We start from the raw sequence: 56,031 nt of genomic DNA, 5'->3' as shown, positions 1-56,031 counted from the left end.
CTCTTCGGCGTCCTGGTTCGTCTTCCCCGGCAGCAGCGCCTACGCGGTGTCGAAGGCGGCCGTCTGGAGCATGAGTAAAGCGCTGCGCCAGGAACTGGCCGGTCAGGGCACGCTCGTCACCTCAGTGCATCTTGCGATGGCCGACACCGACATGACGAAGGGCTACGACATGCCCAAGTCGGACCCCGCCGATGTCGCCCGTATCACCCTCGACGGTGTCGAGGCCGAGGCGCTCGAGGTGGTCGTCGACGAGTTCACCGAAATGGTCAAGGCATCGCTGAGCAAGGACCCGCGGGAGTTCGACAAGCAGTTCCACCAGTTCCTGAACACCTGACCACAACCCATCCGCTCCCTACAGGGCCCTCCGCTCGCCGGGTAGCCCCGGTGCATTGCTGCACCGGCGCCCCTCAGAGTACGGTTCGCGAGTTCATGCCCGTGGTGCCGTAACGTGACCGCATGGATGTGTGGCGTTACTTCGTTCGTACCCGCCTTCGCCGATTCGCCGGTGGTAATCCCCCAGCCCGGAGGATTAGGGGAGCGGCTGCTGGGGCTGCCCGCTGTGCGGGGGCAGGTTTCTCCAGCAGGCGATCGCGGGTCTTGACGTCGAGTTTCGGCCCCTGTGAGAAGCGACCGCCGAGCAACCAACCATGGTCAACAGCGTCATCCGAGGCCGGCGGAAGTCGAGAAACCCCAGGTCGAACGCGATATTGGTGAGTAGGGCGGGTGGGACTTGAACCCACGACCCACGGATTATGAGTCCGATGCTCTGACCGGCTGAGCTACCGCCCCTGGATGAAGTTGTGTGGCGTGCGGCAGGCGACTGGGGATCATGCCGAGCCCGCGCAAGCTAAGGCTAGAGCATCGGCCCCGGTTGTGGTGCCTGGCCGGACGAGAGACAGGTCTCCGCCGACATCATTCCACGTATGTCCGCGTTGGTGGAGCCTGTCGATCATATTCGGCCTCGGGCTCTCTGGCGGTCCCGGACGGGTGGCTCGGGGCCCGGACGGGTGGGGCAGAGGGGAGCGGGCGTGGGTGGCGAGTGTGGGTGGGGTGCTGGTCGGGTTGCCCACACTCGCCGGCCTGGTGGTCTTCTGCTGGTCAGAGGGAGGGTACGGGGGTCATGGGCGGTTCAGGCCCAGCGTGTACGCGCCCGAGCCGCTGTAGGCGTGCACCCGGTACCGGTAGTACCCGGACGTGCCGTTGTAGGTGATGGTCTCGTCGGAGTTCGGGCTGTCGCCACGGGCCACGGTGGCCCAGGAGGAGCCGTTCCACTTCTGCAGGTAGACGTCGAAGTCCACCCCGTCGGGCCCGTCCAGGCACGCGGCGTGGCCGCCCGAGACCGTCGCCTGGTGGTAGGAGCCGTTCGGCTGGTACTGGTTCTGGTTGGAGGTCAGCGATCCGCTGTACGTCTCCTCGTACTCCTCGCAGCCCGTCGGCGGGTTCGTGTCGCCGGCGGTGACCAGCGTCAGGCCGCCCGCCGAGAGGAGCTCGCCCAGGGGCTGGAAGTACGTGGTGCCGCCGACCGAGCAGTTGCCCGAGCCGCCCGAGGTCATGCCCTGGGCCTGGTCGCCGGAGATGAACGAGCCGCCCGAGTCGCCGCCCTCGGCGCACACGTTGGTACGCGTCAGGCCCGACACCGTGCCCTCCGGGTAGTTGACCGTGGAGTTGAGCGCCTGGACGGTGCCGCAGTGCCATTGGGTGGTGGAGCCGGAGCGGCAGACCGAGCCCTGGGGCTGGGTGACGGCCGAGCCGCGGACGGGCAGGATGCCCGCGCTGTAGCCGTTGACCACGCCCGGCGCGGTCCACTCGCTGTTCGTGGCGACCCAGGCGTAGTCGTTGCCCGGGAAGGACGAGATCTGGAACGTCCCCTGCGCCGCCCGGTTGTAGCCGGTGGTCGTGGTGCCGTTCGAGCCGCAGTGGCCGGCCGTGGTGAAGCCGAGCTGGGTGCCGCGCCTGGCGGCGAAGCCGACCGAGCAGCGGTAGCCGTCCGAGGTGTAGTACGCGTCCCCGCCCCGGATCTCGTAGTACAGCCGCGGCCGCTCGGCCGAGGCCTCGTACTTCACGGCGGCGGCGTCCATGCCGCTGGTGGCGACCCAGGCGCGGGCCGCCTGCTCGTCGCTGGTCAGCACGACGACGGAGTTGTCGCGGGGGGAGACGGCCCAGCTGTGTACGGTGGCCGGCGGCGCGGTCCGGTCGAGACCCTCCTTGACCGCGGCGAGCTGGGCGTACGAGCGCGGCACGATACGGGCCCTGGCGCCGGCACGCGTGATCGTCTGCGTGTCGGAGGCGGCGACGCTGGCCACGACGAGCGCGCTCTCCGCGCCCTCGTACCAGATTCCGGCAAAGCGGTCGCCCAGCCTCTTGCTCAGAGCCGGTGCGGCGGCGTTGCCGCGGGCCTCGTTGGCCAGGCGGTTGATCGCCTGTTCCTGGGAGATGCCGAGGTCCCGCTGCAGGGCGTCGACGACGCCGGAAGGCGGTTTCGCGGTGGCGACGGCCGGGGTCGCCGTCACGAGTAACGCGCCGATCGCGGTCGCGATCAGCGCCGGAGTCCGGAGCATGTTCATCTCCTCGCTGCTGGGGGTGACGTCACGGTAACGGCGTGTCCCGGCGGGGAGGAGTACTACTTTGCCCCTATCACCGTGTTATGGAGCGGTGCCGTAACCCGGGTTTCGTACCAGCCAGTCGTAGTAGACGGGGCTCCTGCGCACGGCGTCCATGTGGGCCTGTTTGGCCTGGGCCACCACCCAGCCGGCTTCGGGGGCGGTCGGATGGCGGCCGAGGAGCTGCCGCCAGCGCAGCGGCGCGCCGGCCAGCGGCACCATGACCAGGCCCTGGGCCGCCTGGTGGGTGGCCTGGCAGAGCACCACGGCCCGGCCGACCTGGGCGAGGTGGGCGCAGGTCGGCACGTCGGTCTCGTAGATCGTGCCGGGCGTGAACCCGGCCCGCGCGCAGGCCATCGCGAAGCAGTCCGCGAAGCAGCCGTCGCCGGGCGTCACCGCCCACTGCTCGCCGGCGAGGTCGGCCAGCTCCACCTCCTTCTCCTTGGCGACGGGATGGTCCTCTCCGACCAGGCAGAAGACGGGATCGAGGCTGATCGTCTCCCATAACAGCGTGCCGGTGGGGGTGCCGGAGTCGCCGCAGGCGCCGGTCAGCACGTAGTCGAGGCGGCCGAGCTCGACCATGCTGTTCAGCTCGTGGGTCGACCACGACGTGTACGTGCTGACCTTCCGCTCCGCGGCGAGCCGGTCGACCAGCCCGCCGAGTATCGGCCCGTTCGTGGCGCCGATGCGGAAGCCGGGGGAGGGGGCGTGAGCGAATCGCACGGCTTCGTCCTGCAGTTCTTTGGCCGCGGGAAGAAGAACGCGTGCCCTGGCGAGCACGAGTTCGCCGAGGCGGGTGGGCCTGGCGCCGTGACGGTCGCGCTCGAACAGGGCGCCGCCGAGCACCCTCTCGATGCGCTTGAGCTGTGCGGTCAGGGCCGGTTGTGCCAGCCCGAGCAGGGACGCGGCCTTGCTCACACTTCCCGCGTCCGCGACCGCGCGGACGATCCTGAGGTGCCTGAGCTCGAGGTCCATAACGGGAAGGTAAGGCGGCGATCTCTTACAAACAATGCCTATATGTCAGGAATTGTGACAGATATTGTTTCGGGCTTCCTGGGGTAGGGGGAGCCCATGACGACGATGGGAATAGATCCAGCCCAGCTCAGCGACGATGACCTGGTGCGCGAGCTGCGCCAGTTGCACACCACCCGGAGCGACACCTTTTTCCATGGATCGGACGACGCCCTGGCGCGGCACACCTCGCGAACGAACGAGCTCGAAGCAGAATACCTCCGCCGCTGCCCGGACCGCGAGATCGATCCGGCGCGGCTGAGAGAGGGGGCGAGGCAGCGGTCATGACCGAAGGCCACGATGTGCAGGCCCTGTCGGATCTGGACATCTACGTGTACGAGGCGGTGGCCTCCCAGACCGTCGAGTCGGGCGGCGCCGGATTCGAGAGCCTGGTGCACGCGTCCGGGCTGACGGAGGAGCAGGTCCGCCGGAGCCTGGCGACGCTGGTCGAGCAGGGGTACGTGGTGCCCCGGGGCGACGGGTACGGGCTCGGGCCGCACACGTTCGAGGTGGAGTACTGAGCCTGCGCGCCCGAGGGTCAACCGGACAGGGCGCGCAGCACGGCCGCCTGGGCCGCGGTGACGCCCGCCGCCCGCTGGCCGGCCGCCTCCTCGGGGGCGAGCCCGGCCGCGCACCAGGCCGCCACCTCCTCCACCGGCACCACGCCCCACCAGGCGGCCACCACCTCCACCGCGGGCCGCCCGAGCCGTGCCGCCTCCGCCGCGGTGAACCCGAGGGCCCGCAGCACCCGCGCGTCCCCCTGGTCCACGCGCCGCCGCGCCCACTCCTCGGCCTCGTCGCCGTCCCATCCGGCGTCGGCGTACGCGTGGGCCACATCCGCGGGCACCCCCGCGCGCAGCAGCCGCCGCAGCGCCTCCGCGACCGCGGGGGCGGGGTGGTCCGGCTCGGGGGCGGCCAGCCGGGCGAGCCATGAGACGCGACGCGGCCGTTCGCCCGCCAGGTGCCGGCGGGCCGCGTCGTGCGGGGCCACGCCCAGCTCGTGCCAGCGCACCGCGTCCGCCGGGGTCATGCCGGCCCGCTGCCACGTGATGACCGTCCCGGGGGCGGCGCCGGCGGTGATCCACAGCCGGGCGTCGGCCGGGACGGTCACGCCCGCCTCCCGCCAGGCCGCCGCCTCCTCGGCCGCGAACCTGGCCGCCCGCCACCGCCGCACCTCTCCCTGGGTGAATCCCAGCTCGTCCCACCGGCTCACACGCCCTCCTCCCGCACGGGGACCTCGCCCCGGACGAAGTCCCGGCCCCTCATGCGCTCTCTTCCGGTACGCGCACCACGCTCGCCCACTCCGGCGCCTCGTGGCGGTCGCCGAACAGGCAGACCACCACGTACGGGCGGGGCCGGCGCGGCGGCCACGGCGTGTCCCCGTCGGTCAGCACCACCAGCACGTCGGCCCCTTCCCCGGCCGCCTCGAACCCGGGACGCAGGTCCGTGCCGCCGCCGCCCACCAGCTCCACCTGGGCCGCCGCCCGTACCCGCTGGGCCGGGTGCGCCTCGGTGTCGCAGCACACCACGTCCACCCGGCGGTTCCCGGCGGCCCGCAGCACGCCGTCCAGCTCGCCGAGCACCCGGCCGAGCGCGGCCCGGCCGACGCTGCCCGAGGTGTCGACCAGGACGGAGACGCGGGGGAGTGGACGTAACAGGGCGGGCAGGACGATCGACGGCGCGGCGGCGGCGCGCCGGGACGGCCTGCTGTAGCTGTAGTCCACCCGGCCCGCCGCCCGCGCCAGCCCCCTGGTGACGAGCCCGGCCAGCCGGGCCCGCCAGTCCACCTCGGGACGCAGCGTGGCCTCGGCCCAGCGCCGCCAGCCGCCGGGCGCCGTGCCCCTGGCCTCGATCGCGGCGGCGACGGCCCTGGCCAGCAGCTCCCGCTCCAGCCCCGTCATCGCCGGCGGGCCGGTGAACGGGGGACGGGCGCAGGGCTCCAGCTGGGGCGGGACGTCGATGAGGTCGAGCAGGTCCGCGTACCGCTCGGCCAGCAGGCCGTCCGGCAGGCCGAGGGTCTCGGGGGAGATCGCGCCCGCCGGGGCGTCGCCGAGGTCGGCGCCGAGGTCGGCGCCGAGGTCGGCGCCGAGGTCGTCGTTCACCTCGGCGTCGGCGGCACACGCCCACCGCCGGGCCGGGTCCAGCCCGTCGTGCGGGGTGTCGCGGGGCTGGTGGTCCCGCCCGTGGTGCGGGGTGGCGGGTGCGGGCCGGTTTCGCGTGTCGTACGGCCTGGCGCGGGCGTGGTGGTCGCGCAGCAGGTGGCCGACGTGGTGGAGCAGCCACCAGCCCAGCTCGGGGACGGGGGCGGCGGCGGTGGCGTCCGGGTTCAGGTGCACGTTCCAGTGCTCGTCGGCGGACGGGCGGGGCGGGGCGGTGCCGTGGACGAGCGGCGTGAGGGCGAACAGGGCCGAGGCCAGGTACGGCGCCCGCATGGCAGCCCACAGCCGCGCCCCCGCGAAGCGCTCACCCGCCATCCGGTCGATCATCCGGTCCCGGGCGCCATCCCCCGGGCCCGTCCCGGCATCGTTCTCGCGGGGCGCTCCGGCGTCATGTCGGGGGCGCAGCTCGGCATCGTTCTCGCGGGGCGTCCCGAGGCCGTCTCCTTGGCGCATCGCGGCGTCATCCCCATGGGGTGCTCCGGAGCCGTCTCCGTGGCGGTCATGGCATCAACCCGGCGGAGCGGAGGATCGGGGCCAGGTCCAGCACCGTCGCCGGCAGGGTCGCGCCGTGCGGGCGGTGGGCGGCGAGGGAGCGGGCCGCGCCGGCCGCCACGTCCGGGGTGCGGCGGGCGACCCGGCCGATCACCGTCCACGCGCGCTGCCAGGCGTCCGCGCTTCCGTCGGCGGTCACGTACGCCACCACCGACCCGAGCACGGCGTGCACCCGGTCCACCCGGTCGGGCAGCGGGGCGGCGGGGTCGGCCAGCAGCGTGGCCGGGTCGGGCAGGTCCAGGTCCCGCAGCCACGACAACAGCTCGAACCCGGCCGCCTCCCCGACCGCACCCACCACCAGCTCGGCCCGCACCCGCTCCAGCTCGCCCGTGCCTGCCGAGGCGGCTCGCCCCCGCTCCAGCTCGCCCGTGCCTGCCGAGACCGCTCGCCCCCGCTCCGGCCCGCTTGCGTCGGACGGGCCGGCCGTGGCCGGCGCCGGGCCGGGGGTGGTGGTGAACGTGCAGGCCAGGGCCGTGGCCGCCAGTTCCCAGGTGCGGGGGCTCGGCCACGCCCGCGCGGGCCCGTCCGGCACCGCCAGCACCAGCTCGGGCCGTACCCGCAGGAAGGCCCCCACCAGCGCCCTGGCCCGCCTGACCGCACCGTCCCGGAGATCGACCGCCGTCACGGACGGCGCGGGGAAGCCCCCGGTGAACCCCTCCGCCACCGACTCCGCGCTCACCTTCCAGTCCAGGTGGATGAACCGGTTGGCGAGCGGCGCCGACAGGTCCCACCCGTCGGCGGCCTGCTCGGGCGGGTTCGCCGCCGCGACGATCCGTACCGACGGGGGCAGCACCAGGTCACCGACCGCCCGCTCCAGCACCACCCGCAACATCGCGGCCTGTACGGCGGGCGGCGCGGTGGTCAGCTCGTCCAGGAACAGGATGCCCGTCCCCGACGAGGCCAGCCGCTCGGCCCAGCGCGGCGGCGCGAACCAGGTCCCCCCGTCACGCAGCACCGGCAGCCCGGCGAAGTCGCTCGGCTCCCTGATCGAGCCGACCACGACCTCGACCGGCAGCCCGAGCCGCGCCCCGAGCGCCAGGACGGCCGAGGTCTTCCCGGTTCCCGGCGCGCCCCACAGGATCACCGGCAGGTTCGCCGCCACGGCGACGGACAACGCGTCCACACAAGCCCCCTCGCGTCAACTTTGATTGACCTCCTGGGGTCAACGTAGGTTGACGCGAGGCCGGATGTCAAATCCCGGGACCCGCGAGAACCCGCCGGGCGAGCGCGTCCCCTCGCCCTCTGCCAGGCGGGGCCGGCCCGCCCGGCGGAGGATCGTGGCCCAAGTGGTGGTGGACCGCCGCGCGTCGCGCTCATAGTGTCGGGGCGTGGATGTCGCCGACCTGAGCCCCGCGCAGGCGCGGGAGCGTTTCCGCACCGGCGAGCGGGCGCCCACCGCCGGTTGGTGCCGGGGCTGGACGCAGGCCAACCTCATCGCCGTGCCCGCCCGGCTGAGGTACGAGCTGCTGCTGTTCGCCCACCGCAACCCCCAGGCGTGCCCGATCCTCGACGTGGGGGAGCCGGGCGCCTGGTCCACCGAGCTGTTCTCCGGCGACCTGCGCACGGACCTGCCCGGCTACCGCCTCTACCGCGACGGGGAGGCGGTCGCCGACGTCGGCGACGTGGTGGCCGAGTGGCGCGATGACCTGGTGCCGTTCCTCATCGGCTGCAGCTTCACCTTCGAGGCGGCCCTGCTGGCCGCCGGCGTGCCCGTGCGGCACCTGGAGGCGGGGACGAACGTGCCGATGTACGCCACCGGCATCCCCTGCGAGTCCACCGGCAGCCTGTCGGGTCCGCTGGTCGTGTCGATGCGGCCGGTCCCCGCCGAGCTGGTGGAGACGGCCGTCGAGGTGAGCGGCCGCTACCCGATGGTGCACGGCTCGCCCGTGCACGTCGGCGACCCGGCGGCGATCGGCATCGCCGACCTGGCCCGGCCCGACTACGGCGATCCGGTGGAGGTGCGGGCGGGGGAGGTGCCGCTGTTCTGGGCGTGCGGGGTGACGCCGCAGGCGGCGGTGCTGGCCAGCGGCATAGACTACGCGATCGGCCACCTGCCCGGCCACATGGCCATCATGGACGTCCGTGACGACCGCTACCGGGTGGCCTGACGCGTCCGGCCGCCACGGGGGGCCTGATGCCTGCCCGGCTGGTTCTGAGGAGCCGCCTGTCCGGCCGCTACCGGGCGGCCTGACGGCGTGCCTGCCGGGCCGCCGGTGGGATGCCCGCCGCCGTGAGCTGCGCCCCGATCGGCGGCGCGCCCCGCCGGTTGTCGATCTCCAGATGCGGTACGGCCGGCGGCTCGTCCACCCGGATGTCGCGCAGGTAGCCCTCGAACCTGGCCAGCTTGCCCGCGTCCCTGCCGAGCCCCCTGGCCGTCAGCCGCTCGCGCAGCGTCGGCCCGTCGGAGCGCACCCACAGCAGCCGCACCGGCGGGCCGCCCAGCTCCGCCACCCACGCCGCCCACCGCGCCGCGTCGTGCACCTGCGTGGTGAACGGGCCGTCCAGCATGACCGGGCACCCGTGGGCGCGGACCTGCCGGGCGATCGCGGTCAGGCCGGCGTACTCGTGCCTTTTGACGTGCTCGTCGTACCAGGGGCCCTCGCGCTCGCCGTCGGGCCTGCCGTGGGCGCGCAGCACCTCGGCCGCGAAGCCGCCGTAGACCGTGTCCTTGTCGAGCAGGGCGGGCACCGGGGACAGGCGGGCGAGCAGCTCGGCCGCCACCGTGGACTTGCCCGCGCCCGGCGGCCCGCTGATCACCCAGAGCGTGCTCACGCGATCACCGTACCGGGTGGGGGCGCGGAGCCCGAACCGCCGGGGCGCGACGCCCTGACCGCGGGGCGCGACGCCCTGACCGCCGGGCGCGACGCCCTGACCGCCGGGCGCGGCGCCCGTGCCGGTGGGGGTGCGTGGCCCGTGCCGTGCGTCTACGTGAATCTGCGTACGCGGACGCCTCGTCTCAGCGGACGACCGGACCCGCCGCGGCGAGCAGACTTCCGGAGCATGTTGACCGTTTTGAGCAGGGTGTTCCGGGCGCCGGAGCTGCGGGGCAAGCTGCTGTTCACCCTTGGCGTCCTCGCCCTGTTCCGGCTGGGGCAGCTCATGCCCGCGCCGGGCGTGGACGTGGTCGCCGTACGCCAGTGCGTGGGCGACGCCGGCGGCGGCCTGTTCGACATGGTGCAGATGCTCAGCGGGGGCGCGATGTTGCAGCTCTCGGTGTTCGCGCTCGGCGTGATGCCGTACATCACCGCCAGCATCGTCATGCAGCTCCTCGCCGTGGTGATCCCCAGGCTCGACGCGCTCAGGAAGGAGGGGCAGAACGGCCAGGCCAAGATCACGCAGTACACCCGCTACGCCACCGTCGGCCTCGCCGTCCTGAACGCCGGCACCATCGTCGCCCTGGCCCGCACCGGTCAGCTCCTGCCCGGCTGTCCCCGGCCGCTGCTACGGGACGACGGGCTGCTCGCCGTGAGCGTGATCGTGCTGACCATGGTGGCGGGCGCCTGCGCCGTGATGTGGCTGGGCGAGCTGATCACCGAGCGCGGGGTCGGGAACGGCATGTCCCTGCTGATCTTCACCCAGGTCGTGGCCGTCTTCCCGGCGTACATGTCGAAGATCTTCGTGCTCAGCCCGGTGAGCTTCGTGGTGATGCTGGTGGCCGGGCTGTTCCTGGTGGCGGCCGTGGTCTTCGTGGAGCAGGCGCAGCGGCGCGTCCCGGTGCGGTACGCCAAGCGCCTGGTGGGGCAGCGTACGTACGGGGGGCAGAACACGTACATCCCCCTGAAGGTGAACCAGGCGGGCATCGTGCCGGTCATCTTCACCTCGTCCCTGCTCTACCTGCCGACGCTGGCCGCCCCGCTGCTGGGGCCCGAGGCGCGCACCTGGGTGGAGCTCAACCTCACCGCGGGCACGCACCCGCTCTACATGTCCGTGTACGTGCTGCTCATCGCCGCATTCGCCTACTTCTACGTGTCGATCACCTTCAACCCGGCCGAGGTGGCCGACGGCATCCGCAAGTACGGCGGATTCGTGCCCGGCATCCGGCCGGGGCCGGCCACGGCGGGATACCTGGGCTACGTGCTCAGCCGGCTGACGGCCGCGGGCGCGGTCTATCTCGCGGTGCTGGCGCTGCTGCCGCTGCTGGCGTTCGCGATCCTGCGTGACCCGGGCACGCAGCAGAACTTCCCGTTCGGCGGCACCAGCATCCTCATCATGGTCGGGGTGGGCCTGGACACGGTGAAACAGATCGAGTCCCAGCTCCAGCAGCGCAACTACGAGGGCTTCCTCAAGAGGTAGCCGGCCTCAGGCGGGCAGGGCGAGGCCGGCGCGCATGGCGAAGACCACGAGCTGGGCGCGGTCTCTGGCGTGCAGCTTGACCATGGCCCGGCTGACGTGGGTGCGCACGGTGTCGGGGCTGATCGTCAGCTCCCTGGCGATCTCCTCGTTCGACCGGCCCGTGGCCACCCAGGCCACCAGCTCCCGCTCGCGCGGCGTCAGCGTCTCGATCCCCTCGACCGGCTCGGCGCCGTGCCGCCCGAACAGGCCGATGACCTTCCTGGTGATGGCGGGCGACAGCAGGGCCTCCCCGGCGGCGACCACGCGTACGGCGTTGACCAGCTCGTCGGGGGCGCTGTCCTTGAGCAGGAAGCCGCTGGCGCCGGCCTGGAGGGCGGCGAAGATGTACTCGTCCATGGCGAAGGTCGTCACCACGACGACGCGGGTGCCGCGCAGCCCGGGGTCGGCGGCGATGGCCCGCAGCGTGGCCAGGCCGTCCATGCCGGGCATGCGGATGTCGAGCAGCAGCACGTCGGGCCTGGTGCGGCGGAGCAGCGCCAGCGCCGTGTGCCCGTCGCCCGCCTCGCCGACGCACTCCATGCCGGGCTCCCGCTCCAGCAGCGCCCGCAGCCCCATCCGCACGACCGCCTGATCGTCGGCGATGGCCACCCTGACCACGCCGCTCCCGCCCTCACCCGCCACGGCTCCGGCCACGCCTTCCCCCGCCTCGGGGCCGGCCATGCCGCGACCTGTCGCGGAGCCGCTCACGCCGCCACTCGTGGGCCCGGCCACGCCGTCGCGTGCCTTGGGCCCGGTCACGCCGGGACCTGCGGGAACCTGGCCACCACGCGGAAGCCGCCGCCCTCCCGGGGCCCGGCCGCGAACCGGCCGCCGGCCTCGGTCACCCTGGCCCGCATCCCGGCCAGCCCCCGCCCTTCACCCGCCCCCATGGCAGTGTCCACGGCAGTGTCCATGACGGTGTCCATGGCGGTCCCCATGGCAGTGCTCGTGCGTGCGCTCGCGCCCGGCCGCCCGGCGCCTCGGTCGGCGATCTCGATGACGAACTCTCGCCCGTCCCCGATCGCGCGCACGAGTGCCCTGGTCGGGCCCGCGTGCCGGAGCACGTTGGTGAGCGACTCGCGCACCACGCCGTAGACGGCGCCGTGGAGGTGGGCGGGCACGGTCAGCTCGGCGGGCTCGACGTCCACGGGCAGGCCCGCCGCGCGTACACCATCGATGAGGCCGCCCAGGTCGCCCGCCGGCGGGTCGATGCGATCCAGCGCCGCCCGCAGGTGCGCGAGGGCCGTCGTGCTGGTCTCCTTGATCGCCCGCAGCGAGGCCCGCGCCTGCTCGGGGTCGTCGTCGAGGGTGACGAGCGCGAGCCCGGCCTGCATCGCGATGGCCGCCAGCCCGTGCCCGGCCGCGTCGTGCACCTCCCCGGCGATCCTGGCCCGCTCCCGCGCCAGCACGTCGGACGCCCCGACGCCGGACGCCCCGACGCCGGACGCCCCCGCCTCGGACGCCAGGCCGGTGGTCTCCTCGCCGGTGCTCGCCACGAGGGCCGCAGACGGAGCGGGGGTGCTGTCGCCGCAGGACAGGACGGTCGTGAGCGGAGCGGTCCGGGCCGCGGGGATGCCCCACGCCACCGTCTCGCACCGCCCATCGCGCGGCTGCTGAGCCAGCCCGGGCAGGGTGGCGGGGGCCGGGGGCGGGCCGGGGGGTTCCTGGGTGAGGGCGGGTGGCTGGACCTGGAGCGCTTCGGCGTCGGCCGCGGCCGCCGCGGCGGCGGCGCGGGCCTGGGCGAGGCCGCTGAACGACCACGGCACGGCCAGCCAGCCGGCCCACGCCAGCATCATCACGACGGGTATGTCACCCAGCCGGCTCAGGCGCGAGAGCGTGGCGAGCGGCCTGCGCAGACGCCCGGTCCTCCGCGTGTCCTCGGTCGCCATCCCCCCACCCGCTCAGGCTCGTGTCGTCCCGATCCTAGCGAGCTTTCACACCGTACGGCCCTGCCGCGGCCCGTCCAGGCCCCACGAGGTGATCTTGCTCGGGATGGCCGGGGAAGGATGCGTCAGGACAGGCCCTCGGTGAGCCAGCGCAGCGGGTTGTCGTGGGTGACCAGGCGGATCACGTCCTCGCCCGTGCCCGCCTCGCGCAGCCGCGGCAGCAGCGCCGCGAACAGGTGCGCGTACCCGGGCCCGTCATACCTGCGCACCTGCGCCACCCGGCTCAGGCCGGTGCTGAGCAGCAGGCGGTCGGCGTGGCCGTCCTCGATGAGGCCGAGCGCGATCCTGGCCGCCTGGTCGGCGCCCAGGCCCAGCAGGCCCAGGCTCACGTACGCGCCCGCCTCGGCGATCTTCCTGGCCGCGCCCAGGTCGGTGCCCGCGTACCCGACGGCCACCCGCGAGCCCGGCAGGTTCTGGCCGAGCAGGATCTCCAGCAGGGCGTGGCCGTTCCGGCCGTGCGTGGCGACGGGGAGGCGCGAGCGCAGGGAGGCGCGGGCGGCGGCGATCAGGCAGCGCTCCTCGCGCGGCGTCGGCTCGGCGCCCCAGCAGCCCACCTCGCCGATCACGCCGGGAAAGACGCCTGTTCCGTCCACGCCGCTGACGATCTCCTCCATGAGGGTGGCGGTGAGCGTGTCCACGTCCTGGTCGCCGACGTTCGTGAACGGCTCGGCGTACAGACCGGTCGAGGCGATCACCGGTACGCGGCTGCCGGCCGCGATCCGGGCCAGGGCGGCGGCGTCGCGGCCCATGCCGATGCAGGTGAGGTCCACCACGAGCCCGAGCTGGTCGGACTGGCGCAGTTCGCGCAGCTCGGCGGTGACCGTCGCCTCCTCGTCCAGCCAGCGGTGCGGGTCGGAGTCGATGCCGACCGCCCAGCGCAGATCCGTGCGCAGGTGCTCGTTGGGGAGCACGGCGCCTTCGATGGCGGCCGCGCGTACAGGGCCGGTGACGGTGCGGAGTAGAACCTCGGGCATAACAGACATTAACCGATATTTGCTGGAAACTGCCTGATCAACGGGAGATTTTACTGGTTATCGCGTTTGGTGCTTTGCTAGTCGACTGCAAGTGGCCATGGGGGGCAGGGCCGTATCCTTGAGGGCATACCGACTGCCGGGGGGAATAGTGCAGGTGAAGAACTCCGACACCGGCGACGCCGACGTGATCAAGGACGAGGCCGCCGGCCGTTCGGGCATGCCCGGACGCCGCAGGGGTCTGAAGGGCTGGCTCGACGGCGTGCGCTCCACGCGCGCGGGAGCGCTCACCCTGAAGATCGTGGTCGGCCTGGTCGGCGCCGTCATGGTGGTGGGCGGGCTGGTCATGGTGCCGTTCCCCGGTCCGGGGTGGCTCGTGGTGTTCGCGGGCCTGGCGGTGCTGGCCACCGAGTTCCACTGGGCGCACAAAGTGCTGGAGTTCGGCAAGCAGACGCTGCACGCCTGGACCGAGTGGTACAAACGGCAGGGCTGGCTGGTCCGCATCGTCGTGCTCGTCGTCACGGTGGCCGCCGCAGGGGTGATCGTCTACTTCGGCCTGCTCACGCTCGGCATCGACGTCATCGAGATCGCGCAGCGCTTCGTCTAACGGCGTTTCCGCTCAACGGGCGGCGGCTCCGGCCGCGCTTCCTCCGGCCGCGCTTCGTCCGGTTCGGCTTCGTCCGGGATCTGCTTCGTCGGGACGGTGGCCGCGAGGGGCGTCGTTTCCAGACCGGGTCGTTATCCCCGGGCCGGATTCGGCGCTGCGCTGTCTATTCTGCGGGCGTGATCGCTCACCTCGCCCTCGTGGCGTCCATGGTGGCGGGGCCGGCGGTGGCGCCCGCCGCCCTCGTGGCGCCACCGCCGGCCGAGCTGGTGCTGCCGGGCACAGGCGGCATGAAATATCACGAAAAACCGGGCGACCCGGTACGCCTCGCCGCCTACGGCCTCGGCACCCGGCGCACCTACCTGCGATCCGCCACCGGCAACTCCTTCACCAGGCTGACGACGCTGTCCGAGGTGTCCGTCGCGCCGGACGGCCGGTGGACGGCCGGCGTGCCCGCCTCGTACCGCTCCGGCCAGGACGTGCTCGTCCTCACCGGCAGAGCCACCGGACAGACCACCCGGGTCCGCACGGTGCGCAAGCCGCTGACGGCCTCCCGGGTCTCCTGGTCGCGGGACGGCCGGCGGATCGCGCTCACGGTCGAGCGGAAGAGCGGCGGCAAGTGGCGGGTGCTGGGCTTCACCGTCGTGGACGTGGCCGCCAAGACCGCCCGCACGGTCCGGATCGCGGGACTGCCCGCCGACGCCGCCTTCTGGTGGAGCCCCGGCGGCGACCTCGTCTCGGCGCACGGCGGCGGCCTGCGCTTCTACCGGCACACCGACGGGGCGGTGCTGCGCACGTTCGCGAGGGTGGGCCTGCCGACCGGCCCCGAGAGCTCCTTCTCGCCCTCGGGGAAACGGCTGGCCACCTGGTGCCCGTCGCGCTTCGACGAGCAGCTCTGCCTGGTCGATCCGGCCACCGGCCGGATCGCGCGGCGGGTGGACGCGCGGCCGGAGGCGCTGCTCGGCTGGTGGGACGAGCGGCACGTGATCGCCGTCATGGCCCACCGGGGCGCCTACCGCCTGTCGGTGCTCGACCTGCGCGGCCGGGTCACGCGCGTGCCGGCCGCCCTGCCCGCGCGGGCGTGGGCGGCCGAGTTGTGGCTCTCCTTCACCAGGACCTAGAAACTCCACCAGGACCCGGAAGATCCACCAGTCGCCAGGAAGACTCGCCGGGATCCAGGCGGTTCACCAGGACGTAGGGAGATCCACCAGGGCCCGGCGGATTCACCAGGGCTCGGGGAGACGCCACCTCGTCACAGATAGAGGCCGGTGCCGTGGTCGGTCTCCTGGGTGGCCACCGCGTGCAGGTCGCGCTCGCGCATCACCAGGTAGACCTTGGCGTGCACCTCGACCTCGAACTGGTCCTCCGGGTTGAACAGCACCTTGTCGCCCACCTTGACCGAGCGCACGTTCGTGCCGACGCCGCAGACCTCGCCCCAGGCGAGCCGGTTGGCCATCTTGACCGTCGCGGGAATGACGATCCCGGAGCCGCTGCGCCGCTCCTCGGCCTCCTGCTCCAACCTGATCATGACCCGGTCGTGCAGCATCTGAATCTCGAACTTGGGCTCTACCACGCGCTCCAGTTTACGAGCAAGCGGACACCCGGTCTTCCCGGGACGCCCGCACTCCGCCACCCAACGTAACCGCCACCCCTCCAAGCCCCCGGCCGGCGTGCGGGCTCAGGGCAGCCGGAGCTCGGCGAACACCGGGCGGTGGTCGGTGCCGTGGAGCGTGAGCACCGCGAAGCCGCGCACCGCCATCCGCTCGTCCGCCAGCACGTGGTCGATGGCCACCCCGGGCGACTGCCACCACGGCCCGAACTGCGGCCAGGTCGGCACGAACCCCTGCCCCGTCACGTCGGCGGCGTCCCGGTAGCCGGAGGCCAGCAGCTCGCGCATCGGCAGGTGGTCGAGCGTGGCGTTGAAGTCGCCCGCCAGCACCCGGGGCGCGTCCCGGCCGGCCCGGGGCAGCGCGTCGAGCCCGGCCCGCCAGCACGGCTGCCGCCCGAGCCGCTTGGGCGCGCACGGGTGCACGGACACGACCTCGATCCGGGCGCCGCCGGGATGCGCCAGCCACGCCCTGGCCTGGCCGAACGCGCCGATCTTGAGGTAGCCGGCCTCCTTGAGCGGATGCCGCGCGTACACGGCCGATCCGCCCACCCCGGTCAGCGGCCTGGTCACGGCGTGCCGCAGCGTGCGGCGCAGCCCCGCCCGCTCCAGCCGGCGCATCGCGTCCGGGGTGAGCTCCTGCAACGTCAGCACGTCCGGCCGCCACCGCTCCACCAGGGCCATCAGCTCCTCCGTGCGGGCCTTGCCGACCATCAGGTTGGCCGCCAGTACCCGCAGCGTGGCCCCCTCGGCGCCGGGATTGCCGTCCGGCAGCGCGCGGGGCAGCAGGGCGGGCGTCAGCGCCAGCACCGACACGAGCGCCACCGTGCCGGCCGCCCACCGCCGCAGCACGCAGGCCAGCGCCAGGGCCAGCACGGCGGCGGCCCCCACGTACGGCGTGAACGACACCAGCGGCACCCACGGCCACTCCGGCTCGAAGCCGCTCAGCCGCAGCGCCGCCCACACTCCGCAGGGAACCACCACGATCCAGCTCATCCAGGTACGCACGTCCTGTATCTCCACGAAGGCGGGTGAAGGTTCATGAGAGGGTGTGCACCATGCACGACGTGGAAGCCCGGGTCCTCAACGCCATCGACGAGGCGGAGACCGTCAACCTGCTGGCCGAGACCGTCAGGGTCCCCAGCGTCACCGGCACCGACGCCGAGTCCGACCTGCAGCACCGCTTCGCCCGCCTGCTCACCGAGGCCGGCATGGAGGTGGACGTCTGGAAGCTCGACCTGGCCGGGCTGACCGCCCGCCCCGGCTTCCCCGGCACCGAGGCCCCCAGGACCGAGGGGTACGGCGTCGCGGCCGTCACCCCCGGCGGCGAGGGCCCGCCCGCGCTGGCGCTGCAGGGCCACGTGGACGTCGTGCCGACCGGCGATCTGGCCAAGTGGGCGGGCAGCGACCCGTTCGCCGCCCGGATCACCGGCGACGTGCTGCACGGGAGGGGAGCGTGCGACATGAAGGCCGGCCTGGTGGCCAACCTGGCCGTGGCCCGCGCCATCGCCAGGGCCGGGGTCAGGCTGGCCAGGCCGCTGGCCGTGCACTGCGTGATCAGCGAGGAGGACGGCGGGCTCGGCGCGTTCGCCACCCTGGCCAGGGGCCACACGGCCGAGGCCGCGGTGATCAGCGAGCCGACCGGCGGCGCGGTCATCACGGCCAACGCGGGCGCGCTGACGTTCCGGCTGGAGATCGCCGGGCGGGCCGCGCACGGCGCCACCCGGTACGAAGGGGTCAACGCGATCGAGGCGTTCTGGCCCGTGTTCGAGGCGATCAGGCGGCTGGAGGCCGAGCGCAACAGGGACGTCCCCGAGCTCTTCGCGGGCAACACGATGCCGTACCCGATCGAGATCGGCACCGTGCGCGCGGGCGACTGGGCCAGCACCGTGCCCGACCTGCTGGTCGCGGAGGGGCGGCTCGGGGTGCGGCTGGACGAGGACCCGGCGGCGGCGCGGGCCGCGTTCGAGGAGGCGGTCGCCGGCGTCGCCGACCCGTGGCTGCGGGCCAACCCGCCGGTGGTGACCTGGCCGGGCGGGCAGTTCGCCAGCGGCCGGCTGCCCGCGGGGCACGAGCTGCTCGGCCAGGTCGGGCGGGCGGTGGAGGAGACGACCGGCCGGCGGCCCGCCGAGACGGCCGCGCCGTACGGGAGCGACCTGCGGCTGTACGCGGCGGGCGGCATCCCGACCCTGCACTACGGCCCCGGTGACGTGCGCTACGCGCACGCGCCGAGGGAGCAGGTCGAGCTGCGCGAGCTGCGCGAGGTCACCCGGGCCCTGGCCCTGCTCGCGGTACGCCGCTGCGCGGCACTCTGACCACCACCGGAAGGCCGGCCGGCGCCGGGCCCGAGCAGGAAACCGGTGCCGGGCCCGTCAGGACGGCCGGCGCCGTCAGAAGGCGGCGGTGGCGGGGACGCGGCGGCGGGCCTCGGGGACGATGAGCGGGGTGCCGGACTGCGGGTCCTGGATGATCTCGCAGCGCAGGTCGAACACCTCACGCACCAGCTCCGGCGTGACGATCTCCGTCGGGTCGCCCTCGGCCAGGATCCGCCCGGCCTTCATCACGATGAGGTGCGTGGCGTACCGGCACGCCTGATTCAGGTCGTGCAGCACGGCCACCATGGTCCGCCCCGCCTCGTGCAGCTCCGCGCACAGGTCGAGCACCTCGATCTGGTGGGAGATGTCCAGGAACGTGGTCGGCTCGTCCAGCAGCAGGATCGGCGTCTCCTGCGCCAGCGCCATGGCCAGCCACACCCGCTGCCGCTGCCCGCCCGACAGCTCGTCCACGATCCGGTCGGCCAGCTCGGTCACGTCGGTGGCGCGCATGGCCTCGTCCACCGCCGCCTCGTCGGCCTTCGACCACTGCCGCATGAGCTTCTGGTGCGGGTAGCGGCCGCGCGCCACCAGGTCGGCCACGGTGATGCCGTCGGGCACGATGGAGCTCTGCGGCAGCAGCCCGAGCCGCCGCGCCACCTCCTTCGACGGCAGCGAGGTGATCACGCTGCCGTCGAGGTGCACGGCGCCCGCCTTCGGCTTGAGCATCCTGGCCAGCGCCCGCAGCAGGGTGGACTTGCCGCAGGCGTTCGGGCCGATGATCACCGTGAAGGACTCGTCCGGGATCGCCACGCTCAGGCCGGTGGCCACCACGCGCTGGTCGTAGGCGAGGGTCAGGCCGGTGCCGGTCAGGCGGGAGCCGGAGGTTTCGAGCGAGGCCATCAGTGGCGGTCCTTTCGGAGGAGCAGCACGAGGTACGTACCGCCGATGGCGGCGGTCAGCACGCCGACGGGGAGCTGGGTGGGGGCCAGCAGCCGCTGCGCGGCCAGGTCGGCGGCGGTCAGCAGGACGGCGCCCATGAGCGCGGAGGAGGCCAGGGTCACCCCGGGGGAGCGGGTGAGCCGCCGGGCGAGCTGCGGCGCGGCCATCGCCACGAAGATGACGGGCCCGGCGGCGGCCGTGGCCACCCCGGTCAGTAGCACGCCGGCCGCGATGGCCGCCGCGCGCACCGCCTCGACCCTGACGCCCATGGCCTTGGCCGCGTCGTCGCCCATCTCGATCATCCGCATCGGCCGGGAGATGTACGCGCACAGTGGCAGCAGCACCAGCAGCGCCAGCGCGACGGGCCGCGCGTGCTCCCAGCCGCGCCCGCTGAGGCTGCCGGTGAGCCAGGCGCCCGCGGTGGCGGCGTCGTTGATGTTGGCCCGGGTCAGGATGTAGGAGTTGACCGCCAGTAGCAGCGCGTTGGCCCCGATGCCGACCAGGACCAGCCGGTAGCCCTGCACGCCGCCCCGGTAGGCCAGCGCGTACACCAGCACGGCCGTCACCACGCAGCCGGCCAGCGCGCCGCCCGCGATCGTCAGGGCGGAGCCGCCCGCGACGACGGCGATGATGCCGCCGGTGGAGGCGCCGGCGGTGAAGCCGATGAAGTCGGGGCTGCCCAGGGGGTTCCTGGTCAGGCTCTGGAAGATGGCCCCGCCCATCCCGAACGCGGCGCCGACCAGCAGCCCGGTCACCACGCGCGGCGCGCGCAGCTTGCCCACGATCAGCTCGGCGACCGGGGTGCCCTGGCCGAAGAGCGCGCCGATGATGTCGGGCACCGGCACGGTGAACTCGCCCGTGGACAGCGCCGCCACGGTCACCAGGAGGCCGGCCAGGAGGAGGAGCAGGCTGACGAGCAGGGCGCGCGGCGCGAGCCGGACGGACCAGGGGCCGAGGCGGACGTTCAGGGACCCGCCGGCGGGGGCGTCTCTCATAGGGCCGCCACCCGCTTCCGCCTGGCCAGCAGGATGAAGATCGGCGCGCCCACGATCGCCCACACGATGCCCACCTGCACCTCGCCGGGCCGGGCGATGAGGCGGCCTGCCACGTCGGCCCCGAGCAGCAGCACCGGCGCGGCCAGCGCCGAGTACGGCAGCACCCACCGCTGGTCCGGCCCCACCAGGGCGCGCACGGCGTGCGGCACGATCAGCCCGACGAACCACAGCGGCCCGGCCGCCGCGGTGGCCGCGCCGCACAGCAGCGTCACGGCCACGCCGGTGAGGATCCTGGTGCGGTTGACGGCCACGCCCAGCGCCTTGCCCGCGTCGTCGCCGAGGGCGAGCGTGTTGAGCGGCCTGGCCAGCATCAGCCCGAGCACCAGCCCCGCCACCATGAACGGCGCCAGCCGCACGAGCGTGTCGGCCGTCTGCCCGGCCAGCGAGCCGGCCAGCCAGAACCGCATCCGGTCGAAGGTCTGGGAGTCCATGCGCAGGATGGCCGAGGCGACGGCCGTGCACACCATGCCGAACGCGACCCCGGCCAGGGCCAGGCGCACCGGGCTGGAGCCGGAGCGGTTGGCGGAGGCCAGGGCGTACACGATGGCGGAGGCCAGCGCGGCGCCGCCGAAGGCGAACCAGATGTACACGGTGGGGTCGGACAGCCCGAACACGCCGAGCGCGAGCGTGACGCCGAGCGCCGCGCCCTCGTTGACGCCGAGCAGGCCGGGGTCGGCCAGCGGGTTGCGGGTCAGGCTCTGCATGAGCGCGCCCGCCAGGCCCAGCGTGGCGCCCACGCCCAGGCCGAGCAGCGTGCGCGGGACGCGCAGCTCGCGGATGACGGTGTGGTCGTTGGAGCCGTTCGGCGCCAGGAACGCGTCGATCACGGTGGAGAACGACACCGAACGGGCGCCCAGCGCCACGCTCGCCATGGCGACGAGGGCCAATAACGCGATCGTGACGACCAGCCCCGCGACGAGCACCGGGGGGCGTGCCCTGGCCGCCCGCTCGTCGCTCGCCCCGGCCCGGGTGGTGCTCACCGCCTGGCCCGCTCCGGCCGCAGCCGTGTCCGCAGCCGTGTCCTCAGCCGGGCGCACCCGACCCCCTCTCCTAGCAAGGTGAACTTAGGCAAGGCTAATCTAATGGTCCACCGCTCAGGCAAGCCTAACCTTAGGAGACGTACATGTCGGGACCGGTACTGGCGCGCAGAGGCTTCTTCGCGGGCGCGGCAGGGCTCGCCGCCGCCCTGACGCTCGCGGCGTGCGGTGGCGGCGGGACGCAGGCGCCGTCCGCGACGTCCGCCGCCTCCTCCTCCGCCTCTTCCGCCCCCGCCCAGGCGTGGACGTTCACCGACGACCGCGGCAGGAAGCTGACGCGGCCCCAGCCCCCCACGAAGATCGTGGCCCAGGTCGGCGCGGCGGCGGCGCTGTGGGACTTCGGCGTGCGGCCCATCGCGGTGTTCGGCCCGCACAAGCTCAAGGACGGCAGCAAGGACCCGCAGGTCGGCAACGTCGACATCACCAAGGTCACCGGCCTGGGCAACGTGTGGGACGAGTTCAACGTCGAGCAGTACATCGCGCTCCAGCCCGAGCTCCTCGTCAGCGGCATGTACCTCAAGGACACCCTCTGGTACGTGCCCGAGAAGTCCAAGGACACCATCGAGCAGGTCGCCCCCACCGCCGGCATCGCGATCACCGGCAAGACCGCCGCTCAGGTGATCGGCAAGTACGAGGAGCTGGCCACGTCGCTCGGCGCGAGCATGGAGGGCGTGGCCGAGGCCAAGGCCCGGGTGGAGGCGGCCACCAAGGAGCTCGCCCGCTTCAAGGACCTCAAGATCCTCGTCGTGTCCGGCGGCGCCGACTCGCTGTGGGTGTTCAACCCGCCGCAGTGGCCCGACCTCCTGGAGCTCAAGAACGCCGGCCTGGACGTCGTCACCCCCTCCAAGGTGGACGAAGGCGGCTCCTTCCAGACGCTGAGCTGGGAGAACGCCGACGAGTACGACGCCGACGTGATCCTCTACGATCTGCGCACCCAGGCGCTCAAGCCCGACGAGATGATGAAGAAGCCGACCTTCGCCGGGCTGCCCGCGGTCAAGGCCGGGCAGCTCTACCCGTGGAACGCCGAGGCGCCCTTCAGCTACCAGAGCTACGCCACCCTGCTGGAGGGGCTCGCCGCCGACCTGGCCAAGGCCCGCCCGCTGCCGTAGGCCCGCCCGCCGCGCAGCGGGCCCGCCCCTCCGCGGCAGGCCCGTCCGCCGCGGCAGGCCCGCGCTCCGGCGGGCCCGCGCTCCGGCAGGCCCGCGCTCCGGCGGGTCCGGCCGCGTCAGTAGGCGCCCCGCACCTCGACGATCTCGGCGAGCGGGAACTCCAGGTAGTCGCCCGCCTCTTCGCACCAGGCGTCCAGCGCGCCGCCCTTGAGCTCGCCGTGGCTGATCGTGGCGGTCAGCCCGCCGGTGAGCGTGATGCCGGCGCGCACGCCCCGGTCGACGACGAACCCGAGCAGCGACTGCTGCGCCGTCGGCAGCCGGGTCGCCATCCTGCCGATGATCGCCCAGGTGCGCCCGCTCTTGGCGCCTTCGGACCGGCCGGCGGCGACCAGGCGGCGGGCGTGCTCGTACGGGTCGGGCGCCGGCTCCAGCAGCAGGTGGGCGGGCGGCTGCGGCTCGGCCAGGCCGGGGAACTCCGACAGCTCGGCCACCTGCCCGCCGGGCAGCAGGATGAGTTTGCCGGTGCCGGGCTCCTCGGCCCTGGACCGGTGGATGGTGATCTCTCCGGTGTCGGAGACCGGCACGGGGGAGTAGCCGACCTCGCGCAGGGCCGCCAGGGTGCGCTCGGCCGGCGCCTTGCTGACCAGCACCGTGGGCGCCAGCAGCCGCAGGCCCAGCCGCCCCAGCCGCCGGTGCGCGGCGATCTCGGCCAGCAGCCCCGGGTCGGCGGCCTGCACCACGCAGCCGACCGTGGTGACCGTGACCTCGCCGTGCCGGCGGGCGGTGTCGCGGATCAGGTATTCGAGCGGCTGCGGGATGGTGCCCACCGCGGCCAGCTCGTCGAGCAGCTCGTCGGCCTCGTAGCCCTGGTCGAGCGCCCGCCGCACGCTGGGCCCGGTGAAGCGCCACACCGAGGCCGCGCCGCGCGACTCCCGGTCGGCGGCCCGGTCGAGCAGCGCCGCCAGCTCGGCCGACGGCGGCCCCGTGACGACCGCGGTCAGGTCGGGGCCGAACAGCGCGCTCCTGCGCACGCTGGCCAGCGCGCGGGTGGCCGCCTCGGCCAGGACCGGGTCGTGCTCGACCATGGGGACGGCGTCGTCGCTCTCGTCGCCCGGCCGGGCCGTCAGCGCGGCCAGCGCCCGGCCCAGGTCGGTCAGCGCGTCGTTGGCCAGCAGGCCGAGCAGCCGGGCCTCGTCGAGGGCGGCGGGGGCGCACTCGCGCAGGCGGGTCTCGTCGATCAGCGGAGCGTGCCAGTGGACGGCGGCCAGCAGGCTGTCGCGGTCGGCGAAGGCGGTGCCCGCGGGCAGGTGGGCCAGCACCGACAGCACGGCCCTGCGCACCGCCGCCACCGCGCCGCCCCCGGGGTCGTCGCCCAGCACGGTGCCGTATTTGCCGTCGGTCTTGAGCAGCGAGGAGCGCTCCATCCGCCACCACGCCGCCAGCAGCACCCGCAGCCGGGCCGAGCCCTCGTCGAGCCGCCACCGGTCGAACCGCTCGGTGGGCACCATGCCGCCGGACGGCTCGTCCCAGGCCAGCAGCCTGGCCACCGCGCACACTTCGAGCAGCAGCCGCGTCTCGTCCTCGTCGCAGCCGGTCTCCTTGGCCAGCCTGCGCACCTCGCGCACGCCCACGCCGCCGGTCTTGAGCAGCGGCAGCGGCGTCTTGGAGGCGTTGTCCAGCAGGGCCGCGCAGCGCTCGACCACGTGCGGAGCGGCCAGCGTCATCAGGTGGTCGACCTCTTCGGGGTCGACCGGGATCGTCGCCACCTCGGGCGCCACGGGCAGGTAGGGCGGGGTGTAGCCGGGGCCGCGCAGGCAGATCGCCACCTCGCGGGAGATCTCCGCCTTGTGCCAGCTCGGCCGGAAGAGCAGGCCGTGGTCGGCGCACCACCGCTCGGGCGTGCCGTGGACGACGAACCTGCCGCCGTCGACGTCGAGCGCGGGGCCCTCCCAGGCGAAGCGGTCGAGCAGGGACACGGTGCCCTCGGGGGCGGTGCGGATCAGCGCCTTGACCCGGGCCGGGTCGGCGAGCGTCTCGATCACCCGGGCGATCAGGCGGCGCTTGCCGCCCTGCGCGGGCAGGCCGAGGGAGCGGGCGAGCGCGTGCAGCGCGTCGTTGCTGATGGACCAGGAGTTGAGGTAGTGCTCCAGCGGCTCGCCCAGGCTGAGCGGGGCCGGCCAGTGGCGGGCGACGCCCTCGGCGAGGTGGATCACGCCGTCGTCGCCGGGCCAGGCGAGCGCGTGGTCGTAGAGGTGCTCCAGCCAGATGGTCACGTCGTCGGGCTGTACGCCCAGAAAGCGCGCGAGCGTCTCGGCGGTGGGGCGGGTCATGGCCAGGGCCGCCTCGGCGAGCTGCAGGCAGGGCAGCGGCAGGCCGTGCAGCGCCTCCATCACGGCGAAGCCGTTGCCCAGCCGCTGGGCCAGGGTGTCGAGTCTCCTGGGCCAGGGCGGGGCGATGGCGTCGGGCCGGTTGGCCAGGATGCGCCCGAGCCGGTCTTCGTCTAGTGTTCGCAGCCAGCCGAGCAGGTGATCATCCATCTGTCAGCACTCTCATGGGGTCGCGCGCGGAACTCACCGTGAGCCATGACCATCCACGGTAATGCAGATCACCCCCGGTCAGGAGAGGACTGCCCAGACGATCTTTCCGTGAGGTGCGAGTGCGGACCAGCCCCAGCGGAGGCTGAGCGATTCGACGATGTGGAGTCCGAGGCCGCCGGTGTCAAGGGGCCCAGGGTATCGCAGCACCGGGACCGAGGACCCTGGATCGGTGAAAGCGCTGGTGACCAGTGGCCCCCGGCGGACGAGGGACATGTGGACCGAGCGCTCGCGGCCCGGGTCGTCGAGGCACAGGCCGTGGCGCAGCGCGTTGGTGGCGAGCTCGGAGACCACCAGCTCCATGTTGTCGGCCAGCTCGCCGAGCCCCCAGCCCGACAGGGTGCCCACCGTGAAGCTGCGGGCGGAATGGACGGAGGAGGCGATGGGCGGGAGCACGAACGTGGCACTCGTGGACGGGCCGGGAACCAGCAGATCGCTGGCCGCGTCCGGCCACCAGCCGACTGGGGGCCACCAATCGAACGTGGTCCACTGGCCGGGTGCCGTGGTGGATTGCACGTGATCATTGTGCGCCAAACTCTCGTGCAGGTGCAAGAGCGAATGCACGTGCAGACAACTCGTGCACGCGCTACGGTTTCCCTCAAATGGTCAATATGGGGGAAAGGGGATCTTGTCCGCGGCCCATGATCTTTCGGCCGTGAAGTGACAGACTGGAAGTGCATACTCCGCTACCCGCGGTGGACCGCAACAATCTGCGACAAACCGCTGGTGCACTCCGCTACGTGCGGCGAGGCCGCCGAGAACGGCGCGGCCCGTCGCGTTGCAAGGAAACGACCAAGGAGCAGCACGTGTCGATTGATCCGCCCGGTACCGGTTCGACCGTTCGGCGCATCATGCTGGGGGCGAGTCTCAGGCGCCTCCGCGAGGCCAGCGGGCTCGACCGGGCACAGGCCGGATTCCACATCCGGGCGTCCGAGTCCAAGATCAGCCGCATGGAGCTCGGCCGCGTGGGCTTCAAGACACGTGACGTGGAAGACCTGCTCACCTTGTACGGCGTCGTCGACGATGCCGAGCGCCGTGGCCTGCTGGAGATGGTGCGCGAGGCCAACACCCCGGGGTGGTGGCACAAGTACTCGGCCGAGCTGCCGTCGTGGTTCACCACGTACATCGGCCTGGAGGAGGCGGCGAGCGTGATCCGCACCTATGAGGTGCAGTTCGTGCCCGGCCTGCTGCAGACGGCCTCGTATGCGCGTTCGGTCTTTCAGCTTGGCAACCCCGATGCGAGTCCGGAGAGAATCGAACGGCGCGTGCATATGCGCATGCAGCGCCAGGAGCGCTTCACCCAGAAAGACGGACCCCGCCTGTGGGCCGTCATCGACGAGGCGGCGCTCAAACGGACCATCGGCGGGCGGGAGGTCATGTCCGAGCAGCTCCAGCATCTGCTGGAAGTCGCTGCCCTTCCCAACATCACCATCCAGGTGATGCCCTTCAGGTTCGGCAAGCACGCCGCTGAAGGGGGCGCGTTCAGCATCTTGCGGTTTCCCGAGTCCGACTTGTCGGACGTTGTCTATGTCGAGCAGCTCTGGGGTGCCCTGTACCTGGACAAACGTGAGGACATCGACCCGTACCTCACGGCCATGGAGCAGTTGTGCGTGGAGAGCACCACGCCAGGGGGCACCGTCGAGCTCATCGGCGGTCTTCTCAGAAAGATGTAGATGAACCAGACCTACAACGGCATGCCGGCGGCGGACCTCACCCAGGTCGCCTGGCGCAAGAGCCGCTACAGCAACTCGCAGGGCAACTGCGTGGAACTCGCGGAGCTTCCCGACGGGGGCATCGCGGTGCGCAACTCGCGCTTCCCCGACGGCCCCGCCCTCATCTATACCCGTGACGAGATCCGGGCCCTGGTGCTCGGTGTGAAGGACGGAGAGTTCGACGGCCTGCTCGTGTAACGGCGTGTTAACCTCCGGCGCGCCCGCTTAACGGCGGCGCGCCGGAGGCGTAACCGCCCGGCCTCGTCCTGCGGCGAGGATCGGATCATGCTCGACCAGATGACCCTGTATCCGATCGCCGACGACGTGCTGTTCGCGCCGGGCGGCAAGGTCGTGATCCGCACCTACGGCGTGGCGCCCGCGACCACCGGCGCCGCCGTCTCCTACCGCACCTGGGTGACCGGCCTGCGCGACCAGCCCCGCTACTGGCACTGGGGCCACTTCGAGGACGCCGCCTCCGGGCACCGCCAGGTCCTGGAGTGGCTCACGGGACGGGGGCCGCAGCCTTCCCAGGCGCTGGCCTGATCGCTATCCTCAGGCCAAGCAACCGCTTGGTCTAGGAGGCGACGTGCGGCGCGCGATCCACCTGATCGAGGAGGTCGACTTCCGGCCGATGAACTCCAGGCGCCCGCTGGAGTACCTCACCTGGCTGACCCGCTACAAGCGCGAGGACGAGGCCCGCACCGCCCCGGCGCTCACTTCCGGCATGTCCATCAGGTCCCGCGAGATCGACCTCGTGGGCGCCTTCTACGCCGTCGGCATCACCGGCCACCCCCAGTTCAAGGCCGTCACGCTGTGGGACTGCCACGGCGGGTGGGACGGCGGCTGGCGGCAGATGATGGAGATCTACCAGGGGGTGGACGAGCGCCTGTTCCTGTCCGACATCGACGACCTGCGCTTCTCCGCCTTCTCCCGGCCGCTCGGCGCCGCGCCGGGCTGCCCGCCGCTGTCCGGCGCGCCCGCCGCCGAGCTCTACCTCTTCGAGGACGCCCGCGTACGCCCCGGGGCCGCGCTCGACTACCTGCACGCCGTGCGCACCGAACGCGCCCCGCTGCTCGCCGAGCACGGCCACACCCTCGTCGGCCTGTACGAGGTGCTGTTCTGCGACACCGAGGCGGTCACCGTCTGGGCCGTCTCCCTCGACGACCACCTGGCCACCCAGCGCGCCAGGGACGCCGCGCTCGGCCTCGACGACGAGGCGCCGCCCGACTCCCGGCTGCTCGACTGGGGAAAACGGGCGCGCGACTATCTGGAAGGCCGCTGGCGTGAGACGCTGCTGGCACCGTTCCCCGGCTCCCGCCTGGCCCCCGGGAGCCCGCCGGGTTAGCGTCGGCCGCGGAGGTGGCCATGGCGGACTCATACCTCTACGACGGGCAGCGGCCGGAGGACCACCTCGCCTCGTGCCCCGGCTGCGGGGCGGCCGTCGCGCTGCTCGACGGGCCGGAGCCGGCGGCCGAGCCGCCGCCCACGCTGCGTGAGGCCGTCCTGTCGCTGGCGCGCCGCCGGCGCGGCCCCGCCGTGACGGGATGGTCGGCGGTGGCGGTGCCGTACGCCGAGCAGGTGGCGCTCATGGACGAGCTGCTCGCCGGCCTGAGCGCGCCGCAGTGGGAGGCTCCGGTCGCCCGGCACGGCACCGTCAAGGACCTGGTCGAGCACCTGACGGCCAACGACGCGACCGTCGCGGGCTTCATGGGCGTGCCCTCCGCCGGTCGGGACGTTCCCGGCCCGGACGCTCCCGGCACGGACGTTCCCGGCGCCGGCGTTCCCGGCACGGACGTTCCCGGCGCCGGCGTTCCCGGCGCGGGCGTTCCCGGCGCGGGCCCGGCCGGGCCGGAGGCGGGCGGTGGGCGGATCGCGCGGGTGCGCCGGCGCTGGCGGGAGCAGGCGGGGTCCCTGCTGGAGCGGGCCTCGGCGGGCGGCGAGGTGCTGCTGGGCGTGGAGGTGGCCCTGGCGGGCGCCAGGCCGGCCCGCGCGCCGCTGCGGCAGGCGATGATCCAGCGCACGTTCGAGACGTGGACGCACGCCGACGACATCAGGGCCGCCACCGGCCGGTGCAGGGCCGCGCCGCCCCCCGAGCACGTGCACATGATCGCCGAGTTCGGCCTGGCGCTGCTGCCGCGCGCGCTGAAGGGGCCGCGCCGCGCCGTCTCGGCCACCGTGGTGCTGACCGGCCCGGGAGGCGGCGCCTGGACGATCCCGCTCTCGCCCGCCTCCGACCACGTCGCCGTGCTGGTCTCCGCCGACGCGGTCGGCTTCTGCCGGCTGCTGGCCGGCAGGTGGCCGGCCGGCTGTTTCCCCTACGCCGCCGAGGGCGACCCCGCCCTCGCCCGCGACCTGATCGCCGCCGCCGCGACGCTGGGATGCGACTGATGAGCGACATGGACCTGTGCGCCCGGCTCGCGGCCGGTGACCTCGACGCGCTGGCCGACGCCTACGACGAGCACAGCCGGTTCGTGTTCGGCGTCGCGGTCGAGGTCACCGGAAGCCGGGCCTATGCCGAGGAGATCACCCAGAACGTGTTCGTCGCGCTCTGGGAGCGTCCCCTGTCCTACGACCCGGGGCTCGGGTCGCTGCGCGGCCGGCTGGTGAGCCGGGCCCTGCACGAGTCGGCCCTGCGCCCGAAGGTGAGCTGACGGCGTCGCGGTCAGCTCACGGGGGCGTTCCAGGTCAGCAGCACCGGTTCGGCGTGCTCGAAGCCCAGCCGCGAGTAGGTGCCGGTGTCCAGCCTCAGCAGCCTGCCCTCCTCCGGCGCCAGGCCCAGCCAGCGGGCGGCCAGCACGCGCAGGAAGTGGCCGTGCGCCACCAGCGCCACCCGCCCCTCGGCCGCCCTGGCCCGCGCGATCACCCGGTCGGCGCGCACCGCGACCTCCGAGGCGCTCTCGCCGGGATGCTCCGCGTCGCCGGGGATCACGCCGTCACGCCACAAGTACCACCCCGGCCTGCCCTCGCGGATCTGCGGCGTGGTGATCCCCTCGTAGCCGCCGTAGTCCCACTCCCACAGGTCGGCGTCCACCTCGTAACCGGTCAGCCCGGCCAGCTCCGCCGTGCGCCTGGCGCGCTGGGCGGGGGAGACCAGCACCAGCTCGAACGCCTCCTTGACCAGCGGCGCCAGGGCCCTGGCCTGCTCCTCGCCGTGCTCCGTCAAAGGCAGGTCGGTACGGCCCGTGTGCCTGCCCGCCTTGCTCCATTCGGTCTCACCGTGTCGAAGCAGCAGCATCTCATTCATGTGTCCCATCATCCGGCACGGCCGATCGCCGCCCGCCGTCAGGTGGCGAGGTCCTCCGCGACCGTCTCGAAGGCGGGCAGGTCGCGCTCGTGATGCACCACGAAATACGACATGTCATGCTCATCTCGCCAATAGCGGAGTTTGTCGGCCATGTCGTACCAGGTGCCCAGGAGCACCTGCGGCGTCTCGTCCAGCGCCGCGCTGTCGGCCGCGCTCCACGGCTCCTCCGCCTTCCGCTCGCCCACCTGCAGCACGCTGGTGCCGAGTTCGAGCCGCGCGTACCGGTCGCCGGCGGCCTCGCGCAGGAGGGCGAGCTTGTCCAGGAAGGAGCGCAGCCCGCCGTCGGCGAGATCGGGGCCGCTGCCGTCCGGGCGCACCCGCGTGCCGATGTTCACCACGTCCGCCCGCTCGGCCGCCAGCCGCAACATGCGCCGCCCGCCCGCGCCGATCACCAGCGGCGGCCGGGGCCGCTGCACGGGCTTGGGCTGCTGGTCGAGCCCCGAGATCCGGTAGTGCGCGCCGTCGAAGCTGAACGGCCCCTCGCCCCAGAGCCCGTCGAGCACGGCCAGCGCCTCGCGCAGCCGCTCGATCCGCATCCCGGGCGGGCGCAGCGGCAGCCCGGCCCCGGTGTAGTCGCCGGCCATCCAGCCCGTGCCGATGCCGACCTCCAGCCGCCCGCCCGACAGCAGGTCGAGCGTGGCCAGCTCCTTGGCCAGCACGGCCGGGTGCCGGAAGTCGTTGGCCAGGACCAGCGTGCCGACGCGCAGCTTGGAGGTCGCGCAGGCGGCGGCCGTCAGGGCGGGGAGGGGCGCCAGGCGGGAGCCGACCAGGTGGTCGGGCACGAGCAGCACGTCGAACCCCGACCCCTCCAGCCGCCTGGCCTTCTCCGCCCACGCCTTGGCCGACCCGGCCTCGCGCACCACCGCGCCGAACCTGAACCGTCGTCGCATGCTCGCCTCCCACCAAGTGCTTGCTCGGGATGATAACCCGCCGGCGACTTTCGCCTCGGAGGGGAGCCAGGTGACCACGGTACGTGCCCGGCGGCGGCGCTGTCCGCCGCTTCGCCGAGGAGGTCCGGGACGGGCGGGTTCGGGTCTTACCAAGCGCTTGCTTTAGGTGCGAGACTGTGCAGCATGGAGATCCCGGTGCGCCAGGTGACCGACGACGAGGCCGCCTTCTTCATCGAGCACGGATGGGTGCGGCTGGGCCGGCTGGTCCCGCCGGATGTCGCGGCCGAGCTGCGCGAGCGAGCCGCCGGCTACCTGCGCGAGCGCTCGAAGAGCCGGCGGACGCTGGTGGACGAGGCGTTCGGCCAGTCGAGGGACATCGCGGCGGCGGACGAGCTGTTCGGCGCCCTGGCCCTGAGTCCCGCCATGGGCCAGGGCGCCGTGCGGCTGCTGCGCGGCGTCCGGGCCGTGCGCGTGCAGGTGACGAACCTGCTGGTCAAGGAGGCGGGCGAGCACGGCGCCACCGAGTTCCACCAGGACTTCCCGTGGATGCCGATGGACCGCTCGGCCATGCTCACCGTCTGGCTGGCCCTGGCCGACGTGCCCGCCGACATGGGCTCGCTGCGCTTCTACGACGGCTCCCACCGGTACGGCCTGCTCGGCCGCAGCTTCACCCGCCCCGGCGACGACCAGCTCACCCAGCACCCGTGGCTGAAGGAGCTGGAGCTGTCGCCGCCGCTCGACCTCAGGGCCGGCGACGCGACCGTGCACCACGCCCTGACCGTGCACGGGGCGCCCGCCAACCGCCGCGACCGCCCCCGCCTGTCCTTCACCGTGACCTACTTCGACGCCGACGCCCTCTACACCGGCCTGCCCTACCAGCAGACCGACGGGCTCGGGCTCCAGATCAACCGGCCGTTCGAGCACGAGAGGTTCCCGTGCCTGAGACCGTGAGAGGCCCGGTCGCCGACCTCGGGGCGACGCTCATGCACGAGCACGTCTTCGGGCTGAGCCCGGAGATCCTGTGGAACTGGCCGGACCTGCCCGAGGGGTGGGACCTGGAGACGCGGGCCCGCGAGGCGGCGGGCAAGCTGGACGCGCTCAAGGCCGCGGGCGTGGACACCATCGTGGACCTGACCGTGGTGGGGCTGGGCAGGTACGTCCCGGCCGTGCAGCGGGTGGCCGAGCTGACCGCCGTGAACATCGTGGCCGCCACCGGGCTCTACACCTACGACGCGCTGCCCCCGTACTTCGGCAACCGGGGGCCGGGGTCGTTGTTCGGCGGGCCCGACCGGCTGGCCGAGTTCTTCGTCCGGGACCTCACCGAGGGCATCGGGCGCACCGGCGTCAAGGCCGCCATGCTCAAGTGCGCCTCCGACCACCTCGGCCTCACCAAGGGGTGCGAGCGGGTGTTCCGGGCCGTCGCCGAGGCGCACCTGGCCACCGGCGCGCCGATCACCACCCACTCCCACAGCGCCTCCAGGGGCGGGCTGGAGCAGCAGAAGCTGCTTGCCTCGCTGGGCGTGGACCTGGGCCGGGTGGTCATCGGGCACGCCGGCGACTCGACCGACCTGGCCTACCTGGAGGAGCTGGTCGCCAACGGGTCGTACCTGGGCATGGACCGCTTCGGCATCGAGACGATCAGCCCGTTCGAGGCCCGGGTCGCGGTCGTGGCCGAGATGTGCGAGCGCGGGCACGCCGGGCGGATGGTGCTGGGCCACGACTCGTACTGCTTCAACGACCGGTTCGACGCCGAGGTGGTACGGCGCAGGCATCCGAACTACCACCTGCTGCACATCTCCCGCGACGTGCTGCCCGCGCTGCGCGCCCGGGGCGTCACGGACGACCAGATCCACCAGATGCTCGCCGGCAACCCGCGGAGGATCTTCGCATGATCGAGGACTTCGACGTCACCGCGGACTGGCACGTCGCCGCCCCCTACGCGTTCCTGGCACGGCTGCGCCGGGAGGCGCCGGTGTTCAGGAGCGCGCACCTCGGCGCGTACGTGCTGACCCGCCACGCCGACGTGCGCGCCGCGTACGGCGACCCGCGCCGCTTCTCCTCCGAGGGCTCGCTGACGATCTCGCGCAGCCTCACCGGCGAGACCAGGGAGAAGCTGGGCGAGCACGGCTCGTTCCTGTCCAGCTTCGTGGCCAACGTGGACCCGCCCGACCACACCCGGCTGCGCAGGTCGGTGTCGAAGGCGTTCACGCCGCGCGCGGTCGCGGCCATGGAGCAGGAGTTCCGGCGGCTCAACGAGGACCTCCTCGACCGGGTGGCCCCGCGCGGGCGGGCCGACTTCGTCGCCGACCTCGGGCACGAGCCGTCGATCAAGCTCACCGCCCGCTTCATCGGCGTGCCCGAGGCGGACGAGGCGTTCGTCCGGTCCCGCGTCAAGGACTGGTTCCAGCTCTTCCTGTCGCCGCAGCCGCCGCACCGCCAGCTCGAACTGGCCGGCGGCTTCCTGGACTACCTCGACTACGTGGACCGCCTGGTCGCCGCGCGCGCCAAGGATCCCCGCGACGACTTCACCTCCCTGATGACCTCGCTCATCGGCACGGAGCTGACGCACCGCGAGGTGGTGGAGCTGATCTCCACGATCCTGCTCGGCGGCAACGACACCGTGCCCAACCAGCTCGGCAACACCGTCCTGCGGCTGTTGCGCGAGGGCTGCTGGCCGGTGCCGCCCGAGCGGATCGCGAACGCCTCCGAGGAGTGCATGCGCATCGACGGGGCCTCGCTGGGCTCGTTCAGGTACGCCGCCGCCGACGTCACCCTGCACGGCGTGACCATCCCGGCCGGCTCGCTCGTCCTGCTGTCCACCGACTCGGCCGGCCACGACGAGAGCGTCTTCCCCGGCCCCGAGCGGTTCCTGATCGACCGGCCGAACGCCGCCGAGCACCTGGTCTTCGGCCACGGCATCCACTTCTGCGTCGGGGCCGCGCTCGGGCGGCTGCAACTGCGCACCGCGCTGGAGGTGCTCTGCCGGCGGCTGCCCGGCCTGCGGCTCGTGCCCGGGCAGGCGCTCTCCTACCGCAGGTCCATCGTCGGCCGCGGCCTGACCTGCCTGCCGGTGGAATGGTGAGCGGGCGGTACGCCGCGCAACCCGGCCCTTGACGAGGGGCACTTCGACGGCATTGATAACGTACGTCCGACGCGCAGAGCGCAGCGAAGTCCGGTGCGAGTCCGGCGCTGTCCCGCAACTGTCATAGCCAGGTCGCCTGCCTCTGCGCCGACGTCATCAACCCTCGTGGAAAAGGGTGATCCGTCGCGACGACGCGGGTCTCTCGGTTCCGAACAGTGTGAAAGGACTTCTCGTGAGGCCCGTACGCATGGCCTTCGCGGGCGCGCTGCTGGGAACGCTCGTCCTGACCGGTTGCGGTCAGGCCGGCACCACAGCCTCCCCCGCCCCCGCCCCCACCGCGACGACGGCCTCCGCCGGTGACTTCCCCGTCACCGTCGAGGCCGCCAACGGCAAGGTCACCATCGCCAAGAGGCCGCAGCGGATCGTCTCGCTGTCGGCCACCCACACCGAGACGCTGTTCGCCATCGGGGCGGGCCCCCAGGTCGTCGCGGTGGACGAGCAGTCGAACCACCCGCCCGAGGCCCCGAAGACCGACCTGTCCGGCTTCAAGCCCAACGTCGAGGCCATCGTCGCCCAGAAGCCCGACCTGGTCATCGTCTCCGACGACATCGACAAGATCGTGACGGAGCTGGGCAAGGTCAACGTGCCCGTGCTGCACCAGCCCTCGGCCACCAAGCTCGACGACGCCTACGAGGAGATCGCCGAGCTGGGCGCCGCCACCGGCAACAAGGCCAGGGCCGACGAGGTCGTCGCCGGCATGAAGTCGGCCATGGAGGAGCTGGCCGCCAAGGCCCCCAAGGGCGGCGAGCTGACCTACTACCACGAGCTCGACACGACGCCGTACGCCGCCACGTCCCAGACCTTCATCGGCCAGATCTACGCGATGTTCGGCCTGACCAACATCGCCGACAAGGCGCCCGACGCCGCCGGCGGCTATCCCAAGCTGTCGGCCGAGTTCGTCGCCCAGGCCGACCCCGACCTGATCTTCCTGGCCGACGTCAAGTGCTGCCAGCAGAGCAAGGACACCCTGGCCAAGCGGCCGGGCTGGCAGGGCCTGTCGGCGATCAAGAACGACCGGGTGATCCAGCTCGACGACGACATCGCCTCCCGCTGGGGGCCGCGCGTCGTCGAGCTCGCCGAGACCATCGGCGCGGCCGTCGCCGAGGCCGGGCCGAAGGCGGGCACGAGCTGACGTGGTGACGCAGGCCGGCCCGTCCAGGGCCAGACCCCTGTGGGTGGTGTGCGCCCTGGGCGTGCTGGCCGTCTGCATGATCGCCGGGCTGCTCGACGGGGCCGCCGACATCTCGCCCTGGCAGGTCGTGCTGCAGATCGCGGACTGGCTGCCGTTCACCGAGGTGGACTCCGGGCTGGCCCCCGTCGAGCAGGGGCTGCTGTTCGAGCTGCGGCTGCCGCGCGTGCTGGTCGCCGCCGTGGTCGGCGGGCTGCTGGCCATGGCGGGCGCCGGGTACCAGGGCGTGTTCCGCAACCCGCTCGCCGACCCCTACCTGCTCGGGGCCGCGGCCGGGGCCGGGCTGGCGGCGACCGCGGCCATCGTGCTGCTGCCCCCGATGGCGGTCGGCGTCCCGGTGGCCGCCTTCGTCGGAGCCGTGGGGGGCGTGTTCCTGGCGTACACGCTGGGCAACACCGCCGGGCGCGACGGAGGCACCGCCACGCTCGTGCTCGCGGGGGTGGCGGTCACGTCGTTCCTGACCGCCATCCAGACCTTCGTCCAGCAGTTCAAGGTCGAGGAGCTGCAGCGCATCTACTCGTGGATCCTCGGCGACGTCGGCGGCGGCTGGGACCAGTTCTGGCTGGTGCTGCCGTACGCGGCCGTCTCCTCCGTGCTGCTCCTGCTGCACGGGCGGCTGCTCGACGTGCTGTCCGTCGGCGACGAGGAGGCCACCAGCCTCGGGCTGCGGGCCTCCCGGGTGCGGTTCCTGGTGCTGCTGGCCGCCTCGCTGGCCACGGCGGCGGCGGTGGCGGTGAGCGGGCTGATCGGGTTCGTGGGCATCGTCGTCCCGCACGTCGTGCGGCGGATCGCGGGCGGCTCGTACCGGATCGTGCTGCCGCTGTCGATGCTCGGCGGGGCGGCCTTCCTGGTGCTGGCCGACCTGGTGGCCCGTACCGTGATCGCGCCGGCCGAGCTGCCGATCGGCGTGGTGACGATGTTCGTGGGCGCGCCGTTCTTCGTGCTCGTGCTCCGCATGACCAGGAGGGCGGCCCTGTGATCAGCGCGCGTGGCCTGTCGGTGCGGCTCGGGGAGCGCGAGGTCCTGACCGGCGTGGACCTGGAGGTGCCGCGCGGCTCCTGGGTGGCCGTCATCGGGCCGAACGGGGCCGGCAAGTCCACCCTGCTCAAGGCCCTCATGGGGCTGGTCGCCCACCGGGGGGAGGTCGCGTTCGGCTCCCGGCCGGCCGGGGCGCTCAAGCCGCGCGAGCGGGCCAGGCTGGTGGCGTACGCGCCGCAGACGCCCGCCCTGCCGCGCGACATGACGGTCTTCGACTACGCGCTGTTGGGGCGCACGCCGTACATCCCGTATCTGGGGCGGGAGAGCAGGCGCGACCGCGAGGTGACCGAGTCCGTGCTGGACCGCCTCGACCTCACGGCGCTGGCCGGGCGGCGGGTCGGGGAGCTGTCCGGCGGGGAGCGGCAGCGCGTGGTGCTCGCCAGGGCGCTCGCCCAGGAGGCCCCGGTGCTGCTGCTGGACGAGCCCACCACCGCGCTGGACCTCGGGCACCAGCAGCAGGTGCTGGAGCTGGTGGACCGGCTGCGGCGCACCGACGGCCTGACCGTCCTCACCACCCTGCACGACCTCACCGTCGCCGGCCTGTACGCCGACGCCCTCCTGCTGCTCACCGAGGGCCGCGCGGCCGCCTCCGGGGAGCCCGACCGGGTGCTGACCGAGGAGCTCGTGGGCCGGCACTTCGACGCGCATGTGAAGATCGAGCCCGGGCCGGACGGCCGGCCCGTGGTGCACCTGGTGAGGGGGCGGCCGTGAAGCTCACCTACCGCGTGGAGGAGGGGACCCGGCTCGGCGCGCTGCTGTGGGAGTTCGGGCCCGGCTGGCGGATGATCTCCTCCGCCATGCTGGGCGGCGGGATCGGGGCCCGGGAATGGGTGCTGAACGCGCAGGTGGTGGCCGGCTACTCGCGGATGGACCCGGTCGATCACCTGGTGTCGCTCGGGCCCGATCGGGGGGACGGGGTCGGCATGATGACCGCGGCCTCCGTCGACCGCTACGTGCGGGCCCGCGACGGGGGCGTGGAGGCGTACGCGACCGTGGGGCTGCGGGTGCCGACCTGGGCCGCCGCGCCGGAGGGGCACGTGGACCCCGAGCTGGCGCCCATGCGGGTCGGCACGGTCAACATCGTCGTCGTCGCGCCCGTGGCCATGACGGACGCGGCGCTGGTCAACACGGTGATGACGGTCACGGAGGCGAAGACGCAGGCGCTCGTCGAGACCGGCTTCGCGGGCACGGGGACGGCGTCGGACGCCGTGTGCGTGGCCGTGCCGGCGGAGGGGCCCCAGGAGGTCTTCGGCGGGCCGCGCTCGGAGTGGGGGGCGCGGATCGCCCGGGCCGTGCACACCGCCGTACGGCGCGGGGCCGAAACGTGGCGGCATCGTCACTCAAAGTGAGGGAATCCGGGGAAGTAGCATGTGGGCGAGGGCGAGATTCCCGATACTGAGTAGGTGACCGCAATGGCGATCGAACCAAGGCGCACAGTCCTTCCGGGCGTGCCGCCTTTCACTGTTCAGGACCTGCTCAAGTTCCCGGAGGACGGGAACCGTTACGAGCTCTTCAACGGGAGCCTACTCGTGAGCCCTGCCCCCACCCCCCGGCACCAGCGTGTGATCACGAGGCTGCTGCTCATCCTGCAGAACGCGGCGCCGCCCGGCCTGGAGTGCCTGACCACTGTCAACGTCAGACGGAGCGACGAGAATCTCTACATCCCCGACCTCGTCGTCGTGCCGGAGAAGGTGTCGGAAGCGGTGGATCTCTGGTATTCCCCCAGCGATCTGCTGCTCGCCGTGGAGGTGGTCAGCCCGAGCAGCCAGACCCACGACAGAGCCACCAAGGTCGGAGCATACGCGGAGGCGGGCATCCCCTTCTACTGGCGGATCGAGCCCCTGGAAGGGCCCACGGTCTACGTCTACGAGCTCGGCGGCAACTCCTACGCGGGGCCCGTGGCGCACAAGGCGGGCACCACGGTCTCTCTGGCCTCGCCCTTCCCGGTGACCTTCGACCCGGGCGACCTCATGCGTCTGCGGGGCTGACCCCGTAGTCCTCCGCCGCGCCGCGCGGTGACACGCGACCGGCGTCGAGGTCGGCCAGCACCGCCTCCCGGGCCCGCTCCGACGGCGGGCCCAGCCCGCTCCCGCCGGTCGTCTCCACGATGAACGCCTCCCCGGCCGCGAAGCGCACGTTGTTCACCTTGGAGGCCAGCCGCTCCACCGTCCCGTCCAGGCGGCGCCGGTAGAAGCCGCCCAGCCGGCCCGGCAGCCCGCCCTCACGGCCCGGCGGGGCCAGCCGCAGGCGGTCGCCCCGCGTGGTGACGTGACAGTCGGCCAGGAAGCGGTAGACCGTGCGCGAGCCCAGCCCGCCCCGGTGCCGGCCCGGCCCGCCCGAGTCCGGGATGGTCTCGATCGACTCCACGATCAGCGGGCAGCGGCTCTCCACCGGCTCCACCTGCGGCACCGAGTTGCGGCCGATGCCGAAGTGCACGCCCGTCGCGTCCGGCCCGTCCAGGCCCCGGCGCGCGCCCACGCCGCCGAAGTCGTACGACAGGTGGATCCAGTACGGCGCCCCCACCGCCGCGATCGAGAACGGCTGCAGGATGCCGCTCGCCGCGATGGCCCGCTCGGGCACCGCGTCCGACATGGCCTGGAAGACGGCCTCCATGGCGGCGTAGATGGGCACGTACCGGCCGCCGCAGGGGTGCGGGGAGCGGGCGTCGAGCAGGGAGCCCTCCGGCAGGCGCACGTCGATCGCGCGCAGGCAGCCGTCGTTCATGGGGATCGCCGGGTCGAGGAAGCAGCGGATCGCGAACACGGCGGCGGCCAGCGACTGCGAGGCCGAGGCGTTGATCGCCGCGGGCACCTGCGGGTCCGTGCCGGCGAAGTCGAGCGCCGCCGCCTCGCCGCCGAGCGTGACGGCCACCCGGACCCAGTGCTCCCGGTCCGGGTCGACGCCGTCGTCGTCGATCGGGTACGCCGCCTCGTAGCGGCCCGCGGGCAGCTCCGCCAGCGCCGCGCGGGTCCTGGCCTCGGTGTGGTCCAGATAGTCGGCGACGCCCTGCGCCAGGCCGTGCTCGCCGTACCGGGAGAGCAGCGACTCGATCCGGGCGGCGGCCACGGCGGTGCCGGCCACCAGGGCGCGCACGTCGCCCATGACCTTGTCCGGGGTGCGGCTGTTGGCCCGCAGGATCGCCGCCACGGCCGGTTCGAGGCCGTCGCGCGTGGCCAGGCGCACCGGGGGGAGCCGCAGCCCCTCCAGGAAGATGTCCGTGGCCAGCGGGGCCATGCCGCCCGCCGAGAGGCCGCCCAGGTCGGAGACGTGGATCATGGTGGCGGTGAAGTACGCCGGCGTGCCCGCGACGAAGACCGGGCGGTAGACGAGCAGGTCGTTGGTGTGCACGCCGCCCCGGTAGGCGTCGTTGAGCGCGTACACCTCGCCCGGGCGCATCGTCTCCGGGGGGAAGTCCTTGAGCAGCTCGGGGAGCGCGGTCCTGAGCGCCATGCTGTTCATCAGCGTCGTGGCCATGGACTGGGCGACCAGCCGGCCGCCGGCGTCCAGCACGGCGGCCGAGGCGTCGGAGCCCTCGACGATGAACGTCGAGTACGCCGAGCGCACCACCACGATGCTCGCCTCCTCCGCCGCCACGACCAGGGCGTTCCTGAGCACCTCCGCGGTCAGCGGGTCGACGGTCATACGGCGCTCCCGGTGCTCGCGTCGCTATCCGTGCTTCCCGTGCTTCCCGTGCTCGCGGCGGTCCTGACGAGGTGGACGGCGCCGCCGGCGGCGCGGGTGACGGTCCAGCCGGGCGGGACGACGATCGTCGCCTCGGCGTCCTCGACGATGACCGGGCCGGGCGCCGTGGCGGGCAGGGTGTCGCGGGTGTGCACGGGCACCTCGGCGTAGCCGCCCAGCTCGGGGAAGTACGCCGGCCGGGCGCCGGGGACGGGGGCACCGGCCCGGCCGTGGGAGCCGGCGGGGCTGGGGGAGCCGGGGGAGTCGGGCGCGTCCCGGGAACCGGCCGGGGCCGGGGAGCCGGCGGGGCCGGGTGGTCCGGCCTGGGGCGACGGGCCGGAGGGCCGGGGGAGGGGGGCGGTCAGGCGGACCCGGTAGCTGACCAGCTCGACCTCGCCGCGCTGCGCGATGCCGTACACCTCCGCGTACCGGCGGAAGAAGGCGCGCTCCAGGGCGGCGCGCTCGGCCGACCAGGGCACGGTCAGGTCGTGGGACTGGCCGCGGAAGCGCACGTCCACCGAGCGCAGCACCCGCACGCCGGGAGCGGCGAGCCGGACGCCCAGGTCGCCGGCGGCCTCCCCGGCCAGGGCGGCGAAGACGGCCTCGGGGTCCGGCTCGTCCAGGCGGGTCAGGACGCGGTCGGTGGACAGCTCGCCCGCCAGCAGCCCCGCCGCCGAGGCCACCCCGCAGTGCGCCGGCACCACCACGGTCGCGATCCCGAACCGCTCTGCCACCCGGGCCGCGTGCATCGGGCCCGCGCCGCCGAAGGCCACCAGGGCGAAGCCGCGGGGGTCGATCCCGCGCTGCACGGTCACGACGTGCACCGCCGAGGCCATGGAGGCGCTGACGATCTCGTGCACCGCGTACGCGGCCCGCGCCCGCGACACGCCGAGCGGCCCCGCCAGCCGGTCCAGCGCCTTGTCCGCCAGCGCGGGCGACAGCGGGACGGACCCCGCCGAGAGCGCGGGGGAGAGGTAGCCGAGGACGAGGTTCGCGTCCGTGACCGTCGGCTCCGAGCCGCCCAGCCCGTAGCAGGCGGGCCCGGGGAACGAGCCGGCCGAGCGGGGGCCGACGCGCAGCGCGCCCGCCGGGTCCTGCCAGGCCACGCTGCCGCCGCCGGCGCCCACCTCCGCCAGGTCGATGGCCGGGGTCTTGATCGGCACGCCGGTGCCGGCCCGCCGGCCGCCGAAGCTGCCCTTGCCCCCGACGTGGAACTCGTGCGTGACCTCCGGCCGTCCCCCGCGCACCACGCACGCCTTGGCGGTGGTCCCGCCCATGTCGAACGAGATCGCGTCCGCGAACCCGGCCCCCGCCGCCGCCAGCACTCCGGCCGCCGGGCCCGACTCGATCGTGGCCACGGCCCGCCTGGCGGCCAGCTCGGCGGAGATCACGCCGCCGCCGGACTCCATGACGTGGACGGGCGCGCGGATGCCCAGCTCCGCCAGCCGCGCGCGCAGGCGCGAGAGGTAGGAGGCCATCAGCGGGCCGACGTAGGCGGAGATGATGGTGGTGGTGGCGCGCTCGTACTCGCGGATCTCCGGCCAGGTCTCCGAGGACGTCACGACGGCGGGGACCGACTCCCGCAGGATCTCGGCCACCCGGCGCTCGTGGGCCGGGTTGGCGTAGGCGTGCAGCAGGCACACCGCCGCCGACTCGATGCCGCGGGCGGCGATCTCGCGGGCGGCGCGGCGGGCCGACTCCTCGTCCAGCGGGACGAGCACGTCGCCGCGGGCCGAGACGCGCTCGGTCACCTCGAAGCAGTCGCCGGGCGCGACCGGGGGAGGGGGCGGGGTGAAGCGCAGGTCGTAGCGGTCCTCCTCGACCCGGGCGTAGCGGCCGAGCGGGACGGCGGCCCGGAAGCCCCGGGTGGTGACGAAGGCGACGCGCGCCCCCGTGCGTTCGAGCACCGCGTTGGTGGCCAGCGTGGTCGCGTGCACCACCCGCGTCACCCGCGACGGGTCACGGCCGGCGAGCACGCGCGTAACGCCGGTGAGCATCCCCGCGATGGGGTCGTCGTGGGTGCTCGGGCACTTGGCCACGGCGATCGTGCCGGACGTGCCTCTCAGGACCACATCGGTGAAGGTGCCACCGACATCGACGCCGATCGTGTAGCCCATTCCGGTACGTTATGTCCCCGAGCAAGCGCTTGTCTATGCAGTGGTCTATTGACTTACGGCAGGTGATTGGGACTCTGGTCCTAGTCCTGCGTTTGGAGCGGATATGGCGCGCCTCAGAGCTCTTGCCGGTGGTGCCGCGGTGATCGCCCTGGTGCTCACCGCCGCCCCGGTCGCGGCGCACGAGCACCCGAGCGGGATCACCGATCTGGTGACCCCGGCCGTGGTGCGGCTGGAAGCCGTGTCGCATGTGGAGATCACCCTGCTCGACCACGTCGGCGAGCTCAAGCATGTGGAGCGGTCCTATGACCTTCCGTTCGCCGAGGGGACGGGCACCGTCGTCAACCCCGACGGCACGATCGTGGCCCTGCGCCGCCTGGCGATCAATCCCGACGACGTCGCCGTCTACGCCGCCAACCGGATCTTCGCCGAGCACCACAAGGTGAAGATCCCCGCCGACCACAAGAAGCACCGGCTCTCCGACGCCCTGCTCGACCGCCACCTCCAGGACTGCTACCCGCCCAAGAGCAGCACCGCCACCTGCATCGTCAACGTCACCACCGAGATCACCGCCTTCCCCAACGTCTCGCCGCCCAGCCCCGACGGCTACAAGGTCAAGTGCGTCAAGGCGGGCCCCGGCCCCGACAGCCCGGCCGTGCTGGTGCCGCTGACCCCCGCCTCCGGCGGCGTCGGCATGCCGACCGCGCCGCTGGCCGACAAGGTGCCCGACACGGCGGGCGCGCCCACCAACGTGGCGGGCTTCCTCGGCCGGCCCGGCCCCGACGTCAAGGAGACCGTCGAGATCGCCCACCTGGGCCGGGGCGGCGTGCCCGGGCAGGCGGGCCGGCCGTTCGCCGACCCCGAGAAGAAGGTGGACGAGCCGGTCAAGCTGGGCGCGCTGGCCGACAAGGGCCTGGTCGGCGCGCCGGTGATCGGCGACAAGGACGGCCACGTCATCGGCCTGCTGGTCGGCGGCGGCAAGGAAGGCAGGATGATCGGGGTCAAGGAGATCACCGGAATCCTGGCCGCGGCCAAGGTGGTGCCGCGCAGGGGGGCGATCGACACGGCCTTCGAGGCGGCGCTGACCCGCTACCACACGAAGTACTACACCGAGGCCGCGCCGGGCTTCCAGCGCGTGCTGGAGCTCTACCCGGGCAACGTGGTGGCCGCCGCGCTGCTGAAGACCTCCCTCGCCAAGCGGGGCGGCCCCGAGGACCAGGGGACGAAGAAGGCGGCGGCCGAGCCGGAGGGGGGCACGCCGCTGTGGCCGTTCATCCTGGCGGCGGGGCTGCTCTTCACGGCGGCGGCGGGCGGAGCGTATTTGTTGTGGCGCCGCCGCGCTCCGGAAGAAGCGACGGAACTGCCGTCACCACCACCACTGGCGGCCGGCCCGCCGCTCGACGACGGCGCCGGCCAGACCAGGGTCGTGCGGCGGTCCCAGCCGTTCCACGTGGTCCCGCGGCAGCAGCAGGTGATGACGGCGCCGGGCCCCGCGGTCGAATACTGCACCTCGTGCGGCATGAGACTCGGGCCCGCGCACCGGTTCTGCGGCTACTGCGGCCACCCCATCGAGACGTGATGCCGTTGAACGAGAGATCGCTGATCGGCCAGGAGGTGGCCGGCTACTACGTCGAGGACATCGTCGGCAAGGGCGGCATGGCCGTCGTCTACCTGGCGCTCGACCCGAGGCTGAGCCGCCGGGTGGCGCTGAAGATCCTCAACCCGGTGCTCAGCGTCGACGACCGGTTCAGGCAGCGGTTCATCCTGGAGTCCAGGACGGTCGCCAGCATCGAGCACCCCAACATCATCCCGATCTACGAGGCGAGCGCCGACGCCGAGGGCGTGCTCTACATCGCCATGCGCTACGTCGACGGCCTCGACCTGCGCCGCCTCATCCACGATCGCGGGCCGCTGCCGCTCGGCCAGGCGAACCTGATCTTCGCCCAGGTGGCCGCCGCGCTCGACGCCGCCCACGCCCACGACCTGATCCACCGCGACGTCAAGCCGGCCAACATCCTGCTGGCCGGCGACCACGTCTACCTGACCGACTTCGGCATCACCAAGCACCGCTCGTCGATCTCCGGGCTGACGCAGACCGACCAGTTCATCGGCACGCCGCGCTACATGTCGCCCGAGCAGATCAACAAGGAGCACATCGACGGCCGCTGCGACCAGTACGCGCTGGCCTGCGTGGTCTACGAGGCGCTGACGGGACGGCTGCCGTTCCAGCGCGAGAACGACATCGCGCTGCTCTGGGCGCACCTGGCCGAGCAGCCGGCGCCGCTGTCGCACCTGCGGCCGGAGCTGCCCCCGCAGGCGGACGAGGTGATCCTGCGGGCGCTGGCCAAGTCGCCCGACCAGCGGTACGCGACCTGCGCCGAGTTCGTGACCGCGCTGCGCGACGCGATCGGCGGGCAGCCGTCCGACCCGTTCGGGGCGCGGCGGCTCGACCCGTTCGGCGCGCCGGGGGCCGATCCGTTCGGCGGGCGGCGGCTGGACCCGTTCGGCGGGCCCGGCTCCGGGCCGCATCTCGTGCCGCCTCCCGGGCAGAGCCCGCACTCCGGGCCGCACCCGGTGCAGCGGGCCGGGGCGCCGCCGGGACGCCATTCGGCGGCCCACGCGGCGAACGCGGCGAACGCCGCGAACGCCGCGAACACGGCGAGCACTGCTATGGCGGGCGATGCGGCTGATGGGGTGAAGGCGGCGCGCCGGGGGACCGGGCGGCCCACACGGCCGTCCGCGCCCAAGGCCCGGCCCGGCCGGATGCCGATCGTGGTCGCCACGCTGGTGGCCGCCGCGGCGGCGCTCGCGCTGGTGGCGTTCGTCATCATCGACAACCGGGGCGACACCTGGGCCCGCTACCGCACCAGCGCCGCCGCGCCGCTCACGTTCCACTATCCCGGCGACTGGACGGCCCGCACCCACCAGGACCTGTTCGCCGTGGCCTCCCCGCACGCCACCGTGTTCGAGGACCTGTTCGTGTCCGGGCCCGGCGCCGACTGGACGAGGGCCGAGGAGATCATCCGCGACGAGCCCGACAGCGCCACCGGCGTCTACGTCCAGGTCTCCGACACCCTCGACGCCAGCGGCACCTCCGAGCTGATGAAGCCCAAGATGGAGGCCCTGCTGCCGGGCCAGGTGGACCTGGGCAGGCCCGTGCAGGACCAGGCGGGCGACAGCCCCGCCACCCGGTTCGACGGCTCCCTGCACGACCCCGCCACCGGCGCGCGGCTGGGGTTCGTGAGCTACGTGATCAACCGCGAGCCGAAGACCATGCTCGTCATGTACTTCTGCGCCAAGGCCACCTGCGACGACCAGACCCAGACCAGGATCAGGCAGAGCGTGCGGCTGAGCTGACGTGGACCTTCACTGCCGACCTGGACCTTCACTGCCGACCTGGAACTTCACTGCCGGCGTGGACCTTCACTGCTGGCTTGGGAACTTCACTGCCGACTTGGAACTCACTTGCGGCCGGCTTGGCCGCCGGGTCGCGGCGGTGTTCAAGCCCGGGGCCCGGCGTCTACCCTCCGGCGTGTGGGGATTCGCATAGTCATCGCCGACGATCAGGCGATGGTCAGGGCCGGGCTGCGCATGGTCGTCGAGAGCGACCCGGGCATGGAGGTCGTCGGCGAGGCGGCCGACGGGCATGAGGCCGTCGCCCTGGCCAGGCGCACCCGGCCGGACATCGTCCTCATGGACATCTCGATGCCCCGGCTCGACGGGCTGGCCGCGGCCAGGGAGCTGCTGGAGGCGCCGGCGCCGCCCAAGGTCATCACGCTGACCACGTTCGACACCGACGAGAACCTCTACGCCGCCCTGCGCGCGGGGACCAGCGGGTTCCTGCTCAAGGTGTCGCCGCCGGAGCAGCTGCTGGAGGCGATCAGGGTGGTGCACGCCGGCGACGCGCTGCTCGACCCGGCGGTGACGAGCCGGGTGATCGCCACGTTCGCCGGGCGGGCCGAGCCGCGGCCGTCGCCGGCACTCGCCGAGCTGACGCCGCGCGAGCTGGAGGTGCTGCGGCTGCTGGCGCGCGGCCTCACCAACGCGGAGATCGCCAGGGAGCTGTACGTCGGGGAGGCCACGGTCAAGACGCACGTGGCGCGGGTGCTGATGAAGCTGTCCCTGCGCGACCGGGCACAGGCCGTGGTGTTCGCGTACGAGACGGGGGTCGTGCGGCCCGGCGCGAGCTGAGCGTCTCACCTGCCGGAAGGGATTAGTGAGATATGCCGGGCTTGTGTGTATATTTTCCGTCGTAAGGCGTCTAAGGCAGGAGAATTTCATGCAAGCCTTCCCCCGGGTGCTGTTCGACGAGGCGCACAGCGAGTCGTGGACCATCAGGCGCGAGCTGGCCGAGGCCATCAGCCCGGCCCATCCCGACGACAACAGCTACGCCCGCGCGGCCGGGCTGCTGCGGCACCTGGGGCACACGGTCACCGCGCACACGGCGGGGCCGATCGACGAAGGGGCGCTGGCCGGGCAGGACGTGCTGGTGATCGCGCACCCGGCGGACGCGCGCTGGGAGCGGACGACCGGCCAGGGCAGCCCCGTTCTCACCGCCGCCGAGCTGGACGCGATCGAGTCCTTCGTCGCGGCCGGCGGCGGGCTGGTGGTGCTGGCCGAGGAGGAGCAGGACAAGTACGGCAACAACCTCGGTGAGCTGCTCGCCCGGTTCGGCGTGGGCGTGCGGCACACCACGGTGCGCGACCCGGGGCACGCGCACCGGGGCGTGGCCACCTGGGTGATGGGGCAGCCCGCGGCCGCCGCGGAACGTTCCACCGGGTCCGGGGTGCTGGCGGGCGTGCGGGCGGCGTGCTTCTACCGCTCGGGCACCCTGGTCGCCGGCGGGGCGAGCGTGCTGTTCGCCACCTCGGCGGCGGCCGACCCGGCGGGCGAGCCGCTGGCCGTCGCGCTGCGGCACGGCGCCGGCCGCGTCGTCGTGTTCGCCGACTCCGACCTGTTCGGCGACGACTCCATCGAGGACCACGACCACGGCCGGCTCTGGGAGAACGCGGTCACCTGGGCCGCCAGGATCCCCGGCGACGAGCGCCGGCCCGGCGCGGCGGGCGGCGAGGCCGGCGCCGGGACTCACGGTGAGGCCGCCGGCGCGGTCCGCGGTTCCCGTCACGAGGAGACGGCCGTGCTGTTCGGCCGGTTGAAGGCGGCCGTGGAGGAGCTGCGGCCGCTGCAGGTCAAGGACGGCTCGGTGCCGGAGGAGGCCAAGGACCGGGCGCGGGAGCTGGTGGCGCTGATCGCGGCGCGGGTGGCCGACCTCGCGCCCCGCTTCCCGCACGACGCCGCCTACCTGCGGGCCGTCCGCGACGACCTGGCCAAATGGGCGGAGCAGGGGCTCGGCGTGCCCGACTTCCTCGACTCGCTGGAGCTGTTCCACCCCGACACCCAGCGCGTGGACGGGCTGGAGCACGTGGTCGTCTTCCCCATGTACACGCAGAACGGCAACCCCGCGCGCAACCTCGAAGCCGTCTGGATCCGCACGATCTGGCCCGGCTGGCTGGCCGAGCTGGAGGCGGGCGGCTACGACAACCCGATGTTCGTGCCGATCGCGTTCGAGGACTTCACCTCCGGCTACGACACGCACTCGGCCGTGCTCTTCCCCGAGACGGTCGCGGTGCGCCGCGCGCCCGAGCGGTTCACCTGGGGCGGGATCTTCGCCGACCGGGAGGCCGCCAGGTTCCGGCGGGTGTCCGGCGCCGCCGTCGAGACGCTCCGGCTGGACCTGCCGCCGGACGCCGAGCGGCTGCTGGCCTCGCAGCGGCTCGCGCAGGACGCGTTCGTGCTGTGGGACCTGGTGCACGACCGCACGCACAGCCACGGTGACCTGCCGTTCGACCCGTTCATGATCAAGCAGAGGATGCCGTACTGGCTGTACGCGCTGGAGGAGCTGCGCTGCGACCTGACCGCGTACGGCGAGGCCGTGCGGCTGGAGCGGCAGGGCGTCCCCTACGCCCGGTACGTGCGGCTCGCGATCCTGTTCGACCGGCTGTTCCGGTTCCCCATCACCGGGGAGCGGGTGCGGAACTACGACGGGCTCGGCGGGCAGCTGCTCTTCGCCTACCTGCACCGCAACGACATCGTGCGGTGGACCGACAACCGGCTCACGATCGACTGGGAGCGGGTGGCCGACGGGGTGGCGGACCTGCGCGGGGAGGTCGAGAAGCTGTACCGCGACGGGATCGACCGGTCCAAGCAGGCGCACTGGCTGGCGGCGTACGAGCTGGTGAGCGCGTACGTGGCGCCGCATCCGGCCTCGACCTGGGCCAAGGGGATCGCGGCGCTGCCGGAGGAGCAGAAGGCCAAGGTGGACGCGGTGCTGCCGGACGAGTTCCCGCTCAGCATGTTCTACGAGGCGCTGCGCCGTAAGCTGACGGACGTGGTCGAATCGACTAAGGGGCTCCGGGCATGATCATTCTGGTGACGGGGGCCGGCGGGCCCACCGGTGACGCCGTTTCCGGATATTTCCGGAAAAATGGGCACACCGTGATCGGCGTCGACAAGCAGGACGTGGACCTGCTCGACCGCGCCGCCGTACAAGGGCTGGCCGATCGCATCGAGCGCGAGCACGGCCGGGTGGACGGCGTGGTGCACCTGGTGGGCGGCTGGCGCGGCAGCCGCTCGTTCGCCGAGACCGACCTCGGCGACTGGGACACCCTGCACGACCTGCTGATCCGCACCCTCCAGCACGTGTCGCTGGCCTTCGAGCCGCTGCTGCGCCGCAGCGGGAACGGCCGCTTCGTGATCGTCTCCGCCAAGGCCGCCCAGGCCCCGTCCGCCGGCGGCGCGGTCTACGCGGCGGCGAAGGCGGCGGCGGAGGCGTGGACGCTCTCCCTGGCCGACGCGCTGCGGGACACGTCTTCCGCGGCGGTTATCCTCGTGGTGAAAGCCCTGGTGAACGACGCCATGCGGGCCGCCGACCCCGACGCCCGCTTCCGCGGTTTCACCGACGTCAACGACCTCGCGGCGGCCATCGGCGATCTCTACGACCGCCCCGCCGCCGAGATCAACGGCACACGATTGGACCTCACTTCTTGATCCCCCGGCACGACCCCCGTCTCAAAGCCTTCGCCAGCGACAACTACGCGGGGGTGCACCCCGAGATCCTCCAGGCCATCGTCGCGGCCAACGAGGGCCACCAGGTCGCCTACGGCGACGACGTCTACACCGAGGCGATGGGGGAGGTCTTCCGCCGGCACTTCGGCGAGCGGGCGCGGGCGTGGCCGGTCTTCAACGGCACCGCCGCCAACGTCGTCTCGCTGCGCTCGATGCTGGCCCCGTGGGAGGCCGTCATCTGCGCGGAGAGCGCCCACATCCACACCGACGAGGGCGGCGCCCCGGAGGTCGCGGGCGGCATCAAGCTGCTGACCGTGCCCACGCCCGACGGCAAGCTCACCCCCGAGCTGATCGACGCGCAGGCGTGGGGCTTCGGCGACGTGCACCGCGCCCAGCCCAAGGTGGTGTCCATCTCCAACACCACCGAGCTGGGCACCCTCTACACGCCCGACGAGATCGCCGCGATCTGCGCGCACGCCCACGGCCTGGGCATGCGCGTGCATCTCGACGGCTCGCGGCTGACCAACGCCGCCGCCGCGCTGGACGTGCCGCTGCGGGCGCTGACCACCGACGCCGGCGTGGACGTGCTCTCCTTCGGCGGCACGAAGATCGGCCTGATGTACGGCGAGGCCGTCGTCGTGCTCGACCCCGAGGCCGCGACCGGGATCGACTACCTGCGCAAGACGCTCATGCAGCTGTCGTCGAAGATGCGCTTCGTGTCGGTGCAGTTCGAGGCGCTGCTCTCGGGCGACCTGTGGCTGCGCAACGCCCGGCGGGCCAACGCCATGGCGCGGCGGCTGGCCGAGGCGGTGCGGGGCGTCCCCGGCGTGGAGGTGACCCGGGAGGTCGAGGCCAACGCCGTCTTCGCCGTGCTGCCCGCGGACGCCGCCGAGCGGCTGCGCAAGCGCTTCAGGTTCTACACCTGGAACAACGAGACGGGGGAGGTGCGGTGGATGTGCGCCTTCGACACGACCGAGCAGGACGTCGACGACTTCGCCGCCGCCCTCGCCGAAGAGGTGTCCGCGACCTCCCCCTGACACCCGCGCCCCGGCCGGGCCAGCCGCGCCCCGGCCGGTCAGGTGAGCCGGGCCAGGCGGGTTCCGGCCGGTCGGGTGAGCCGGGCCGGGCGGGTCCGGCCGGGTCAGCGGGAGCGCAGGGCCAGGCGGGCGGCCTGCCAGCCGCCCATGCCGTGCACGCCCGGCCCCGGCGGAGTCGAGGACGAGCAGAGGAACACCCCCGGCAGCGGGGTGCGCCACGGGGCCGGCGACCAGACGGGGCGGCGCAGGAACTGGCCCAGGCTCGCCAGCCCGCCCCCGATGTCCCCGCCCACCAGGTTGGCGTCGGCCGCCTCCAGGTCGGCCGGCCCCATCGTGTGCCTGGCCAGCACGCGGTCGCGGAAGCCGGGGGCGTACCGCTCGATCTGGGCCTCGATCGCGCCGGTCAGGTCGGCCCGCGAGCCGTGAGGGACGTGGCAGTAGGCCCACAGGGTGTGCCCGCCGCGCGTCGGATCGGCGGTGCAGGGCTGCACGAGCAGCACGTACGGGCGGGGCGAGACCCGCCCGGCGACCGCCTCGGCCTCGCCGATCGCGATCTCCTCCAGCGTGCCGCCCAGGTGCACCGTGCCGGCCCCGGCCACCGCCGGATCGCGCCACGGCACCGGCCCGTCGAGGGCCCAGTCCATCTTGAACACCCCCGGCCCGTAGCGGTAGCGCTCCAGCCGGCGGCGGTAGCGCGCGGGCAGGTCGGCCAGCGCGAGCAGCTGCCGGGGCGTCACGTCGAGCACCAGGATCGGGGCGTCCAGCTCGGCCAGCCGCCGCACCCGGTGCCCGGCCACCGCCTCCCCGCCCAGCGCCCTCAGCTCGGCCACGAGCGCGTCGGCCAGCACCTGCGAGCCGCCCCGCACCACCGGCCAGCCCACCAGGTGGGCCAGCGCGCCCAGCACCAGCCCGTAGCCGGCCGAGATGGGCGCGCGCAGGTCGAGCATCGAGTGCGCGGCCAGCCCCGCGAGCAGCGCCCGCGCCGCCACGCCGCGGAACGCGTGCCTGGCGAACGTCGTGGCGGGCAGCGCCGCCGCCGGCCCGAACCAGGCCGCCCGCGCGAAGGCCGAGGGCCGCGCCGGCCACGGCCCCAGGGGCTTGAGCAGCAGCTCCATGAGCGGGAACCCGCCGTCCGCCGCCATCCCGGCGGTCGCCAGCCAGGCCCGCCCGTCGCGTCCGAGCCCTTCGGCGGTGCGGCGGGCGTCGCGGTGGAGCAGGACGGCGGGCCGGTCGTCGAGGGGGTGGGCCATGACCACGGGCGGGTGGGCGAACTCGACCCCCTTCAGCGCCAGCCCCCGGAACGCCGGAGAGGCCAGCGCCATCGCCATCACGGTCGCGCCGACGTCGTGGACGTGCCCGGGCAGCGTCAGCTCGGCGGACCTCAGCCCGCCGCCGAACCGTTCGGCGGCCTCCAGCAGCAGCACCTTGCGGCCGGCGCGGGCCAGCAGGACCGCGGCCATCAGCCCGTTGGGCCCGGAGCCCACGACGACGGCGTCGGCGCTCATCGCCTATTGCGGCTTCAGGATCGACGGCAGCGGTTGCGCGCCCCGCTGCGCGAGCAGCTCCGTCATGAGCTTGATCTCCCCGCTCTGCCCGTCGACGATCTTCCGCGCCATGCTGACCACCTCGTTGCGGGTGGAGAGCTTGAGCAGCCCCTCGGCCATCTCCACGCCACCCTCATGGTGGCGGATCATGAGCTGCAGGAACAGCACCTCGGCCTGCGTGCCCCGGGCCTCCCTGAGCCTGGCCAGCTCCTCGGGCGTGGCCATGCCCGGCATGACGCCGGGCGTGGCGGCGGCGCCGGGCGTGGCGCCGTGGCCGTGACCGCTCATCCAGGCCATCGCCGGCTGGTCGGTCGCCTGGTTGAGCCCCCACTGCTGCAACCAGCCCTGGAACATGCCGCGCTGGTTGGCCTGGGTGTTGATGATGTCGAAGGCCAGGCTGCGGATCTCGCGCGCGGGATCCTTGTCCCTGATGGTGAAGGCCATGTCGACGGCCTGGGCGTGGTGCGTGGCCATGTCGCGGGCGAACCCGGCCTCGGCCGAGGTGTCGCCGGGCGTGCCGTCCCGGCCGAACAGCAGGAACGCGGCCGCGGCGAGCACCAGCACGCCGCAGACGATCAGCAGGGGTCTTCTCGCAGGCTTTTCCATGGCGCGTCCAGCGTACCCAGCTGTGGACGGACCTGTGATCGGACCCTTATGCGCCTCCTATTCTCCGCATACGCCCGGAGGGCATAGGGTGACCCGGAGTTGGTACGCCGATGGAGGAGCGATGACGAAGGAGAAGGCGCAGGCGAGGCGCGAGCACCTGCAGAAGCTGCGGGCCGAGCAGAAGCGCAAACAACGCCGCGCCGCGCTGCTGATGTGGGGCACAGGTGGGCTCATCATCGTGGTGCTCGTCGGCGTGGTGGGCTTCTACCTGGTCAACCAGGCGCGGCAGACCTCGCTCGACGCCGTGAGCAGCGTCAAGTACGACGCCGGTCAGCACGTCTGGACCACGGTGTCCTACAAGGAGACGCCGCCGGTGGGCGGGGAGCACAACAACTACTGGCAGCAGTGCGCGATCTACGACAAGCCGATCCACAGCGAGCACGCGGTGCACTCGCTGGAGCACGGCGCGATCTGGATCACCTACCGGCCCGACCTGCCCAAGGCGCAGATCGACCAGCTCAAGGAGGTCGCGTCCTCGACCGGGCAGCAGGACTACATGCTGATGAGCCCGTTCCCCAACCTGCCCTCGCCGATCGTGGTCTCCTCCTGGGGGCACCAGCTCAAGCTGACCGACCCGCAGGACCCGAAGCTCGGAGCGTTCATCAAGCGCTACCAGAACGGCCCTGACACGCCGGAGCCGGGCGCGACCTGCGGCGGCGCCGACGCGATCACCACCACGGCCGACCAGGCGCCGCTGCCGCCCGCGCCCACGGGCCAGCAGCAGACGCCGATGGAGACCCTCTCCCCGTCGCCCAGCCAGCAGCAGTAGAGCCGGCAGGAGTAAAAGCCACTGAGAAGAAGGGCCCGGCTCATGCCGGGCCCTTCTTCTCGCCGCTCAGACCTCGCCCATGAGCAGGCCGAAGCGGGCGCGGGCGAACTCCTCGAAGGTGATGCGCCCGTCGCCGTCGGCGTCGGCCCTGGTGAAGGCGCCGGTGAGGTCGGTGCCGGGGCGGTCCCAGAGCAGGCCGAACTCCTCGGCGCTGATCGCGCCGTCGCCGTCACGGTCGGCCGCGGCGAAGGTGGCTCTGGAGATCGGCTCCAGCACCGTCTCCAGGACGCCCATCCGGGCCAGCAGGTCGAACGATCTGACGTATTCGTCCCTGCTGATCTGCCCGTCGCGGTCGGCGTCGAGGCCGCGGGCGTGGGTGTCCCAGGCGCTCAGATGGGCGTCGATCACCGCCTCTCCCTCCGGGGAGTCGGGCCGCAGGCCGGTCTGTTCCAGCCGCCGCTGGGCCAGGGCCATGTAGTCGTAGCGGGTCAGGAAGCCGTCGCCGTCGGTGTCGAGGTCGTCGAAGTTGCGCTCGGCGCTCTGGCGGAAGGTGATCGGGGACATCGCCACTCCGTTCGTCACGGTGAGTAGTTGATCGCTACTTACCGTAACTTGACGGTGACCAAACCCGCCACGCCGTCAGGCGAGCACCTCCTGCGGCGCCGTCCACTCCAGGCCGTGCGCCTGCGCGACGGGGCGGCTGGTCAGGTGGCCCTCGTGGGCGTTCAGGCCGGCCGCCAGCGCCGGGTCCGCGCGCATCGCGCGCCGCCAGCCCAGGTCGGCGATGGCCAGCGCGTACGGCAGCGTCACGTTCGTCAGCGCGAACGTCGAGGTGTGCGGCACGGCGCCCGGCATGTTGGCCACGCAGTAGAAGACCGAGTCGTGCACCCGGTACGTCGGCCGCTCGTGCGTGGTCGGCCGGGAGTCGGCGAAGCAGCCGCCCTGGTCGATCGAGATGTCCACCAGCACCGAGCCCGGCTTCATCCGGCTCACCAGCTCGTTGCTCACCAGCTCCGGCGCCCTGGCCCCCGGTACCAGCACCGCGCCGATGACCAGGTCGGCCTCCAGGACCGCGCGCTCGATCTCCAGCGTGTTGGAGGCGACGGTCTGGCAGTGGCCCTGGTAGATCAGGTCGGCCCGGCGCAGCTTGTCGATGTTCTTGTCCAGCAGCAGCACCTCGGCCTGCATGCCGAGGGCGATGGCGGCGGCGTTCATGCCGGAGACCCCGGCCCCGATCACGACCACGTGCGCCGCCCGTACCCCGGACACGCCGCCCATCAGCACGCCCCTGCCGCCCGCCGAGCGCATCAGGTGGTAGGCGCCCACCTGCGGCGCCAGCCGGCCCGCCACCTCGGACATGGGCGCGAGCAGCGGCAGCGCGCCGTCCGGCGTCTGGACCGTCTCGTAGGCGATCGCGGTGCAGCCCGACTCCAGCACGGCCCGCGTGCAGGCGGGGGAGGCGGCCAGGTGCAGGTAGGTGAACAGCACCAGCCCCTTGCGCAGCCGGTGATACTCCTCGGCCACCGGCTCCTTGACCTTCATGACCAGGTCGGCCTGCCCCCACACCTCGTCGGCGCCGGGGACCAGCACCGCCCCGGCGGCGGCGAAGTCGGCGTCGGGGATGGCGGACCCGGCGCCGGCCTCGCGCTCGACGAAGACGCGGTGGCCGTGCCGCACCAGCTCGTGGACCCCCGCAGGGGTCAGCGCCACCCGGTATTCGCTGTTCTTGACCTCTCGTGGCACCCCGACGTTCATGCTTCGACTCTTCTCGGCGAACGTGCGCTTCCGCCTCCATTCTTCCTCTCATCTCACGGTTGGGTGAGGATTATCCGGCTGATTACCCCGGTGCGCCTTCTCCTCGATAGGCTCACCGGCAGCCCGAACGTCAGAATGGGATCGTCATCGATGGACAAGCCGGAAGAGCCGCCGCCCGCGGACCCGGGGGAGCCGAAGGCCAGCAGACTCACCACCATCGTGCTGATCGTCTCGCTCGTCCTCGTCGTGCTCGTCGCAGGCGTGCTCGGCACGGTCGCCGTTCTGATGACCAGAAACCCGGACGCGCCGTTGTTAGGCGGCGCGGCCCCCCAGCGGCTGGCCGTGCCCATCCACTTCGCGCCCGTGCTGGAGACCAAGCCGGCCCCCTGCCCCGGTGACCCGGCCGTGCTCGACGAGGCGCAGACGACCTGCTACCTGCTGGAAGCCGGGGTCACGGTCGCCTCCGTGCAGCGGATCGAGTCGCTGCGCGAGGACGACGGCCAATACTCGGTGCGCATCGCGGTCGCGCCCGCGTTCAAGGAGAAGCTGGTCGCGCTGATCGACGAGATGGCGCCCGACCAGCGGCCGGTGGCGATCGTGCTGGCGCCCGAGCAGGCCGACCAGCCGAAGACCGTGCTCGCCGCGCCGATCGTCACCCAGCCGATGGACGGCGACAGCGTGAGCATCGCCGGGTTCACCAAGGAAGAGGCCGACGCGCTGGCCGGCCGCCTGCTCGGGGGCGCGCAGAGCCCCGCGCCGACCGGCCCCGCCCCGACCGGCGGCGCCTCCCAGCCGCCCGGCGGCGGGCAGAGCACCGCCCCGACCGGCCCCGCCACCCAGACCCAGCCGGACGGCACCACCACAGGGGGAACCGGCACCACCCCCGGAGGCACCGGAGGAACCGGGGGAACCGGGGGAACCGGAGGCACCGGAGGAACCGGGGGAACCGGAACCGGGGGGACCGGAGGCATCGGGAGCACCGGCACGACCGGAGCCACCACCGGCACGGGAGCCACCACCGGCACGGGCACCACGACGACGCGCCCCGGCGGTCAGCGGGTGCCCGACAAGCGCCACGCGAGCTGCAAGGAGGCCGTGGCGGCCGGCGACGGGCCCTACTACAAGGGCACCCACGAGGAATACGCCTGGTACACCGACGTCGACCGCAACGAGGTGGCCTGCAACAGCGGCGACATCCGCTAGCCCCGTTTTCCGCACGTGAGGTGGTTTGAAGATCGCCGGGTTGCTGTGGTGATCGTTGTCGCGGTATGACCTGGCTGGTGAGACAGCGCGCG

The 56,031-nt window shown here is 73.2% G+C and carries 55 protein-coding genes and 1 tRNA gene (1 of these 56 only partly in view); 31 read left to right on the top strand and 25 right to left on the bottom strand.

Going from position 1 to position 56,031, the window contains the following annotated elements:
- On the top strand, positions 1-334 hold the end of the coding sequence (locus IO39_RS34230; RefSeq protein WP_043632140.1) for an SDR family oxidoreductase. 374 nt of this gene lie to the left of the window's left edge; the window shows 334 of its 708 coding nt (coding positions 375-708); its start codon lies beyond the left edge, outside the window; its stop codon occupies positions 332-334.
- A 381-nt stretch (positions 335-715) separates the two neighbouring features.
- On the opposite strand, the gene IO39_RS34225 is transcribed toward IO39_RS34230, so the two are convergent.
- The 3 genes from IO39_RS34225 to IO39_RS34215 all read right to left on the bottom strand — a co-directional run bounded on the left by IO39_RS34225 (position 716) and on the right by IO39_RS34215 (position 3,575).
- Positions 716-789: transfer RNA gene (locus IO39_RS34225), tRNA-Ile, on the bottom strand.
- Positions 790-1,118: 329 nt separating this feature from the next.
- Positions 1,119-2,558: a S1 family peptidase gene (locus IO39_RS34220; RefSeq protein ID WP_043632245.1), complete on the bottom strand. Its 1,440-nt coding sequence runs from the start codon at positions 2,556-2,558 to the stop codon at positions 1,119-1,121.
- 84 nt (positions 2,559-2,642) lie between these two features.
- Entirely contained in the window at positions 2,643-3,575 is a 933-nt protein-coding gene (locus IO39_RS34215; RefSeq protein WP_043632138.1) for a LysR family transcriptional regulator, read from the bottom strand.
- 96 nt (positions 3,576-3,671) lie between these two features.
- Between IO39_RS34215 and IO39_RS34210 the strand changes: the two genes are divergently transcribed.
- Positions 3,672-3,899 carry a DUF6158 family protein gene (locus IO39_RS34210; RefSeq protein WP_043632137.1) on the top strand — a complete coding sequence of 76 codons (228 nt, stop codon included), beginning with the start codon at positions 3,672-3,674 and terminating at the stop codon, positions 3,897-3,899.
- Positions 3,896-4,132, top strand: a complete 237-nt coding sequence (locus tag IO39_RS34205; RefSeq protein ID WP_043632131.1) for a helix-turn-helix domain-containing protein — start codon at positions 3,896-3,898, stop codon at positions 4,130-4,132. Before IO39_RS34210 ends, IO39_RS34205 begins: the two co-directional genes overlap by 4 nt.
- Positions 4,133-4,149: 17 nt before the next feature.
- On the opposite strand, the gene IO39_RS34200 is transcribed toward IO39_RS34205, so the two are convergent.
- The 3 genes from IO39_RS34200 to IO39_RS34190 form a co-directional block, all read right to left on the bottom strand.
- Complete coding sequence (locus tag IO39_RS34200; protein WP_052423716.1) at positions 4,150-4,824, bottom strand: hypothetical protein; 675 nt, start codon at positions 4,822-4,824, stop codon at positions 4,150-4,152.
- A 49-nt stretch (positions 4,825-4,873) separates the two neighbouring features.
- Entirely contained in the window at positions 4,874-6,085 is a 1,212-nt protein-coding gene (locus IO39_RS34195) for a vWA domain-containing protein (protein ID WP_043632238.1), read from the bottom strand.
- Positions 6,086-6,269: 184 nt separating this feature from the next.
- Positions 6,270-7,445 carry an AAA family ATPase gene (locus IO39_RS34190; RefSeq protein WP_043632129.1) on the bottom strand — a complete coding sequence of 392 codons (1,176 nt, stop codon included), beginning with the start codon at positions 7,443-7,445 and terminating at the stop codon, positions 6,270-6,272.
- A gap of 205 nt (positions 7,446-7,650) precedes the next feature.
- Between IO39_RS34190 and IO39_RS34185 the strand changes: the two genes are divergently transcribed.
- Entirely contained in the window at positions 7,651-8,430 is a 780-nt protein-coding gene (locus tag IO39_RS34185; protein ID WP_211267262.1) for a putative hydro-lyase, read from the top strand.
- Positions 8,431-8,497: 67 nt separating this feature from the next.
- Here IO39_RS34185 and IO39_RS34180 read toward each other — a convergent pair whose 3' ends face one another.
- Positions 8,498-9,094 carry a P-loop nucleotide/nucleoside kinase family protein gene (locus IO39_RS34180; RefSeq protein WP_052423714.1) on the bottom strand — a complete coding sequence of 199 codons (597 nt, stop codon included), beginning with the start codon at positions 9,092-9,094 and terminating at the stop codon, positions 8,498-8,500.
- 228 nt (positions 9,095-9,322) lie between these two features.
- Here IO39_RS34180 and secY point away from each other — a divergent pair, with 228 nt between their 5' ends.
- Positions 9,323-10,615, top strand: a complete 1,293-nt coding sequence (secY, locus tag IO39_RS34175) for a preprotein translocase subunit SecY (RefSeq protein ID WP_043632120.1) — start codon at positions 9,323-9,325, stop codon at positions 10,613-10,615.
- Positions 10,616-10,621: 6 nt separating this feature from the next.
- On the opposite strand, the gene IO39_RS34170 is transcribed toward secY, so the two are convergent.
- The 3 genes from IO39_RS34170 to IO39_RS34160 all read right to left on the bottom strand — a co-directional run bounded on the left by IO39_RS34170 (position 10,622) and on the right by IO39_RS34160 (position 13,574).
- Complete coding sequence (locus tag IO39_RS34170; protein ID WP_043632228.1) at positions 10,622-11,272, bottom strand: response regulator; 651 nt, start codon at positions 11,270-11,272, stop codon at positions 10,622-10,624.
- 137 nt (positions 11,273-11,409) lie between these two features.
- Positions 11,410-12,543: a sensor histidine kinase gene (locus IO39_RS51215; protein ID WP_052423713.1), complete on the bottom strand. Its 1,134-nt coding sequence runs from the start codon at positions 12,541-12,543 to the stop codon at positions 11,410-11,412.
- Between the two features lie 122 nt (positions 12,544-12,665).
- Positions 12,666-13,574 (bottom strand): phosphotriesterase family protein, encoded by a 909-nt coding sequence (locus IO39_RS34160; RefSeq protein ID WP_052423712.1) that lies wholly within the window; start codon positions 13,572-13,574, stop codon positions 12,666-12,668.
- A 154-nt stretch (positions 13,575-13,728) separates the two neighbouring features.
- On the opposite strand from IO39_RS34160, the gene IO39_RS34155 reads away from it, so the two are divergent.
- Both IO39_RS34155 and IO39_RS34145 read left to right on the top strand, forming a co-directional pair.
- On the top strand, positions 13,729-14,178 hold the full coding sequence (locus IO39_RS34155) for a TIGR02611 family protein (protein WP_245642460.1): 450 nt from the start codon (positions 13,729-13,731) through the stop codon (positions 14,176-14,178).
- A gap of 176 nt (positions 14,179-14,354) precedes the next feature.
- Entirely contained in the window at positions 14,355-15,296 is a 942-nt protein-coding gene (locus IO39_RS34145; RefSeq protein WP_052423710.1) for a TolB family protein, read from the top strand.
- A gap of 131 nt (positions 15,297-15,427) precedes the next feature.
- Here the strand turns inward: IO39_RS34145 and IO39_RS34140 are convergent, their stop codons facing one another.
- Positions 15,428-15,748 carry a GroES family chaperonin gene (locus IO39_RS34140; RefSeq protein ID WP_043632105.1) on the bottom strand — a complete coding sequence of 107 codons (321 nt, stop codon included), beginning with the start codon at positions 15,746-15,748 and terminating at the stop codon, positions 15,428-15,430.
- Positions 15,749-15,853: 105 nt separating this feature from the next.
- On the bottom strand, positions 15,854-16,789 hold the full coding sequence (locus tag IO39_RS34135) for an endonuclease/exonuclease/phosphatase family protein (RefSeq protein WP_157549233.1): 936 nt from the start codon (positions 16,787-16,789) through the stop codon (positions 15,854-15,856).
- Between the two features lie 50 nt (positions 16,790-16,839).
- Between IO39_RS34135 and IO39_RS34130 the strand changes: the two genes are divergently transcribed.
- Positions 16,840-18,096 carry an ArgE/DapE family deacylase gene (locus IO39_RS34130; protein ID WP_043632098.1) on the top strand — a complete coding sequence of 419 codons (1,257 nt, stop codon included), beginning with the start codon at positions 16,840-16,842 and terminating at the stop codon, positions 18,094-18,096.
- Positions 18,097-18,171: 75 nt separating this feature from the next.
- Here IO39_RS34130 and IO39_RS34125 read toward each other — a convergent pair whose 3' ends face one another.
- From IO39_RS34125 to IO39_RS34115, 3 genes are read right to left on the bottom strand one after another with little or no spacing between them, the layout of a single operon-like run.
- Positions 18,172-18,996, bottom strand: a complete 825-nt coding sequence (locus IO39_RS34125; RefSeq protein ID WP_043632095.1) for an ABC transporter ATP-binding protein — start codon at positions 18,994-18,996, stop codon at positions 18,172-18,174.
- Complete coding sequence (locus tag IO39_RS34120) at positions 18,996-20,030, bottom strand: FecCD family ABC transporter permease (protein ID WP_043632091.1); 1,035 nt, start codon at positions 20,028-20,030, stop codon at positions 18,996-18,998. Before IO39_RS34120 ends, IO39_RS34125 begins: the two co-directional genes overlap by 1 nt.
- Entirely contained in the window at positions 20,027-21,070 is a 1,044-nt protein-coding gene (locus tag IO39_RS34115) for a FecCD family ABC transporter permease (RefSeq protein ID WP_043632090.1), read from the bottom strand. Before IO39_RS34115 ends, IO39_RS34120 begins: the two co-directional genes overlap by 4 nt.
- 143 nt (positions 21,071-21,213) lie before the next feature.
- Here IO39_RS34115 and IO39_RS34110 point away from each other — a divergent pair, with 143 nt between their 5' ends.
- Positions 21,214-22,236 (top strand): ABC transporter substrate-binding protein, encoded by a 1,023-nt coding sequence (locus IO39_RS34110; protein WP_043632086.1) that lies wholly within the window; start codon positions 21,214-21,216, stop codon positions 22,234-22,236.
- Between the two features lie 116 nt (positions 22,237-22,352).
- Here IO39_RS34110 and IO39_RS34105 read toward each other — a convergent pair whose 3' ends face one another.
- Positions 22,353-24,773 (bottom strand): helicase-associated domain-containing protein, encoded by a 2,421-nt coding sequence (locus IO39_RS34105; protein ID WP_043632082.1) that lies wholly within the window; start codon positions 24,771-24,773, stop codon positions 22,353-22,355.
- 78 nt (positions 24,774-24,851) lie between these two features.
- Complete coding sequence (locus IO39_RS34100) at positions 24,852-25,346, bottom strand: ATP-binding protein (RefSeq protein WP_052423724.1); 495 nt, start codon at positions 25,344-25,346, stop codon at positions 24,852-24,854.
- 290 nt (positions 25,347-25,636) lie between these two features.
- Between IO39_RS34100 and IO39_RS34095 the strand changes: the two genes are divergently transcribed.
- From IO39_RS34095 to IO39_RS34070, 6 genes are all read left to right on the top strand, one after another.
- Entirely contained in the window at positions 25,637-26,503 is an 867-nt protein-coding gene (locus IO39_RS34095) for a Sco1979 family transcriptional regulator (protein WP_500690339.1), read from the top strand.
- Positions 26,504-26,740: a DUF397 domain-containing protein gene (locus IO39_RS34090; RefSeq protein ID WP_043632079.1), complete on the top strand. Its 237-nt coding sequence runs from the start codon at positions 26,504-26,506 to the stop codon at positions 26,738-26,740.
- Positions 26,741-26,827: 87 nt separating this feature from the next.
- Positions 26,828-27,085, top strand: a complete 258-nt coding sequence (locus IO39_RS34085) for a hypothetical protein (RefSeq protein ID WP_043632077.1) — start codon at positions 26,828-26,830, stop codon at positions 27,083-27,085.
- A gap of 43 nt (positions 27,086-27,128) precedes the next feature.
- On the top strand, positions 27,129-27,887 hold the full coding sequence (locus IO39_RS34080; RefSeq protein WP_043632074.1) for a hypothetical protein: 759 nt from the start codon (positions 27,129-27,131) through the stop codon (positions 27,885-27,887).
- A gap of 20 nt (positions 27,888-27,907) precedes the next feature.
- Positions 27,908-28,930 carry a maleylpyruvate isomerase family mycothiol-dependent enzyme gene (locus IO39_RS34075; RefSeq protein ID WP_043632071.1) on the top strand — a complete coding sequence of 341 codons (1,023 nt, stop codon included), beginning with the start codon at positions 27,908-27,910 and terminating at the stop codon, positions 28,928-28,930.
- Positions 28,930-29,193, top strand: a complete 264-nt coding sequence (locus tag IO39_RS34070; RefSeq protein WP_052423708.1) for a sigma factor — start codon at positions 28,930-28,932, stop codon at positions 29,191-29,193. The genes IO39_RS34075 and IO39_RS34070 overlap by 1 nt, the downstream gene beginning before the upstream one ends.
- A gap of 11 nt (positions 29,194-29,204) precedes the next feature.
- Here the strand turns inward: IO39_RS34070 and IO39_RS34065 are convergent, their stop codons facing one another.
- A complete protein-coding gene (locus IO39_RS34065; RefSeq protein ID WP_043632067.1) occupies positions 29,205-29,786 on the bottom strand; it encodes a histidine phosphatase family protein in 582 nt (193 codons plus the stop codon).
- 38 nt (positions 29,787-29,824) lie between these two features.
- Entirely contained in the window at positions 29,825-30,736 is a 912-nt protein-coding gene (locus IO39_RS34060; RefSeq protein WP_043632065.1) for a TIGR03621 family F420-dependent LLM class oxidoreductase, read from the bottom strand.
- Positions 30,737-30,919: 183 nt separating this feature from the next.
- Here IO39_RS34060 and IO39_RS34055 point away from each other — a divergent pair, with 183 nt between their 5' ends.
- The 8 genes from IO39_RS34055 to IO39_RS34020 all read left to right on the top strand — a co-directional run bounded on the left by IO39_RS34055 (position 30,920) and on the right by IO39_RS34020 (position 38,093).
- On the top strand, positions 30,920-31,687 hold the full coding sequence (locus tag IO39_RS34055) for a phytanoyl-CoA dioxygenase family protein (protein WP_052423707.1): 768 nt from the start codon (positions 30,920-30,922) through the stop codon (positions 31,685-31,687).
- Entirely contained in the window at positions 31,672-32,628 is a 957-nt protein-coding gene (locus IO39_RS34050) for a phosphotriesterase family protein (protein WP_043632062.1), read from the top strand. The genes IO39_RS34055 and IO39_RS34050 overlap by 16 nt, the downstream gene beginning before the upstream one ends.
- Complete coding sequence (locus IO39_RS34045; RefSeq protein WP_043632059.1) at positions 32,625-33,818, top strand: cytochrome P450; 1,194 nt, start codon at positions 32,625-32,627, stop codon at positions 33,816-33,818. The genes IO39_RS34050 and IO39_RS34045 overlap by 4 nt, the downstream gene beginning before the upstream one ends.
- Before the next feature lie 232 nt (positions 33,819-34,050).
- Positions 34,051-35,010 carry an ABC transporter substrate-binding protein gene (locus IO39_RS34040; protein ID WP_211267261.1) on the top strand — a complete coding sequence of 320 codons (960 nt, stop codon included), beginning with the start codon at positions 34,051-34,053 and terminating at the stop codon, positions 35,008-35,010.
- A gap of 1 nt (position 35,011) precedes the next feature.
- Entirely contained in the window at positions 35,012-36,046 is a 1,035-nt protein-coding gene (locus IO39_RS34035) for a FecCD family ABC transporter permease (RefSeq protein WP_245642459.1), read from the top strand.
- Positions 36,043-36,816, top strand: coding sequence for an ABC transporter ATP-binding protein (locus IO39_RS34030; RefSeq protein ID WP_043632053.1), 774 nt, complete (start codon positions 36,043-36,045; stop codon positions 36,814-36,816). The genes IO39_RS34035 and IO39_RS34030 overlap by 4 nt, the downstream gene beginning before the upstream one ends.
- Positions 36,813-37,454: an adenosylcobinamide amidohydrolase gene (locus IO39_RS34025; RefSeq protein ID WP_043632051.1), complete on the top strand. Its 642-nt coding sequence runs from the start codon at positions 36,813-36,815 to the stop codon at positions 37,452-37,454. The genes IO39_RS34030 and IO39_RS34025 overlap by 4 nt, the downstream gene beginning before the upstream one ends.
- Before the next feature lie 63 nt (positions 37,455-37,517).
- On the top strand, positions 37,518-38,093 hold the full coding sequence (locus IO39_RS34020; protein ID WP_063765397.1) for a Uma2 family endonuclease: 576 nt from the start codon (positions 37,518-37,520) through the stop codon (positions 38,091-38,093).
- Here the strand turns inward: IO39_RS34020 and IO39_RS34015 are convergent.
- Together IO39_RS34015 and IO39_RS34010 are read right to left on the bottom strand one after the other, a co-directional pair.
- Positions 38,074-39,747: a hydantoinase B/oxoprolinase family protein gene (locus IO39_RS34015; RefSeq protein ID WP_043632044.1), complete on the bottom strand. Its 1,674-nt coding sequence runs from the start codon at positions 39,745-39,747 to the stop codon at positions 38,074-38,076. The two genes, IO39_RS34020 and IO39_RS34015, sit on opposite strands and share 20 nt — an antisense overlap.
- Positions 39,744-41,903 carry a hydantoinase/oxoprolinase family protein gene (locus IO39_RS34010; protein ID WP_084773953.1) on the bottom strand — a complete coding sequence of 720 codons (2,160 nt, stop codon included), beginning with the start codon at positions 41,901-41,903 and terminating at the stop codon, positions 39,744-39,746. Before IO39_RS34010 ends, IO39_RS34015 begins: the two co-directional genes overlap by 4 nt.
- 103 nt (positions 41,904-42,006) lie before the next feature.
- Between IO39_RS34010 and IO39_RS34005 the strand changes: the two genes are divergently transcribed.
- The 6 genes from IO39_RS34005 (at position 42,007) to IO39_RS33980 (ending at position 50,002) form a co-directional block, all read left to right on the top strand.
- The gene (locus IO39_RS34005) at positions 42,007-43,479 is read left to right on the top strand and encodes a zinc ribbon domain-containing protein (protein WP_043632041.1); all 1,473 of its coding nucleotides are present in this window, start codon (positions 42,007-42,009) and stop codon (positions 43,477-43,479) included.
- Entirely contained in the window at positions 43,479-45,257 is a 1,779-nt protein-coding gene (locus IO39_RS34000; RefSeq protein WP_043632038.1) for a serine/threonine-protein kinase, read from the top strand. Before IO39_RS34005 ends, IO39_RS34000 begins: the two co-directional genes overlap by 1 nt.
- 177 nt (positions 45,258-45,434) lie before the next feature.
- Positions 45,435-46,091: a response regulator gene (locus tag IO39_RS33995; RefSeq protein ID WP_043632035.1), complete on the top strand. Its 657-nt coding sequence runs from the start codon at positions 45,435-45,437 to the stop codon at positions 46,089-46,091.
- Positions 46,092-46,179: 88 nt separating this feature from the next.
- Complete coding sequence (locus tag IO39_RS33990) at positions 46,180-48,321, top strand: DUF6421 family protein (protein WP_043632032.1); 2,142 nt, start codon at positions 46,180-46,182, stop codon at positions 48,319-48,321.
- Positions 48,318-48,947 carry an SDR family NAD(P)-dependent oxidoreductase gene (locus tag IO39_RS33985; protein ID WP_043632029.1) on the top strand — a complete coding sequence of 210 codons (630 nt, stop codon included), beginning with the start codon at positions 48,318-48,320 and terminating at the stop codon, positions 48,945-48,947. Before IO39_RS33990 ends, IO39_RS33985 begins: the two co-directional genes overlap by 4 nt.
- Complete coding sequence (locus tag IO39_RS33980) at positions 48,944-50,002, top strand: threonine aldolase family protein (protein ID WP_043632027.1); 1,059 nt, start codon at positions 48,944-48,946, stop codon at positions 50,000-50,002. The genes IO39_RS33985 and IO39_RS33980 overlap by 4 nt, the downstream gene beginning before the upstream one ends.
- 104 nt (positions 50,003-50,106) lie before the next feature.
- Here IO39_RS33980 and IO39_RS33975 read toward each other — a convergent pair whose 3' ends face one another.
- Positions 50,107-51,507, bottom strand: coding sequence for a phytoene desaturase family protein (locus IO39_RS33975; protein WP_043632024.1), 1,401 nt, complete (start codon positions 51,505-51,507; stop codon positions 50,107-50,109).
- 3 nt (positions 51,508-51,510) lie between these two features.
- On the bottom strand, positions 51,511-52,152 hold the full coding sequence (locus tag IO39_RS33970) for a DUF305 domain-containing protein (RefSeq protein WP_211267260.1): 642 nt from the start codon (positions 52,150-52,152) through the stop codon (positions 51,511-51,513).
- A gap of 121 nt (positions 52,153-52,273) precedes the next feature.
- Here IO39_RS33970 and IO39_RS33965 point away from each other — a divergent pair, with 121 nt between their 5' ends.
- Positions 52,274-52,981: a thioredoxin-like domain-containing protein gene (locus IO39_RS33965; RefSeq protein ID WP_043632022.1), complete on the top strand. Its 708-nt coding sequence runs from the start codon at positions 52,274-52,276 to the stop codon at positions 52,979-52,981.
- A gap of 66 nt (positions 52,982-53,047) precedes the next feature.
- Here the strand turns inward: IO39_RS33965 and IO39_RS33960 are convergent, their stop codons facing one another.
- Positions 53,048-53,545, bottom strand: coding sequence for an EF-hand domain-containing protein (locus IO39_RS33960; protein WP_043632019.1), 498 nt, complete (start codon positions 53,543-53,545; stop codon positions 53,048-53,050).
- 75 nt (positions 53,546-53,620) lie between these two features.
- A complete protein-coding gene (ald, locus tag IO39_RS33955) occupies positions 53,621-54,736 on the bottom strand; it encodes an alanine dehydrogenase (RefSeq protein ID WP_043632017.1) in 1,116 nt (371 codons plus the stop codon).
- 150 nt (positions 54,737-54,886) lie between these two features.
- On the opposite strand from ald, the gene IO39_RS56990 reads away from it, so the two are divergent.
- Entirely contained in the window at positions 54,887-55,939 is a 1,053-nt protein-coding gene (locus IO39_RS56990; protein ID WP_052423705.1) for an excalibur calcium-binding domain-containing protein, read from the top strand.
- Positions 55,940-56,031 lie beyond the last annotated feature (92 nt).

This window comes from Nonomuraea candida, assembly GCF_000725485.1.
GTDB lineage: Bacteria > Actinomycetota > Actinomycetes > Streptosporangiales > Streptosporangiaceae > Nonomuraea > Nonomuraea candida.
This window is presented reverse-complemented; position numbering and strand designations above follow the sequence as displayed.

Coding starts and splice junctions, on each gene's coding strand:
- IO39_RS34220 (WP_043632245.1), bottom strand. CDS start 2,558: ATGCTCCGGACTCCGGCGCTGATCGCGACCGCGATCGGCGCGTTACTC.
- IO39_RS34215 (WP_043632138.1), bottom strand. CDS start 3,575: ATGGACCTCGAGCTCAGGCACCTCAGGATCGTCCGCGCGGTCGCGGAC.
- IO39_RS34210 (WP_043632137.1), top strand. CDS start 3,672: ATGACGACGATGGGAATAGATCCAGCCCAGCTCAGCGACGATGACCTG.
- IO39_RS34205 (WP_043632131.1), top strand. CDS start 3,896: ATGACCGAAGGCCACGATGTGCAGGCCCTGTCGGATCTGGACATCTAC.
- IO39_RS34195 (WP_043632238.1), bottom strand. CDS start 6,085: ATGGCGGGTGAGCGCTTCGCGGGGGCGCGGCTGTGGGCTGCCATGCGG.
- secY (WP_043632120.1), top strand. CDS start 9,323: ATGTTGACCGTTTTGAGCAGGGTGTTCCGGGCGCCGGAGCTGCGGGGC.
- IO39_RS51215 (WP_052423713.1), bottom strand. CDS start 12,543: ATGGCGACCGAGGACACGCGGAGGACCGGGCGTCTGCGCAGGCCGCTC.
- IO39_RS34160 (WP_052423712.1), bottom strand. CDS start 13,574: ATGCCCGAGGTTCTACTCCGCACCGTCACCGGCCCTGTACGCGCGGCC.
- IO39_RS34130 (WP_043632098.1), top strand. CDS start 16,840: ATGCACGACGTGGAAGCCCGGGTCCTCAACGCCATCGACGAGGCGGAG.
- IO39_RS34125 (WP_043632095.1), bottom strand. CDS start 18,996: ATGGCCTCGCTCGAAACCTCCGGCTCCCGCCTGACCGGCACCGGCCTG.
- IO39_RS34120 (WP_043632091.1), bottom strand. CDS start 20,030: ATGAGAGACGCCCCCGCCGGCGGGTCCCTGAACGTCCGCCTCGGCCCC.
- IO39_RS34110 (WP_043632086.1), top strand. CDS start 21,214: ATGTCGGGACCGGTACTGGCGCGCAGAGGCTTCTTCGCGGGCGCGGCA.
- IO39_RS34105 (WP_043632082.1), bottom strand. CDS start 24,773: ATGGATGATCACCTGCTCGGCTGGCTGCGAACACTAGACGAAGACCGG.
- IO39_RS34090 (WP_043632079.1), top strand. CDS start 26,504: ATGAACCAGACCTACAACGGCATGCCGGCGGCGGACCTCACCCAGGTC.
- IO39_RS34085 (WP_043632077.1), top strand. CDS start 26,828: ATGCTCGACCAGATGACCCTGTATCCGATCGCCGACGACGTGCTGTTC.
- IO39_RS34075 (WP_043632071.1), top strand. CDS start 27,908: ATGGCGGACTCATACCTCTACGACGGGCAGCGGCCGGAGGACCACCTC.
- IO39_RS34070 (WP_052423708.1), top strand. CDS start 28,930: ATGAGCGACATGGACCTGTGCGCCCGGCTCGCGGCCGGTGACCTCGAC.
- IO39_RS34065 (WP_043632067.1), bottom strand. CDS start 29,786: ATGAATGAGATGCTGCTGCTTCGACACGGTGAGACCGAATGGAGCAAG.
- IO39_RS34060 (WP_043632065.1), bottom strand. CDS start 30,736: ATGCGACGACGGTTCAGGTTCGGCGCGGTGGTGCGCGAGGCCGGGTCG.
- IO39_RS34055 (WP_052423707.1), top strand. CDS start 30,920: ATGGAGATCCCGGTGCGCCAGGTGACCGACGACGAGGCCGCCTTCTTC.
- IO39_RS34045 (WP_043632059.1), top strand. CDS start 32,625: ATGATCGAGGACTTCGACGTCACCGCGGACTGGCACGTCGCCGCCCCC.
- IO39_RS34020 (WP_063765397.1), top strand. CDS start 37,518: ATGGCGATCGAACCAAGGCGCACAGTCCTTCCGGGCGTGCCGCCTTTC.
- IO39_RS34015 (WP_043632044.1), bottom strand. CDS start 39,747: ATGACCGTCGACCCGCTGACCGCGGAGGTGCTCAGGAACGCCCTGGTC.
- IO39_RS34010 (WP_084773953.1), bottom strand. CDS start 41,903: ATGGGCTACACGATCGGCGTCGATGTCGGTGGCACCTTCACCGATGTG.
- IO39_RS34005 (WP_043632041.1), top strand. CDS start 42,007: ATGGCGCGCCTCAGAGCTCTTGCCGGTGGTGCCGCGGTGATCGCCCTG.
- IO39_RS34000 (WP_043632038.1), top strand. CDS start 43,479: ATGCCGTTGAACGAGAGATCGCTGATCGGCCAGGAGGTGGCCGGCTAC.
- IO39_RS33990 (WP_043632032.1), top strand. CDS start 46,180: ATGCAAGCCTTCCCCCGGGTGCTGTTCGACGAGGCGCACAGCGAGTCG.
- IO39_RS33985 (WP_043632029.1), top strand. CDS start 48,318: ATGATCATTCTGGTGACGGGGGCCGGCGGGCCCACCGGTGACGCCGTT.
- IO39_RS33975 (WP_043632024.1), bottom strand. CDS start 51,507: ATGAGCGCCGACGCCGTCGTCGTGGGCTCCGGGCCCAACGGGCTGATG.
- IO39_RS33970 (WP_211267260.1), bottom strand. CDS start 52,152: ATGGAAAAGCCTGCGAGAAGACCCCTGCTGATCGTCTGCGGCGTGCTG.
- IO39_RS33965 (WP_043632022.1), top strand. CDS start 52,274: ATGACGAAGGAGAAGGCGCAGGCGAGGCGCGAGCACCTGCAGAAGCTG.
- IO39_RS33960 (WP_043632019.1), bottom strand. CDS start 53,545: ATGTCCCCGATCACCTTCCGCCAGAGCGCCGAGCGCAACTTCGACGAC.
- ald (WP_043632017.1), bottom strand. CDS start 54,736: ATGAACGTCGGGGTGCCACGAGAGGTCAAGAACAGCGAATACCGGGTG.
- IO39_RS56990 (WP_052423705.1), top strand. CDS start 54,887: ATGGACAAGCCGGAAGAGCCGCCGCCCGCGGACCCGGGGGAGCCGAAG.